The organism is Actinoplanes rectilineatus (assembly GCF_000962825.1).
Lineage (GTDB): Bacteria > Actinomycetota > Actinomycetes > Mycobacteriales > Micromonosporaceae > Actinoplanes > Actinoplanes rectilineatus.
On the sequence record NZ_JZKF01000011.1, the window covers coordinates 114,575 to 166,803 of the forward strand.

48 protein-coding genes (1 of these 48 cut by a window edge) are annotated in these 52,229 nt (G+C 71.6%); 26 read left to right on the forward strand and 22 right to left on the reverse strand.

Annotation, left to right across the window (positions count from 1 at the left end):
- From WH85_RS11570 to WH85_RS11590, 5 genes are all read right to left on the reverse strand, one after another.
- On the reverse strand, positions 1–513 hold the 5' end (the start) of the coding sequence (locus tag WH85_RS11570; RefSeq protein WP_045741778.1) for a family 43 glycosylhydrolase. The gene continues 912 nt to the left of window position 1, outside the view; only the first 513 of its 1,425 coding nucleotides appear in the window; it begins with the start codon at positions 511–513; its stop codon lies off the left edge, out of view.
- A gap of 10 nt (positions 514–523) precedes the next feature.
- A complete protein-coding gene (locus WH85_RS11575) occupies positions 524–2,992 on the reverse strand; it encodes an alpha-L-arabinofuranosidase C-terminal domain-containing protein (protein WP_045741779.1) in 2,469 nt (822 codons plus the stop codon).
- Between the two features lie 140 nt (positions 2,993–3,132).
- Positions 3,133–5,853: an AfsR/SARP family transcriptional regulator gene (locus tag WH85_RS11580; RefSeq protein WP_083448938.1), complete on the reverse strand. Its 2,721-nt coding sequence runs from the start codon at positions 5,851–5,853 to the stop codon at positions 3,133–3,135.
- Positions 5,850–8,102, reverse strand: a complete 2,253-nt coding sequence (locus WH85_RS11585; protein ID WP_052720331.1) for an AfsR/SARP family transcriptional regulator — start codon at positions 8,100–8,102, stop codon at positions 5,850–5,852. The genes WH85_RS11580 and WH85_RS11585 overlap by 4 nt, the downstream gene beginning before the upstream one ends.
- A 500-nt stretch (positions 8,103–8,602) precedes the next feature.
- A complete protein-coding gene (locus tag WH85_RS11590) occupies positions 8,603–9,394 on the reverse strand; it encodes an AfsR/SARP family transcriptional regulator (RefSeq protein WP_045741780.1) in 792 nt (263 codons plus the stop codon).
- Positions 9,395–9,687: 293 nt separating this feature from the next.
- Between WH85_RS11590 and WH85_RS11595 the strand changes: the two genes are divergently transcribed.
- From WH85_RS11595 to WH85_RS11610, 4 genes are all read left to right on the forward strand, one after another.
- Positions 9,688–11,790: a PhoX family protein gene (locus WH85_RS11595; RefSeq protein WP_045741781.1), complete on the forward strand. Its 2,103-nt coding sequence runs from the start codon at positions 9,688–9,690 to the stop codon at positions 11,788–11,790.
- 57 nt (positions 11,791–11,847) lie between these two features.
- Positions 11,848–12,555 carry a hypothetical protein gene (locus tag WH85_RS11600; protein WP_157410936.1) on the forward strand — a complete coding sequence of 236 codons (708 nt, stop codon included), beginning with the start codon at positions 11,848–11,850 and terminating at the stop codon, positions 12,553–12,555.
- A gap of 16 nt (positions 12,556–12,571) precedes the next feature.
- The gene (locus WH85_RS11605; RefSeq protein ID WP_045741783.1) at positions 12,572–12,949 is read left to right on the forward strand and encodes a hypothetical protein; all 378 of its coding nucleotides are present in this window, start codon (positions 12,572–12,574) and stop codon (positions 12,947–12,949) included.
- A gap of 215 nt (positions 12,950–13,164) precedes the next feature.
- Positions 13,165–13,833 carry a hypothetical protein gene (locus tag WH85_RS11610; protein ID WP_157410937.1) on the forward strand — a complete coding sequence of 223 codons (669 nt, stop codon included), beginning with the start codon at positions 13,165–13,167 and terminating at the stop codon, positions 13,831–13,833.
- A gap of 11 nt (positions 13,834–13,844) precedes the next feature.
- On the opposite strand, the gene WH85_RS11615 is transcribed toward WH85_RS11610, so the two are convergent.
- Positions 13,845–14,327: a tetratricopeptide repeat protein gene (locus WH85_RS11615; RefSeq protein WP_052720332.1), complete on the reverse strand. Its 483-nt coding sequence runs from the start codon at positions 14,325–14,327 to the stop codon at positions 13,845–13,847.
- A gap of 253 nt (positions 14,328–14,580) precedes the next feature.
- Positions 14,581–16,008, reverse strand: a complete 1,428-nt coding sequence (locus WH85_RS11620) for a GGDEF domain-containing protein (protein WP_052720333.1) — start codon at positions 16,006–16,008, stop codon at positions 14,581–14,583.
- A gap of 84 nt (positions 16,009–16,092) precedes the next feature.
- Between WH85_RS11620 and WH85_RS11625 the strand changes: the two genes are divergently transcribed.
- On the forward strand, positions 16,093–17,262 hold the full coding sequence (locus WH85_RS11625) for an acyl-CoA dehydrogenase family protein (protein WP_045741785.1): 1,170 nt from the start codon (positions 16,093–16,095) through the stop codon (positions 17,260–17,262).
- A 16-nt stretch (positions 17,263–17,278) separates the two neighbouring features.
- Here WH85_RS11625 and WH85_RS11630 read toward each other — a convergent pair whose 3' ends face one another.
- The 4 genes from WH85_RS11630 to WH85_RS11645 form a co-directional block, all read right to left on the reverse strand.
- Entirely contained in the window at positions 17,279–17,929 is a 651-nt protein-coding gene (locus WH85_RS11630) for a hypothetical protein (protein WP_157410938.1), read from the reverse strand.
- A 58-nt stretch (positions 17,930–17,987) separates the two neighbouring features.
- Positions 17,988–18,656: a GNAT family N-acetyltransferase gene (locus WH85_RS11635; protein ID WP_045741787.1), complete on the reverse strand. Its 669-nt coding sequence runs from the start codon at positions 18,654–18,656 to the stop codon at positions 17,988–17,990.
- 90 nt (positions 18,657–18,746) lie between these two features.
- On the reverse strand, positions 18,747–21,809 hold the full coding sequence (locus WH85_RS11640) for a putative bifunctional diguanylate cyclase/phosphodiesterase (protein ID WP_045741788.1): 3,063 nt from the start codon (positions 21,807–21,809) through the stop codon (positions 18,747–18,749).
- A 120-nt stretch (positions 21,810–21,929) separates the two neighbouring features.
- The gene (locus WH85_RS11645; protein ID WP_211275337.1) at positions 21,930–22,838 is read right to left on the reverse strand and encodes a 5'-3' exonuclease; all 909 of its coding nucleotides are present in this window, start codon (positions 22,836–22,838) and stop codon (positions 21,930–21,932) included.
- Between the two features lie 138 nt (positions 22,839–22,976).
- On the opposite strand from WH85_RS11645, the gene WH85_RS11650 reads away from it, so the two are divergent.
- From WH85_RS11650 to WH85_RS11675, 6 genes are all read left to right on the forward strand, one after another.
- Positions 22,977–23,156: a hypothetical protein gene (locus tag WH85_RS11650; protein WP_045741790.1), complete on the forward strand. Its 180-nt coding sequence runs from the start codon at positions 22,977–22,979 to the stop codon at positions 23,154–23,156.
- Entirely contained in the window at positions 23,153–23,563 is a 411-nt protein-coding gene (locus WH85_RS11655) for a hypothetical protein (protein ID WP_045741791.1), read from the forward strand. Before WH85_RS11650 ends, WH85_RS11655 begins: the two co-directional genes overlap by 4 nt.
- A 120-nt stretch (positions 23,564–23,683) precedes the next feature.
- Positions 23,684–24,823: an acyl-CoA dehydrogenase family protein gene (locus WH85_RS11660; protein WP_045741792.1), complete on the forward strand. Its 1,140-nt coding sequence runs from the start codon at positions 23,684–23,686 to the stop codon at positions 24,821–24,823.
- A 27-nt stretch (positions 24,824–24,850) separates the two neighbouring features.
- Entirely contained in the window at positions 24,851–25,294 is a 444-nt protein-coding gene (locus WH85_RS11665) for an Lrp/AsnC family transcriptional regulator (RefSeq protein WP_045741793.1), read from the forward strand.
- Positions 25,295–25,408: 114 nt separating this feature from the next.
- Positions 25,409–26,335 carry a hypothetical protein gene (locus WH85_RS11670; RefSeq protein WP_045741794.1) on the forward strand — a complete coding sequence of 309 codons (927 nt, stop codon included), beginning with the start codon at positions 25,409–25,411 and terminating at the stop codon, positions 26,333–26,335.
- The gene (locus WH85_RS11675; protein ID WP_045741795.1) at positions 26,332–27,117 is read left to right on the forward strand and encodes a hypothetical protein; all 786 of its coding nucleotides are present in this window, start codon (positions 26,332–26,334) and stop codon (positions 27,115–27,117) included. The genes WH85_RS11670 and WH85_RS11675 overlap by 4 nt, the downstream gene beginning before the upstream one ends.
- 122 nt (positions 27,118–27,239) lie before the next feature.
- Here WH85_RS11675 and WH85_RS11680 read toward each other — a convergent pair whose 3' ends face one another.
- The 4 genes from WH85_RS11680 to WH85_RS11695 all read right to left on the reverse strand — a co-directional run bounded on the left by WH85_RS11680 (position 27,240) and on the right by WH85_RS11695 (position 30,552).
- The gene (locus WH85_RS11680) at positions 27,240–27,806 is read right to left on the reverse strand and encodes a TetR/AcrR family transcriptional regulator (RefSeq protein ID WP_045741796.1); all 567 of its coding nucleotides are present in this window, start codon (positions 27,804–27,806) and stop codon (positions 27,240–27,242) included.
- A gap of 528 nt (positions 27,807–28,334) precedes the next feature.
- Positions 28,335–28,757 carry a hypothetical protein gene (locus WH85_RS11685; protein ID WP_157410939.1) on the reverse strand — a complete coding sequence of 141 codons (423 nt, stop codon included), beginning with the start codon at positions 28,755–28,757 and terminating at the stop codon, positions 28,335–28,337.
- Complete coding sequence (locus WH85_RS50290; protein ID WP_157410940.1) at positions 28,754–28,921, reverse strand: hypothetical protein; 168 nt, start codon at positions 28,919–28,921, stop codon at positions 28,754–28,756. The genes WH85_RS11685 and WH85_RS50290 overlap by 4 nt, the downstream gene beginning before the upstream one ends.
- Positions 28,922–29,088: 167 nt before the next feature.
- Entirely contained in the window at positions 29,089–30,552 is a 1,464-nt protein-coding gene (locus tag WH85_RS11695) for an MFS transporter (RefSeq protein ID WP_045741798.1), read from the reverse strand.
- Positions 30,553–30,629: 77 nt separating this feature from the next.
- Here WH85_RS11695 and WH85_RS11700 point away from each other — a divergent pair, with 77 nt between their 5' ends.
- Positions 30,630–31,322, forward strand: a complete 693-nt coding sequence (locus tag WH85_RS11700) for a TetR/AcrR family transcriptional regulator (protein WP_045741799.1) — start codon at positions 30,630–30,632, stop codon at positions 31,320–31,322.
- A gap of 35 nt (positions 31,323–31,357) precedes the next feature.
- Here the strand turns inward: WH85_RS11700 and WH85_RS11705 are convergent, their stop codons facing one another.
- The gene (locus WH85_RS11705) at positions 31,358–32,095 is read right to left on the reverse strand and encodes a class I SAM-dependent methyltransferase (protein WP_045741844.1); all 738 of its coding nucleotides are present in this window, start codon (positions 32,093–32,095) and stop codon (positions 31,358–31,360) included.
- Positions 32,096–32,270: 175 nt separating this feature from the next.
- Between WH85_RS11705 and WH85_RS11710 the strand changes: the two genes are divergently transcribed.
- Positions 32,271–32,462 carry a CsbD family protein gene (locus WH85_RS11710; protein ID WP_045741800.1) on the forward strand — a complete coding sequence of 64 codons (192 nt, stop codon included), beginning with the start codon at positions 32,271–32,273 and terminating at the stop codon, positions 32,460–32,462.
- Between the two features lie 60 nt (positions 32,463–32,522).
- Here WH85_RS11710 and WH85_RS11715 read toward each other — a convergent pair whose 3' ends face one another.
- Complete coding sequence (locus tag WH85_RS11715) at positions 32,523–33,875, reverse strand: KamA family radical SAM protein (RefSeq protein WP_045741801.1); 1,353 nt, start codon at positions 33,873–33,875, stop codon at positions 32,523–32,525.
- Positions 33,876–34,011: 136 nt separating this feature from the next.
- Between WH85_RS11715 and kdd the strand changes: the two genes are divergently transcribed.
- From kdd to WH85_RS11760, 9 genes are all read left to right on the forward strand, one after another.
- Positions 34,012–35,040: an L-erythro-3,5-diaminohexanoate dehydrogenase gene (kdd, locus tag WH85_RS11720; protein ID WP_211275342.1), complete on the forward strand. Its 1,029-nt coding sequence runs from the start codon at positions 34,012–34,014 to the stop codon at positions 35,038–35,040.
- Between the two features lie 23 nt (positions 35,041–35,063).
- A complete protein-coding gene (locus tag WH85_RS11725) occupies positions 35,064–36,602 on the forward strand; it encodes an amidohydrolase (protein ID WP_045741802.1) in 1,539 nt (512 codons plus the stop codon).
- 15 nt (positions 36,603–36,617) lie between these two features.
- The gene (kamD, locus tag WH85_RS11730; protein ID WP_045741803.1) at positions 36,618–38,162 is read left to right on the forward strand and encodes a lysine 5,6-aminomutase subunit alpha; all 1,545 of its coding nucleotides are present in this window, start codon (positions 36,618–36,620) and stop codon (positions 38,160–38,162) included.
- Complete coding sequence (gene kamE, locus WH85_RS11735) at positions 38,159–38,890, forward strand: lysine 5,6-aminomutase subunit beta (RefSeq protein WP_045741804.1); 732 nt, start codon at positions 38,159–38,161, stop codon at positions 38,888–38,890. Before kamD ends, kamE begins: the two co-directional genes overlap by 4 nt.
- Positions 38,887–39,252 (forward strand): 3-aminobutyryl-CoA ammonia lyase, encoded by a 366-nt coding sequence (gene kal, locus WH85_RS11740; protein ID WP_045741805.1) that lies wholly within the window; start codon positions 38,887–38,889, stop codon positions 39,250–39,252. The genes kamE and kal overlap by 4 nt, the downstream gene beginning before the upstream one ends.
- Positions 39,249–40,442 carry a glutamate mutase L gene (locus tag WH85_RS11745; protein WP_045741806.1) on the forward strand — a complete coding sequence of 398 codons (1,194 nt, stop codon included), beginning with the start codon at positions 39,249–39,251 and terminating at the stop codon, positions 40,440–40,442. The genes kal and WH85_RS11745 overlap by 4 nt, the downstream gene beginning before the upstream one ends.
- A gap of 421 nt (positions 40,443–40,863) precedes the next feature.
- Positions 40,864–42,492, forward strand: a complete 1,629-nt coding sequence (lnt, locus tag WH85_RS11750; protein ID WP_083448942.1) for an apolipoprotein N-acyltransferase — start codon at positions 40,864–40,866, stop codon at positions 42,490–42,492.
- Positions 42,489–43,265, forward strand: a complete 777-nt coding sequence (locus tag WH85_RS11755; RefSeq protein WP_045741807.1) for a polyprenol monophosphomannose synthase — start codon at positions 42,489–42,491, stop codon at positions 43,263–43,265. The genes lnt and WH85_RS11755 overlap by 4 nt, the downstream gene beginning before the upstream one ends.
- Positions 43,266–43,326: 61 nt before the next feature.
- Complete coding sequence (locus tag WH85_RS11760; protein ID WP_045741808.1) at positions 43,327–43,839, forward strand: FxsA family protein; 513 nt, start codon at positions 43,327–43,329, stop codon at positions 43,837–43,839.
- Positions 43,840–43,904: 65 nt separating this feature from the next.
- On the opposite strand, the gene WH85_RS11765 is transcribed toward WH85_RS11760, so the two are convergent.
- From WH85_RS11765 to WH85_RS11775, 3 genes are all read right to left on the reverse strand, one after another.
- A complete protein-coding gene (locus tag WH85_RS11765; RefSeq protein ID WP_157410941.1) occupies positions 43,905–44,411 on the reverse strand; it encodes a hypothetical protein in 507 nt (168 codons plus the stop codon).
- Positions 44,412–44,669: 258 nt separating this feature from the next.
- Positions 44,670–45,008 carry an RNA polymerase-binding protein RbpA gene (locus WH85_RS11770; RefSeq protein WP_045741810.1) on the reverse strand — a complete coding sequence of 113 codons (339 nt, stop codon included), beginning with the start codon at positions 45,006–45,008 and terminating at the stop codon, positions 44,670–44,672.
- Positions 45,009–45,429: 421 nt separating this feature from the next.
- Positions 45,430–46,575, reverse strand: a complete 1,146-nt coding sequence (locus tag WH85_RS11775; protein ID WP_045741811.1) for a coiled-coil domain-containing protein — start codon at positions 46,573–46,575, stop codon at positions 45,430–45,432.
- Positions 46,576–46,649: 74 nt separating this feature from the next.
- On the opposite strand from WH85_RS11775, the gene WH85_RS11780 reads away from it, so the two are divergent.
- From WH85_RS11780 to WH85_RS11790, 3 genes are all read left to right on the forward strand, one after another.
- Entirely contained in the window at positions 46,650–47,282 is a 633-nt protein-coding gene (locus WH85_RS11780) for a class I SAM-dependent methyltransferase (RefSeq protein ID WP_045741812.1), read from the forward strand.
- Between the two features lie 75 nt (positions 47,283–47,357).
- Positions 47,358–48,455 carry a hypothetical protein gene (locus WH85_RS11785; protein ID WP_157410942.1) on the forward strand — a complete coding sequence of 366 codons (1,098 nt, stop codon included), beginning with the start codon at positions 47,358–47,360 and terminating at the stop codon, positions 48,453–48,455.
- Positions 48,456–49,716: 1,261 nt separating this feature from the next.
- Positions 49,717–50,340: a DinB family protein gene (locus WH85_RS11790; RefSeq protein WP_045741813.1), complete on the forward strand. Its 624-nt coding sequence runs from the start codon at positions 49,717–49,719 to the stop codon at positions 50,338–50,340.
- On the opposite strand, the gene WH85_RS48630 is transcribed toward WH85_RS11790, so the two are convergent.
- Positions 50,241–50,972, reverse strand: coding sequence for a hypothetical protein (locus tag WH85_RS48630; RefSeq protein WP_245673903.1), 732 nt, complete (start codon positions 50,970–50,972; stop codon positions 50,241–50,243). The two genes, WH85_RS11790 and WH85_RS48630, sit on opposite strands and share 100 nt — an antisense overlap.
- Before the next feature lie 105 nt (positions 50,973–51,077).
- Positions 51,078–51,584: a GNAT family N-acetyltransferase gene (locus WH85_RS11795; protein ID WP_045741814.1), complete on the reverse strand. Its 507-nt coding sequence runs from the start codon at positions 51,582–51,584 to the stop codon at positions 51,078–51,080.
- A gap of 117 nt (positions 51,585–51,701) precedes the next feature.
- Here WH85_RS11795 and WH85_RS11800 point away from each other — a divergent pair, with 117 nt between their 5' ends.
- On the forward strand, positions 51,702–52,205 hold the full coding sequence (locus WH85_RS11800; RefSeq protein ID WP_052720337.1) for a universal stress protein: 504 nt from the start codon (positions 51,702–51,704) through the stop codon (positions 52,203–52,205).
- The last annotated feature ends 24 nt before the right edge of the window (positions 52,206–52,229 follow it).

Consider the following 52,229-nt stretch of genomic DNA (forward strand, 5'->3'; position numbering starts at 1 on the left):
CCACTCGGTGAGCAGCTGGCCCTTGAGGGTCCAGCCCGCCGGGTCCCGCGGATCGTCCAGCGACGACTCCAGCACGTACGTGCGGATGTGGAAGACGTCGCCGGCGTTGCCCGCGGCGAAGTAGATGTACCACCGGCCGCCGATGCGGTGCAGCTCCGGTGCCCAGATGTGCCCGCCCATCGTGCCGCTGGTGGGGCGGCGCCAGATCACCGTCTCCTCGGCGGTGGACAGGCCCTCGATGGTGGCCGAGCCGCGCACGATCAGCCGATCGTATTCGGGCACCGACGCGGTGAAGTAGTAGGTGCCGTTGACCGGCCGGGTGATGAACGGGTCGGCGCGCTGACTGATCAGCGGGTCCTTCGTGGTCACGCCGTAGATCTCCGCATCGGTGCGCGCCGCGGCCGCCTGCGGGGCGCCTTCCGCGCTGGAGGCCGCCACGGAGCCGAGTGCGCCGGCCGCGGTCACCCCCAAAGATCCTTTGATGAGGGTACGGCGAGAGAGTGCGAACGTCATTTTCCGCTCCCTATCGGGTCTTGATGCGCAGGAAGGTGACCGAGTCGGCCGGGAACTCGCGGGTGAACGTTGACGCGATGCCGCTGACGGTGCTGGTGACCGGCAGGATGGGCTCGGCGGAGCGGGTGTTCTGCTCACCCGGGTCGCCGGTGATCACGGTCTGCTTCGCGGTGCGGGAGACCTTGCGGTCCCCCAGGTCGATCTTGGTGACCGCCGGGGTGTCCTGCGCGTTGACGACCTTGACGATCAGCTCGCCGGCCTCGGTGTCCTCGGTGACCACCTGCGCGAACGGCTCGCTGACCTTGTCGTCGTCGAAGCTGCCCCACTCCACGCCGTCCAGGAACAGCGTCACCTTGGTGCCACGGACCTGGACCTTGAGGTCGTACGTCCGGCCGGTGGTCACCGTGTTCGCCTTGGTGAGGATCTGCTCCTTGGCGGAGGTGATGCCCTTCTCGACCGCGCCCTGCGTGTTGTTCCAGCCGCCCAGGTTCCACCAGTAGAACTGGCCGGTCTCCTGGATGCCGAACGCGACCAGGAAACCCTCGTCGCCGGCCGTCTTGGTGGCCTTCAGTGAGTAGTCGTAATCGGTCTCGGTGATCGTGGCCGCCTTGACCATGGTGTCCTCGGTGTTCGTGGTGGTCTGCGCGTAGGCGCCGTTGGTGACCGTCCACGTGCCGCGGGGCTGCACGGCCGTCCAGCCGTCCGCGTCGCCGTCGTTGAAGTCGTCGGCGAAGATCACGCTGCCGTCCGGGCGGGTGACCTGGACGTCGTCGTAGACCGCGGCGGTCCGCCAGGTCGACAGGCCGACCGCGCCGGTGATCGGCTTCGGCTGCACCACCTCACCGGTGACCTTGGTCGGCACCACGCGATCGCCGACGTTGTTCATGAACAGCTTCTGCACCTGGTAGCTGGTCGAACCCCAGGACTCGTCGTTGTCGAACCAGATCATGTCCGGTTTCCACTGCACGTTGTCGATGTTGGCGAGCAGCGGCGCGTACGACGCCATCTTCACGACGTCGGCGTTGCGCTCCAGGCCGGTCATGTACGCGGCCTCGGCCAGCGAGTTGTACAGCTTGTTGTCCAGCGACGCGTACTCGCCGAGGAACACCTTCGGGCCGTTGCGGTCGTAGGTGTCGTAGCGGGCGTTGTTCTGCAGGAACCAGGACGGGCTGTTGTAGTAGTGCTCGTCGACCATGTCGGTGTTCGCGGCGCGGTTCTTGGCCCACAGATTGTCGAAGGTGGCGCCGGTGTCGTCCGGGCCGGAGTTGGAAATAACGGAGATGTCCGGGTATTTCTGGTTAATGGCTGCCCGGAACTTCACGAAATTAGCCCAGTACTCCTCGGGCAGGTTCTCCTCGTTGCCGACCGCGACCGCCTTCAGGCCGAACGGCTCCGGGTGGCCCATGTCGGCCCGCAGCTTGCCCCAGGTGGTGGTGGTCGCGCCGTTGGCGAACTCGATCAGGTCCAGGGTGTCCTGGATGTGCCGCTGCAGCAGCGCCTCGTCGACGGTCGCCCGGTTCTGACCGCACCCGGTCACCAGCGCCGGGACCACGGGCAGCGGGGCCGCGCCGATGTCCTCGGAGAACTGGAAGTACTCGTAGTAGCCGAGCCCGTAGGACTGGTTGTAGCCCCAGAAGTTCTTGTTGGTGGCGCGGGTCTCGACCGGTCCGACGGTGTCCTTCCACTGGTACGACCGGGCGCGCGGGTAGTTGTTCGCGGCGTCGTACGCGTACATGCTCCCGGTGTTGACCAGGCAGCCGCCGGGGAAGCGGACGAAGCCCGGCTCGAGGTCGGCGATCTTCTGGGCCAGGTCCTTGCGCAGCCCGTTCGCGCGTCCCTTGTAGGTGTCGCGGGGGAAGACGGAGACCTCGTCGAGGCTCGCGGTGCCCTCGACGGACAGCCGGGCGGCGTCGCTGGTGGCGGTGGCCTTGAGCGAGCCGGTGTACTTCGTCCAGGTGTCGCCGGCGACGGGGATCGTGATCGGTCCTGCCAGGGCGGTGCCGGCCGAGGTGTGGAGCGAGACGGTCAGCGGTCCGTTGCCACGAGCCCAGACCGAAAAGTCGTAAATTCCGGACTTTTTAACGGCGAGGCCAGTGTTGAAGCCGTTGTTGGTGATTTTTCCGGATAGAGTGAGGTAATTGCGGTTCCGGTCGTTCAGGCGTTGACCGTCGTTGACCACGGTGGCACTGCCCGACGTGGTCCAGCCGGTCAGGCCGGTGAATCCCGCCGCGTCGGTGGCGTTGAACTCGAACGACCGGTTACGCACCAGCTCGGCGTAGAGGCCGCCGTCCGCCGCGTAGTTGATGTCCTCGAAGAAGACCCCGTACATCGAGCGCGGGATCGAGGCGCCGGTGGCGCCGCTGTCGACGGTGATCGTGTAATCCGGCTCGACCGCCTGGGCGGCCACCGGCGGGGAGACGGCGAGCGGGAGCGAGGCCAGAACGGCGGCCGCGCCCGCGATGCGGGTGTTTCGGGGCATGAGGAGTCCTCCGGTGCGAAGGCAGCGGTGTGTCGGGGATGTTTCCGGTGGACGGGACTCAGCAATGTGTACGCAAACATCGATCGCCCTGTCAAGAGGCGATCGTCGATGTCCGCGCTGGTCCGGAGGAGTTGTTAACGTTAACCTGCGGTAATGCCGAGAGCGGTACGCAGTCGTTCGACGTCCTGATAGCGGGCCGTCTCCACGAGCGCGAGCGCCTCGGCCCGCACCGACCCGGCCGCAGCGGTGTCCCCGGTGTCCGCATACACCCGGTACAACCCGATCAGCGCGTCGATCTCCAGCTCCGGCAGGTCGTCGTGCAGGTCGAGACAGCGCCGGAACGCCGCCGCGGCACCGGCCGGATCACCGGACGCGTGCCGGAACCGGCCGAGATGGATCAGCGTGTCGGCCACCCCGTCGGCGTTGTCCAGACCCTCGTGCAACGCCAGCGACTCGTGCAGCAGACGGTCCGCCTCGGCGCGCCCGCCCGGCTGGAAGAAGTGGTACCAGGCGATCGGGACCAGGGCGCGCGCCACGTCGTTCTCGCCACCCGGGAGACGCCGGTAGTTCTCCAGAGCCTCCCGGGCGTACGGGAAGGCGGCCTCCGCGTCCGCACGGTCCGGCGTGCCGGTGGCACCGATGGTGGCCAGCGCCCAGCCGAGCAGACCGTGCGCCAGCCGCAACGGGTCACCGGTGGCCCGGCCCGCCGCGATGGTCAGCTCCAGGTAGTGCCGGGCCTGGTCACGCTGCCCCAGCCGGATGTGCCCGCGACCGAGCAGGTAACTCAGGAACCCCGACCACCAGCCCTGCCCCTCCCGCTCGGCCACCTCCAGCGCCCGGCCCACCAGGTCGAACGAGTCGTCCAGGTGGTACCGGATGTCCTGCTGGTAGTTGGCCAGCACGTACGCCCACGGCCCGAGCAGCAGCGGATCACACACGCCGGTGAGCGCCATGATGTTGCGGTACTCGGCGTGCTTCCAGGCCAGCGCGTCCTCCGGAGTGGCGAATACCTCCGGGGTGACGTCCGCGGGCACCGGCCCGACCCGGTCCGGCCGGGGATACGACACGTACCGGTTGGCCGCGGCGGTCGCCGAGTGCAGGAAGTGCGCGACCAGACGGTCCAGCACCGAGGCGTCGCGGTCCGGCAGCTCCAGGGCGTACGAGCGGACCAGATCGTGGTACGAGAACCGCGCCGGCTCCCGCTCGGTCAGCAGATGCGCGTCGCACAGCACCCGCAGCAGCGCCCGCGCCGACGGCCCGGCGACGCTGGTCACGGCGTTCTCCGGCAGGTCCGGTCCGGGATGCGCGGCCAGCCCCCGGAACAGCGCCGCGGCCGGCTCCGGAAGCCGTCTGTACGACCAGGACAGGACGGCCCGCAGGTCGTACCCCGGGCCGGCGAAGGCGTCCAGACCGTCCTCCTCGGTCAGCTCCGCGGCGACCGCGGCGAGCGGGAAACCGGCCGCCCGCGCGCAGACCATCGCCAGCGCGAGCGGCAGGCCGCCGCACCGGGCCACGATCACGTCCCGGGCCCGCGGATCCGCGTCGGCGCCCGGTCCCAGCCGGTCCCGCAGATAGGCGCGGGACTGCTCGTCGTCGAACCCGGACAGCGTGACCGGACGGGCCCCGGCCGCGGTCAGCGCGCCGAGCCGGTCCCGGCTGGTCACCACCACCGCACTGCCGGGCGTGCCGGGCAGCAGCGGGCGGACCTGCTCGTCGTCGCGGGCGTTGTCCAGCACGATCAGCATCCGCCGGCCGGCCACCAGGGAGCGGAACAGCACGGCACGACCGGACTCGCCGGGCGGCACCCGGTGCGCGGGCACCCCGAGCGCCGCCAGGAACCCGAGCAGCACGTCGCCGGGCGCCGTCGGTGCGTCCTGCGGACCGTACCCGCGCAGGTCCGCGTAGAGCTGACCGTCCGGGAACCGGGGCGCCACCTGATGCGCCCAGCGGACGGCCAGGGTGGTCTTGCCGACCCCGCCCGCACCGGTGATCACGGTGAGGCCGCCGGTGTGCCGGGTCAGCGCGTCCAGTTCGGCGTCGCGCGCGGCGAAACCGGCCGGCGACCGCGGCAACTGGGCCGGGCGCACCGTCCCGCCGGCCGTCGCACCGCGGGACTCCCGTTCCAGGACGTCGCCGCGCTGGTCGAGAATGGCCTGTTCCAGTGCGGCGAGGGCCGGTTCGGGTTCCAGGCCGAGCTCCTCGGCGAGGCGCCGCCGATGCTGCCGCAACGCGTCGAGGGCCTCGGCCGACCGGTGACCGGCCCACAACGCGAGGGCGAGCAGCCGCCAGGCCGGCCCGCGCAGCGGCTCCTCGTCGGTGAGCTGCCGGGCGGCCTGCACCGCCTCCCCGTTGCGGCGCAACGCCAGCAACGCCGCGACCACCCGCTCCTGGGCGGCCCGCCGCGTCTCGGTGAGCCGCTCGATCGACGGCCGGGCCCACGCCTCGTCGGCGAACTGCTCGAACGGCCCGCCCCGCCACAGCTCCAGCGTCTCGCGCAGCGTCTCCAGCGACGGGCCGGCCTCATGCAGGCGCCGCTCGAACAGCCACGCGTCGACCGCCTCGACGGGCAGGCGCAGCGCGTATCCGGCGGATTCGCTGACCAGGACCTGCGGCGCGGCGCGGGGGGCGCGTCGCGGTTCGAGCGTCCTGCGGAGCCGGGAGACGTACGCCTGAAGCGACGCCAGCGGCCGCGACGGGGGAGCGCCGTCCCACAGCTGGTCCACCAGACGGTCGACGGAGATCACGCGGCCGCGCGCGGCGACGAGCAGGGCCAGCACCGCCTGCTGCCGGCGTCCACCCAGCGGCACCGGTGTCCCGCCGACCAGGACCTCGACCGGCCCCAGCACCCTGACCTCGATCATCGGTCCACCCCCAGTACCCGCAGCAACGGCTGCCGGTAATCCCGGCCCCAGTCCTGGCGGCACAGCTCGGCCACCGCGGTGATGTTCTCGTGCTCGCCGTCGAGCCAGGCGACGGCGGCCGCCCGGTCGGCGAACCGTTCCGGCCGGATCCCCGGCGGCGGGCTCGGCATCCCTGATCTCTGCGCACCCGCACCCGCGCCCGCACTCGCGCCCGTTCGCCCGGGCGGCTCGCCGGTGAGCACCCGGATCGCGTCGTGCCCCGAGAGCAGGTAGTGCTCGGCGAGCCGCCGCAGCACGTCCTCCCGGGCGCCCGCGCCGTCGAACCGCCGGCCCAGGCCGGCCGCGTAGCTGCGGATCAGATCGTGGTAGGCGTACCGGCCCGGCCGGCGCTCCACCAGCAGGTGCGCGTCGCAGAGCATCCGCAGCCACGACCGGGCGGCCGGCCGGTCCCAGCCGCAGATGCTGACCGCCGCCGCCAGCGTCACGTCCGGCCCGGGATGCAGGGCCAGCTGCCGGAACAGCAGTGCCGCCTCGCCCGGCAACCGGCGGTACGACCACGAGAACACCGTCCGCAGATCCTGGAAGGCGTCCAGGCCCTGCTCCCCGGCCAGTTCGGCGGCGACCGCGGACAGCGGGAAACCACTGTGCCCGGCCGCGCGGGCGCACACCATAGCCAGGGCCAGCGGCAGGCCGCCGCACCGGGCCACGATCGCGTCCCGGGCGGCCGGGTCGGCGTCCACCAGCGTCGCGCCGAGCCGGTCCCGCAGGTAGTCGCGGGCCTGCTCGTCCCGGAAACCGTCCAGGCGGACCGCGTAGGCCCCGTCGGACACCACCAGACCGGTGAGCCGGCTGCGGCTGGTGACGACGACCGCACAGCCCGGCGTGCCCGGGAACAGCGGACGCACCTGGTCGGCGTCCCGGGCGTTGTCGAGGAGCAGCAGCATCCGTCGGCCGGCGAGCACGCTGCGGAACAGCGACACCCGGTCGCTCTCGCCCGGCGGCACCCGGTGGTCGGGGACACCGAGGGCGGACAGGAAACCGAGCAGCACGTCGGCCGGTGCGGCCGGGGCCTCTTCCGGGCCGTGGCCGCGCAGGTCCGCGTACAGGATCCCGTCCGGGAAACGGCCCGCCGCCTGATGCGCCCAGCGCACCGCCAGGGTGGTCTTGCCGACCCCGCCGATGCCGCTGATCACGGTGAGGCCGCCGCTGTCCGCGCCCTCGACGTGCCGGGAGAGTTCGCCGAGTTCGTCCTCGCGGGCCGCGAAGCCCGCCGGAACCCGCGGCAGCCGGTGGTTGCCGGCCGTCGACGTCCCGGTGCCGGACGGCCCCGCTGCGGCGCCACCCGGCACTGCCGCGCCGCCGGGCGGTGCCGCCACGCCGCCGACCGGTCCCGCCGCGCCGCCGGGCGGTGCCGCCACGGTCACCGCCGGGCCGACGCCGAAGGTCAGCTCCTCGGCCAGTTCCCCGGTGCGCTGCTCCAGCACCGCCCGCTCCAGATCGGCCAGGGCCGGCTCCGGTTCCAGGCCGAGTTCGTCGGCGAGGTGACGGCGGTGCCGGCGCAGCGCGTCGAGCGCGTCCGCCGACCGGTGACCGGCCCACAGCGCGACGGCGAGCAGCCGCCACGCCTGACCGCGCAGCGGCTCCGCGGTGGCCAGTGCCTGCGCCGCCGGGACCGCCTCCCCGGGCCGGCCCGCCACCAGCAGCGACACGATGATCCGTTCCTGGCCGACCCGCCGCGACTCGGCCAGCCGGGCGATCGCCGGCTGCGCCCACGGCTCGTCCGCGAACGCCTCGTAGGCCCGGCCCCGCCACCGCCGCATCGCGGTGTACAGGATGCCCAGCGCGGTCTCCGCCGCGGCCGGCGACAGCCCCTGCGGGCGCATCTCCTCGACCCGGCGCAGATCCTGTTCGAACCGCCAGGCGTCCACCGCCGCGTCGTCCAGCCGCAGCGCGTAACCACCGGCCTCGCTGACCAGGACCTCCGCCGCGGCGCGGGGCGCGCGTCGCGGTTCGAGCAGCCTGCGCCACCGGGAGACGTACGCCTGAAGCGACACGACCGCCCGCGGCGGCGGATCACCGGCCCACAACTGGTCGACGATCCGGTCCACCGGCACGACCCGTCCGCGTGCCGCCACCAGCATGGCCAGCACCGCCTGCTGACGGCGCCCGCCGACCAGCACCGGCACCCCGCCGACCCGTACGGTGACCGGGCCGAGCACACCCACCTCGATCGCCACGTCGCTCTGCATCGGTCGGTCCTTCGCTGGCCGGGGCGGTCCGTCGCGGCGCCGGCGTCGGCGTCCGTGGCGGTGTCACGCGACACGGCCGGCACCTGACGCACGGTAACCGCGTCCCGGTTCGCAGGGAGATCCTAAATGGAGTTCCGAGCCGAATCCGCTTCCGGAGCGGCCGGAGTCGGTAACGCGACACTCCCCGCTCCACACCCTGTTATGCCGATGTCAATCACGTGTCAACGGCCCTGTCGGGCAATGGACGGCAGCACCGCGCGGGCCGGTACCGGCCGTCCCGCCGCGGTCGACGCCGGGAGTCCACGCGATCACGCACGGTGGTCGCATGGTCGACGCTTCCGGTGGCGTCGTGTCCGGCCCGTGGGGGGCCCGGTCGCGGCGGCCGGTGCCGCCGGGCGGGTACCCGGCGGCACCGGCGTCCCGGTCGACGCGGCCGCGGGAGCGACGAGACGAGAGCTGATCCCGCCGCCCGGCACGGGCGGGCCGGACGGCGCAACGGGTCAGGAGGCGGGGGACCGCGGGGTGGCGAGGGCGGGGAGCGGATCCGGGGAACCCAGCAGGATGCGCTGGTGCAGGTCGCGCAACTCCGCGGTCGGCTCCACGCCCAGCTCGTCGGCGAGGATCCGGCGCACCCGGCGGTAGTGGGCCAGCGCGTCGGCCTGGCGCCCGGCCCGGTACAGCGCGGTCATCAGCAGGGCGTGGCAGCGTTCGCGCAGCGGGTCGGCGGCCACCATGGCGCGCAGGTCGGCGATCGCCTCGGCGTACCCGCCCAGTTCGACGGTCAGCGCCACCAGGTCGACCGCCGCGGTCCGGCACAGCTCCTCCAGGCGGTCGCGCTGGCCCTCCACGTAGGTTCCGGCCGCGCCCGACAGCGGCGTGCCGCGGTGCAGGTCGACGGCGGTGCGCAGCTCCAGGGCGGCGAAGGGCAGGTCGCCCCGCCGGACGGCCTCGGCGGCCCGGCCGGTGTGCTGGTGGAAACACTGCACGTCGATGGAGCCGGGTGGCGTGGTGAGGACGTACCCGCCGCCGATCCAGTCGATGCGGGCGCCACCGGGCGAGGCGACGATGCGGCGCAGACGGGACAGGTAGGTGCGGACCGTGGCCACCGCGGAGACCGGCGGGTCGGCCGGCCAGATGGCGTCGACCAGCTCGTCGACGGTGGTGAGCAGGCCCTCGCGGAGCAGGAGCACGGCCAGGGTGGTGCGCTGCTGCGGCGACCCGAGAGGCACCTCCTCGCCGTCGCGCCAGGCGCGTACCGGGCCGAGCAGGGCGAAGGTGGTCGTGACGGGCACGGTGATGGCTCCTCGGCGTCTTGCTGGATGCGTGAGGCGCCAGTGTCGCGGAGTCCACTTGCCCCGGACTTGCAAAACCACGGGACCGTGCGCGGACGCGTACCCCCGAAGGAGCGTGAGCGGGCCGATCAGGCCGTGCGCAGTCTGTGACCGGACGGTATACATGCGATAAACGTGCCGGGACGTTCACGCTGCGTTCACCCTCGGGGGGTGGTCGCCGGACATCTGCGCTCCTTAGCGTCCGGGCAGCCCGTCGCCAATTCTTGGTGACCGGAGACCGAGGAGACGACCACATGCCCGACAAGATTCGCCGCCTGTTACCGCTACTGGGCCACAGTGGCGGCAGCCGGGACGCGATGACCTGTCTGTATCGCTGCGGGAACGCCTGTGATCACCCCGTGCCGAACACCTCCGACAACGACTACCTGGGTGACGTCGTCAACGCCGGGATGAGCCGTCGCGGCGTCATCCGGGCCGGCGCTGTCGGCGGCATGGTTCTGGGCTTCGGCGGGGCACTCACCTCCTCCGCCCCCGCCCTGGCCGGCGGCACGTCGCACGGGGGTTCGCACGGCGGCGGCAAGCCCGTCAAGGCCGGCAGGCTCACCTTCGAGGCCGTCGCCCCGAACACCGCGGACGCCGTCACCATCCCGAAGGGCTACCAGAGTTCGGTGGTGATCCGCTGGGGTGACGCGGTGGTGCCCGGCGCGCCCGCCTTCGACGTGCACAACCAGACGGTGGCCGCGCAGCTCAAGCAGTTCGGCTACAACAACGACTTCGTCGGTGTGCTGCCGGTTCCCGGCGAGAGCGACCGGGCGCTGCTCGTGGTCAACCACGAGTACACCAACGAGAACCTGATCTTCCCGGGGTTCACCACGCTGGACGCGCTCACCGTCGACCAGATCAAGATCGCGATGGCCGCGCACGGCCTGTCCGTGGTCGAGCTGGAGCGGGTCAAGCGGACCGGCGAGTGGAAGCCGGTGAAGAGCAAGCGGCTGCGCTACAACCGGCGCATCACCGCCCTGGAGACCAGGTTCAGCCTGACCGGCCCCGCCGCCGGGCACGTGCTCCTGCGCACCGCCGCCGACCCCGAGGGCCGGACCGTCATCGGTACGCTGAACAACTGCGCCGGCGGCGTGACCCCGTGGGGCACCGTGCTCTCCGGCGAGGAGAACGTCAACCAGTACTTCGTCGGTGGCGACCAGGCCCCCGAGGAGCTGAAGGCCAAGCTGACGCGGTACGGGATCACCACCACCGCCCGGTACCCCAGCGACTCGCGCAAGTGGGAGCGGGCACAGGAGCGGTTCGACCTGGCGAAGCACCCCAACGAGGCGCACCGGTTCGGCTGGATCGTCGAGGTGGACCCGTTCGACCCGGAGGCCCCGCCGCGCAAGCACACCGCGATGGGCCGGTTCAAGCACGAGGGCGCCAACGTCATCGTCGCGGACAACGGCAGGGTCGTCGCGTACATGGGTGACGACGAGCGGTTCGACTACCTGTACAAGTTCGTCTCCGACAAGAAGTTCCTCAAGGGGAACTCACCCGCCGCGCGCCGGCACAACCTGTCGCTGCTGGAGTCCGGCACCCTGTACGTCGCCAAGGTCACCGGCGACAGCCCGGCGTCCGAGATCGACGGCACCGGCAAGCTCCCCACCGACGGTAGGTTCGACGGCAAGGGCAAGTGGATCAAGCTGGTGTCCGGCAACACGTCGTTCGTGCCCGGGATGACCGCCGCCGACGTGCTGATCTTTACCCGGCAGGCCGGCGACGCGGTCGGCGCCACCAAGATGGACCGGCCCGAGGACGTCCAGCCGAGCCTGCGCACCGGCAAGATCTACGCGGCGATGACCAACAACACCAACCGTGGTGTCGGCACCAACGCCGCCGTGGACGAGGCCAACCCGCGCAACGCCAACAAGCACGGCCACATCTTCGAGATCACCGAGGACCGGGGCGACCACACCGGCACCGGCTTCACGTGGCAGCTCCCGATCGTCTGCGGCGACCCGGCCGCCGCCGACACCTACTTCGGCGGGTACGACAAGACGGCCGTCTCGCCGATCTCCTGCCCGGACAACGTCGCCTTCGACAGCGCCGGCAACCTGTGGATCTCCACCGACGGCAACGCGCTGGGCAGCAACGACGGCCTGTTCGCCACCCCGGTCGAGGGGAGGGAACGCGGCCACCTCAAGCAGTTCCTGACCGTGCCCCGCGGCGCCGAGACCTGCGGCCCGTTCGTCACCGGCGACGACAGGTCGGTGTTCGTCGCGGTCCAGCACCCCGGCGAGATCACCGGGGCCACCGTGGAGAAGCCGGCCTCGGTCTGGCCGGACGGCGACTTCGCCAAGCCGGCCGTGATCGTCACCTGGCGCCCGGACGGCGGCCCGATCGGCAGCTGATCCGGTCCGGTCCTCGACGGCCGCGGCACACTTGCCGCGGCCGTCTAACCTGAGCCGGTGATCGACGTGTTGTCCCGGCACCGGCTGTGGTACCTGCTCGCGACCCTCGTCCTGGGCATCGGCGCCGGACTCGCCGATCAGCTGCTGCCCGGGCCGCTGGGATACGTGCTGCCCCTCGGTGCCCTGCTGCTGTCGGTGATCCTGCTGGTCGCCGTCGTGACCGTGATGGGCCGGCCGATGCCGCTGGTCGCCCGGCCCGCCGTGCCGTCGTTCGACTTCCTGCCCGGCCCGGCCCAGGTGCTGCTGACCGGGGCGCTCACCCTGCAGCAGGGCTCGCAGACCACCAAGGCGATCGTCGGGTCCATCACCGGGGCGCCGCAGCCGTGGGAGGCGTTCGACCTGATCCTGCGCCCGTTCGCGCTGGCCGTCCTGATCGTGCTGTGGACCGTCGTGCTGCGCGGCATGGGTCTGCGGCTGCGCCCGGACGGCGTGCACGACCGCCGCCTCCTCGGCTCGGTGTTCGTCCCGTGGGACGCGTTCGGCCCGGACGTCGTCACACCGGCCACCGCCACCAAACTGCCGCTGCAGGTCGCCCGGCCCGACCGGGTGGTGCGCCAGGGCTACTACCGCGGCGAGCCGTCGGCGCGGGTGTCCGCCGCCGACCGGGGCCGGATCGGTGCGCTGCTGCGGATGTACGCCGCGGACCCGGCCGCCCGCACCGGCATCGGACACCCGGACCGCCTCCCGGTCCCGGCGGGCGACTGACGCTACTGTCGGCGGGATGAGCGATCACGGTGCGGACGTGTGGACCCTGCATCGGCGCGGCGACGGCCGGCTCCTGGCCCGCCTCGCCGTCACCGACACCGACTTCCCCTGGCTGTACGCCCGGGTCGAGGCGGGCGACGACGACCTGACACCGCTGCGGCCGCTCTTCGCCGACGAACTGCACCTGCTGAACGACGTGGGCACGGACGTCCCGGCCTGGGAGCAGGCCTACGAGCTGATCCGGGACGCGGTGACGCTGCGCTCCCCGGAGGGGGTGGACGTGCCCGAGTTCCTGCTCCACGTTGAGGGCGACGAGGCGTGGTGGCGCTGGAGCGACGAACCGTTCGACGAGCCGCCCGCGGAGCCGTCGGGCGGTGTGCCCGGGCGGGCGTGATCGTGCAGCCGTTCGCCGTTCGCCGGACCCGTGGGACGGGTCCAGCCGGCGATATCCGGCGAAGCGCCACACCCACGACGGGTGTAGCCGCGAAACGATGATGCAGTCCCGCGGACGGCGCTGTTCGCCTCGACCGAGCGGGCCCGCGTCTGGCCCGTCGTCCCGCACGTCCGGGTGACGTTGCCCGTCCCGGTGTTGCCTATTCCGGGACGGCGATGGAGCCTGTTCGCTGGGCCGAACGGGGAGACCAGGGGATGGCTGAGGATTCGGGTGAGAAGGCGTCGTCGAACAGGCGTGACCTGATCAGGTTGGGCCTGGAGGTTCTCGGTTTCGTCTCGGTGATCGCGACACTGGGGATCACTTCCTGGCTCAACATCGAAAGCCTCGAGAGGGCGACGGAATCCATCGAGGAAAGTCGCCTGCAGATGGCCGAGGGGCAGTATCAGGCCGTCTACGAGCAGCAGCTCGAGCTGTGGAAGTTGGCGGCGGAGAATCCGGACCTCGCGCCGTACATCGTGGGCGGTAAGAAACTGGCCGACGGTGCGGTCGGTGGCCGGCAAGCCGTTGACGAGGGGGAGGCCGCCTCGCGGGAGGCGGCCGTCATCCAGGCCTTGGACTTCTTCGCCTACGTCTACGAGCAGCTGGCCCCGTTCACGGCGACCGGGGACCGCCATCCGCTGGCCGCAGCCGGCGCGTATTCCTCGCCGCCGGCGGGAATCGACGCGGGACGGTGGGACGGCTGGATCTCGTGGAGCAACACCATCAGATCGGGTTTTCAGGGCGCACCGAGTATGTGTGATCTCCTCAGGAACAATGCAGCCGACTATTCCGTGGAGTTCCGCCGGGAGACCCTCGACAGGCCGGACGTCTGCCCGGCGCTCTGAGAAGGGCCGGTTCAGGCCAGCTCGTGGGCTGCGGCGACCCGGTCGGGGGGAAGGCCTTCGGCAGCCAGCGCGTGGCCGAGCAGGACCTTGCGGTAACCGTCGTGGGGCAACTCGGGGGCCAGCGTGATCAGCAGGTCCAGATCGGCGGGGGAGCCGTGGGCGCGTACCCGGAAAGCGGCGTTCGCGGCCCGCAGGGTGACGTCGCCGGGCTCGTGCCGCAGGCCCTGGCCGGTCAGGGCGGCGGCCTCGGTGAAGTCGCCGGATTCGGCGGCCAGGTCGGCGAGGTCCAGGTACAACGACCAGTTGTCCGGCTCCAGGTCCAGTGCGCGCCGGAGTGCCGCCATGTTCTGCGCGCGGTCGCCGAGGAGCCGCCACGTGCCGGCCCGGACGACCTCGGTCAGCATCACCCGCGCCACGGCGTCGGCGCGGTCGCACAGGGCGAACGATTCCTGCGTACGCGCGGAGAAGCGCAACAGGATCGCCATGAGCGCCATGGCTTCGGGGTCAGGGTCCCGGTCGACGACCGCGTCGAGCAGCCGCAGCCAGGGCCCGAGCGTCTCCTGGGCCGGGCCGGTGGTGAGGTCGGAGCCGTAGTCGGTGATGTTCAGGCACGCGTCGGCGAGCCCGGCGGCGGTGACCGCCGCGGTGAACCGGGCGTCGCCGAACCAGGGCGCGGACGTCCAGGCGATCTCCGGGCGAGCGCGAGATCCGCAGTGCTGGACATCCGCGCAGACTACCGGCGGGCGGTCAGGCGGCCAGGGGCTGGTCGGGGGCCTCGACCGGGGACCACACCGCCCACCGGGTGGCCGTGCCGGCCGCCTTGGCGCGGCGCATCGCGTTGCCGGCCCGCTGGACGGCCGTGTCGTAGTCGAGCTCGCCCGGGGCGGACACCGCGACGCCGATCGCCGCCGCGAGGGTGACCAGGGTGCCGGCGATCAGGACCGGGCCGAGGGCTGCCGCGACCCGGCCGGCCATCTCGTACGCCCCGGCCGCCTGGTCCAGTCCGGGGAGCAGCACCGCGAACTCGTCGCCGCCGGTTCGCGCCGGCAGGCCGTGGCCGCCCACGGTGCGGCGCAGCACCTCGGCGAACTCGGTCAGGACCAGGTCGCCGGCGTGCTGGCCGAGGGTGTCGTTGACGCCGCGGAAGCCGTTCAGGTCGATCATCAGGACGGCGGTGGGCCGGCCGGTGCGGGCGTCGTGGGACAGCGCCTGAGTGGTGGCCGCGGCGAACAGCGAGCGGTCGGCCAGTCCGGTGAGCCGGTCGGTCAGCGCCTGTTCGTCGTGGTCGCGGCGGACCAGATCCTGCCGGGCCAGCAGCAGGCCGCTCAGCACCGTGCCGCCCAGGACCAGGCCGGTCCAGGGCAGGAAAGGCGGGGCGGTGGACAGCAGCAGGCCGTGGATCAGCGCGACCGCGCCGAGTGGCAGGTACCGTCCGGTGTCGTGGTGCCGTACCGGTGGGGGAGGGTGCCGGCGCTGGTCGACGGCGGCGATCGCGAGCAGGGCCGTCGCGGCGACACCGGCCAGTGCCGGCAGGCGGCCGCCGGGCAGGGCGCCCGCGAGGAGCAGGATCAGGGCGCCCGCGCCGAGCAGGCGGACCGGGCGCTGGGCGGTGCCGTCGACGCCGCGCAGCACGGCCAGGGCGACGGCGAACAGCAGCACCAGGGCGGGGAGCAGCGCAGCCAGGGCGGGGAGCAGGGCCGGGCCGGGACTGTTCGGGAGCCGGGCGGCCGCGGCCCAGCCGAGCAGCATCACGCCACCGACCAGCACGATCGTCGCGTCCAGCGCGGTCGTCGACCGGGTGTGCCGGTGTGCGGGCAGCAGCGGGAACCGTTGGAACGCCACCAGCAGCAGCACCACGACCACCACGTGTGCCACCGCCGGGACCAGCGGCCCGGCGGCGACCAGCGCGACGAAGGCGGCGGCCACCGCGGCCCACGCCTGGCGCAGCCGGATCGGCAGGATCGGCTCGCGGGCCGCCCGGACCGCGGCGACCAGCCCGACGATGCCCAGCGGCAGCACCGCCGGCAGGCCCGGGACCAGCCCGGCGACCAGCATCGCGCCGAGGGTCAGCAGCCCGACGGCGAGCAGCGGGCCGTGCCCGGCGCGGTGGTCCGGGCCGTCGTGGTGGTGCCGGGCGAACCGTGCGGCCTGCGTGTGCCTCGTCCGTGTGGACAACGCCCCTCCTCAGCCCGAACGGTCGTGCTGTTGATCGGCTGACAGAGAAACCAACTTGAGGATGCGAGGTCCTAGGATCAGCGGATGACGCATGACGAGGCGGTCGCGGCCGCCCACCGGCTCGCCGCGGAACTCGCCCCGGGCGCGGCCCAGCGTGACCGCGACGGCGCCACGGTGGTTCCGCACGAGGCGCTGGCGGCGCTCGACGCCTCAGGTCTGCTGGCGATCACTGTTCCCGCCGCGGACGGGGGACCCGGGCTCGGTCCCCGTACCCTCGCTGACGTGGCCCGGATCCTGGCCGCCGCCGACCCCGCCCTGGCCCAGGTGCCGCAGGGGCATTTCCTGATGGTCGACGTGCTGGCCGTGCACGGCGGACCGCAGGCCCGCAAACGCCTCTACGCCGACGTGCTCGCCGGCCGCCGGTTCGGCAACGGCCTGGCCGAACGCGGCGGCAGACACGCGCAGGACCTGCGGACCCGGATCGGCGGCGGCCGGCTGGACGGCGTCAAGTACTACACGACCGGGGCCCTGACCAGCGCGTGGATCGCGGTCAGCGCCCTGGGTGAGGACGGCCGGCTGGTGCTGGCGTTCGTGCCCCGCGACGCGGACGGCGTGCGCGTCGACACCGACTGGGACATGGTCGGCCAGCGGGCCACCATCAGCGGCACGGCCACCTTCACCGGCGTGACCGTCGACCCGGCGCTGCTGATCCCCTACGCGTCGGCGTTCGAGGTGCCGCAGCAGCTCGGTGCCCGCGCGCAGCTCTTCCACGCGGCCATCGAGGTCGGCATCGCCGGGGCGGCGCTCGCGGACGCCCGGGATTACCTGCGGGACAAGGCCCGGCCGTCGACCGAGGCGGTCCGCGCGGGGGCGTCCGCGGCGGCCGACGACCCGCACGTCAAGCATCGTTACGGCCGTCTGGCCAGCCGGGTCCGCGCCGCCGAGGCGTTGCTGGAGTCGGCAGCGCGGACCCTGGAGGAGGTCGGTCTGGTCCCGGCGGACGCCGAGGCCGCGGCACGGGGATCTCTCGCCGTCGCGGCGGCGAAGGCCTTCGGCAGCGAGGTGGCGGTGGAGGCCGGGTCGGAGCTGTTCGCGCTCTGCGGCACCAGCTCGGCGGCGGCGAAACACAACCTCGACCGGCATTGGCGCAACGCGCGTACCCACAGCGTGCACGACCCGGTCGATTGGAAATACCACCACATCGCGGCTTTCGAGCTTTCCGGCACGCTACCGCCCAATCACGGGCAGATCTGACTTTTCTGGTACGCGGTCACGGCTGATCCCACACGACGGCGTCGAAGGACACGGTGTCCTGCCGGCTGTCGATCTTCGTGATGGTGAGGCGTGCGGTGCGGTACTCGGTGGTGCGCACGCACAGCACGGTCTTGGTGGCGAGATCCTGGACGGTGGCGACGCCCTGCGAGGACACCGCGAGCCGGCACTCCTCGGCCCCGGGAGTGCCGTCGCCGTCCCACACCGCGAACGAGGACTGGGCGAACGCCGCCCGCCCCACCTGGGCCCGGCCCTCGATGATGTTGACGATGACATCCGCGCGGGAGCCGCTGTTGCTGATCTTCTGGGCCGGACGGGTGTCGAGTTCGGCCGCGGCGTCCAGGCCGAACGTCTCCACCACGACCCTCCCGGCCCAGGAGCCGGGTTCCGGTGCGGCCGCGGGGCTGCTGGGCGTGGCCGGCTCGGCGTCACCCGCGGCCGGTGTCGTGGTCTGCCGCGGTGACGTGCGTGACGTCGCCGGGGTGGTCGCGGACGCCTCGGGCTCGTCGTCACCGCCGGACGCGACGATGGCGAACACGCCGCCGATCAGCGCCGCCAGGATGGTCCCGGCGAACGTCACCCAGATGTTGAGCCGGGTGTGGTCGGTGTCCTTCTGCTGTCGTTGTTCCGCCGTCATCGCCCCCGCCAAGCGCCATCCATCGATGAAAGTGCGCCCAGTGTAGTGACGGCCCTCGTGGTGTTCGCGCCTATTCGGGCCCGGTGTGCCGGAACGACGTGAAGACGACCTCGCCGGCGTGTTCGAACCCGAGACGCTCGTAGAGCCGGATCGCGTCCGCGTTGTCGTGCACCGCGTGCAGGAACGGCAACTCGCCCCGGGCCAGGATGCCCGCCGCGACCGCCATCGTCAGCCGCGCGCCCAGCCCCCGGCCGCGGAACGCCGGGTCGGTGCAGACCGCGCTCACCTCGGTCCAGCCGGGCAGCCGGAACCGTTCGCCGGCCATCGCGATCAGCCGCCCGTGCTCGTTGCGGATGCCGAGATAGCGGCCCATGTCCACGGTGCGCTTACGGAACGGCCCGGGTTTGGCGCGGGCGACCAGCTCGAGCATCTCCGGCACGTCGGCCTCGGTCAGCGGCACCGCCTCCGGGTCGTCGACGCCGGTCATGCTCTGGCCGACCATCTGCACGCCGTGGCCGGTCGCCACGGTCTCCCAGCCGGATCTCGGGGTCAGCGCCGGACCGGTGAGCAGCGCCGTGGCGGTCAGCCCGGCGAGGTCCCGCCAGGCGGCCGGGTCGGCGGGGTCGCGCAGTGCGGCGAACGGGGCGATCTCGGGACGGTAGCGGGCGGCGTCACCGGCCGCGTCGGCGAAACACGCCTGCGGCCCGGACAGGGCGGCCCACACGGGATTGTTCAGCACACCTGCGACCCTGCCCGGTGCCCGCGGCTCGCGCCAGTCGATATCGTCCCGACCACCCGCGCGTGATCCGTGCCGCTTGTCGGATTTCTGCTAACCGTGGCGTGGTGGGGCCGCCAGCGCGGCGGCGCCGGTCGTCAGCGCCGGGATCTCGCCCGGCCACAGCGGCTTGGCGAACAGGTAGCCCTGGCCGTACTGGCAGCCCATCGCGTCCAGGGCGGTGTGCTGGCCGGTCTCCTCGATCCCCTCGGCGACCACGGCCAGGTCGAGGTTGCGGGCGAGCGTGACGATCGCGTCGACGAGGGCGTGCTGCTGCCGGCTGTGCAGGACGTCATCGATGAACGATTTGTCGAGTTTTAGCACGTCCACCGGCATCTGCCGCAAGTAACTCAACGACGAGTAGCCGGTGCCGAAGTCGTCGATCGCCACGCGTACCCCGAGGGCCCGGAGACCCTTGAGATCGGACAGCACCTTGTCGGTGTCGCCCAGCACCAGACTCTCGGTGATCTCCAGCAGCAGCCACTCCGGGCGGGCGCCCGACTCGGCGATCGCCCGGCGCACCTGATCGGCGAAGTCACCGCTGCGGAACTGGCGCGGCGACACGTTGACGCTCACGTACCGCAGGGTGCACTCCGGGTCGTCCATCCGCCACCGGGAGAACTGCTCCAGGGCGGCCCGCAACACCCACTCGCCGATCCCGACGATCGCCCCGCTCTCCTCAGCGGCCTCGACGAAGTGGTACGGCCCCAGCAGCCCCCGCATCGGATGCTGCCAGCGCACCAGCGCCTCCAGACCGGAGATCAGGCCGGTGCTCAACTCCACGATCGGCTGATACTGCAGGACGAACTGCTCCTCCTCGATCGCCTCCAACAGTTGGGTACGCGTCTCCAGCCGCTGGACCATCGCGGTGTGCAGGTCGCTCTGGTACCGCTGCCAGGCGCCCTTGCCCAGCCCCTTGGCCAGGTAGAGCGCCAGGTCGGCGTGGCGCAGCAGCTCGGTCGGGTTCTCCGCCTCGCGGTTGGTGGCCAGCCCGACGCTTGCGGCGCCACTGACCAGCCGGGTCATCCCCTCGGTGTCGATCACCTCGATCGGCTGGCTCAGCGTGGACACCAGCCGGGCCGCCACCTGCTCGGCACGCTCGGCGCCCTCACTCGGCTCGATCAGCACGGCGAACTCGTCGCCACCCATCCGGGCCGCGGTGCTGCCCGCCCCGACGATCTCCGAGATCCGCCCGGCCACCTCGATCAGCAACTGGTCGCCGACAGCGTGCCCGAGCGCGTCGTTGACCTCCTTGAAGTCGTCCAGGTCGACGAAGAGCAAGCCGATGATCGAGCCGTCCCGGGCGGCCACGCTGAACAGCTGCTCCAGCCGGTTGCGGAACAGCACCCGGTTGGCGAGCCCGGTCAGCGAGTCGTGGAACGCCTGGTGGGTCAGGTCCTCCTCGAGGCGCCGGCGCTCGGTCACGTCGCGCATGGTGAGCACGAGTCCGCGTACCGTCGGATCCGCTCGAAGATCGCGCACGTCGCACTCGATCTCCACGCGCCGCCCGTCGGTGGTGACCGCGGCCAGCGCGACCCGGTCCAGCTCGCCCAGGCCGCCGTCGAGCCGGTCGAGCACCTCGTTCATCGCCTCCCGGGAGTCGCCGGCGAGCAGGCCGGCCAGCGTCTCACCGGTCGGGTCGGAGGTGCCGAACAGCTCACCGGCCGACGGGCTGGCATAGGTGACCACCCCGTCGTCGCTGACGATCATGATCACGTCCGAGGCGCTCTGGATCAGCGTCCGGAAGTACGCCTCACTGTCGCGCCGGCTCACCTCCGCGGTCAGCGTGATCCGCTCCATGATCACGGCGATCTGGGTGCTGAGCGTCGCGAACGAGCTGTGCACCGCCCGCAGCACCGGCTCCGGGGCGCCCAGCACCAGACTGCCGACCATGCCCCCGGGCAGCGCCTGGGTCGCGTAGAGCACCGTGCGGTACCCGCCGGACGAGCGGCCGGCGGGCAGCTCGGCGGCCGGGATCAGGCGTACCCCCTCCGGGGCCTCGCCCGCGAAAGGCGCCGGGAGCTGCAGGAAGTAGTCCCGGTCGGCGGGCATCAGCAGCGCCACCGCCCGACGGCACGCCTTGGCCACGTCCTCCACGGTCGCCGCGCTGAACATCGTCGTCCCGGCCTGCCGCAACGCCCGCTCCCGGGCGCCGGCCTGCCGCTGGGCCATCGCCAGGTCACCGACCCGGGCCAGCACCAGCAGGAACATCACCGCCGCGGCGGCCGCGATCACCGGGGCGTCGACCAGCCCGCCGTGGGCGATCTCCGCGGCCCGGTTCTGCAGGTACTCGACGAACAGCACGACCGGGGCGACCAGCGCCGCGGTGGCCAGGAACAGCAGCCGGTGGGTGCTCATCTCGGACGTGGTCCGCTCACCCGGTTCGGTCAGGTCCCGCATCGACGGGCGCAACGCGGCGAACGCGGTCGCCCCGTAGAACACCACCCAGCCCAGATCGACCGGGCCACCGACGTTCCAGTCGTCGCTCAACTGCGACTGCCCGAAGATCAGGTCGGCGCAGAGCAGCCCCACCATGGCCACACCCAGCGTGGTCGCCGCGCCCGGCCGCCGTGCCGACGACGCCAGCAGCCGCAGCAGCACCGCCAGCGCCAGCCCGTCACCGAGCGGGTAGCCGATCGCCACCACCTTCTGCAGGAAGGTCAGGTCGGTGTCCCGGGTGAACGGGGCGATCCAGTACACCCACACCAGCAGCCCCAGGCCGACGGTGGGCACCAGCGCGTCCAGCAGGGCCGCCCGGTCCGCCCGCGTCCCGCCGTCACGCGCCCGCACGAAGATCAGGAAGCCGACGGTGAGCAGCGGATAGGTGGCCAGGTAGAACAGGTCGGCGCCACTGGGCGACGGCGGTCTCTGCCCGGCCGCGACGATCGCGTTGTAGACGGTGTCACCGGTGGTCAGGCACGCCAGGGCCGCCGCGATCAGATACCACGGCAGGGGCCGCTGCGGGCGGTGGATCCGCACCCCGGCCAGCACCATCAGCGCCGAACTGAACCCCAGCGCGGCCCAGGAATACAGGTGACTCTGCGGGAACGCGTAATACACGCCGATGGCCAGCACGAGCCACGCACCGAAGCATGCGCGGACCACTCGCGTCGACAACAGCGCAACTCCGATCGTGAGGCAGCGGGGATGCCGTCCGGCGATATCGGACGGCGCCCCACCGACCTGCGAGGTCCCGGCCGGTGGCAACCGGACGGCAACCGGACCGGACCCCGAGCCTCATCCGGCCAGAGCATCCACCAGCCGCCGGGCCGAGCCGGCCAGGTTCCACCGCTCGGCGAGGGCGAGTAACGCGTCCTCGTCACGCGGGGAACGCGGCAACGCCGGCGTGAACTCCGGCAGCGGCACGTCCGTGGTCACCTCGCAGACCGGCAGAGCCCGACCGAGATACTCCCGGGAGGCCTCCAGCTTGGTTCGCACACCCGGGGCGAAACCGGAATCCGGATCGTCCAGAGCGGCGAGGATCTCCGCCACCCCACCGTATCGCCCGATCAGCCGCGCCGCGGTCTTCTCCCCGACCCCGGGCACCCCGGGCAGCCCGTCGCTGGGGTCGCCGCGCATCGCCGCGAAATCCGCGTAATGCCGGGCGGCCACCCCGTATTTCGCCGTCACCAGCGCCTCGTCGGCGTCCTCCAGCTTGGCGACGCCCCGCCCGCAGTACAGAAGACGGGTGCCACGGGCGTCGTCGACCAGCTGGAACAGGTCACGGTCACCGGACACCACCTCGACCGGGCCGGGCTGGGTCGCGGCGAGGGTCCCGAGCACGTCGTCGGCCTCGTAGCCCTTCACCCCGAACGCCGGGATGCCGATCGCGGCGAGCACCTCCAGCAGGACCGGAACCTGCCGCTCCAGCGAGGCCGGCACCTCCTCGACGTCCCCGTGCGCCACCCGGTGCGCCTTGTAGGTGGGGACCAGCGCGACCCGCCAGGCCGGCCGCCAGTCCGCGTCGAGCGCGCACACCAGCCGGTCGGGACGCCGTGTCCGGACCAACTGGGCGATCATGTCGAGGAACCCGCGGATCGCGTTGACCGGCTCGCCGGCCGGGGTCTGCGCCGCCTTCTCGGGGATGCCGTGGAACGCCCGGAAGTAGAGGCTGGGGGCGTCGACGGCCAGCAGTGGTGGTGTCACGCCGACCACCCTGCCACACCCCTGTGACAAGTCCGCCCCACCCGTGTCGGGGAACCGGTGACATGCCTGCTCAGCGCCCATCCTCCCTGCGGGTGATGACATGGCCGAGCCCGTTTCCGCGCCCCTAGTCTACCGTGCATGCGACAACCCCTCAGTAGCCGAAGAACGACCGCCGCACAGTGGCTCTCCGGCCTTCTCGGCGTCCCCGTCCGGGAGCCCACACTGCAGGAGCGGGACTCCTATCAGGCCCGGATCACCGAGGCCGAACGGGTGGCCGACGAGATGCTCGCCCTGCGCCGTGCGGCGGAGATCGAGTGAGCCTTCACCGCCCCCGGGTCCTGGACGCCTCCGCAGTGGTGGAGCTTCTCCAGGGCCACCCCGACCTGATGTTCGATCTGGACCGCGCGGCCGAGGGAAAGCTGAGGCTGGTGATCCCGATGATGGCCCAGTTCGACGCCCAGGTCACGCTCGCCTTGAGCACCGCGGTCTGGGACCGGTTCGCCGCCTGGCGCGGTGTCACCATCCCGGCGCCGGACCTGCACCGCTCCACCCGTTCCGCCGACATAGCCCGGGAACGCCTGGAACTGGGCCTGCCCTACCGCGACCTGACCAGCCCTCAGATGATCGGCCACGTGGTGCACGAGGCGACGGTCCTGGACGGCATCGTCGTCACCCGCTATCCCCCGATCTATCTGGGTCACCATCTGTCCACCCTCGCCATCTGAACGCCGGTGGCGGTCGACGGCGCTCGACCGCCACCGCCTCGCGCCGCGAGCGCCACGAGGCACCGATCGATCGATCGACGAGAGCCCCGGGAGGCCCTGACGGCCGTTAATCTGACGGGCATGACCGTGGATCGCATGCTTCCCACCCCCGAGGCACACGAACTGCTCGACCTGACCCGGGAACTCGCCGAGCGGGAACTCGCCCCGCGCGTCGACGAGTTCGAGGCGCGCGGGGAGTTCCCCCGCGAGGTGGTGCGGACGCTCGGCCGTTCCGGACTGCTCGGCCTGCCCTACCCGGAGGCCGACGGCGGCGCCGGTCAGTCGTACGAGATCTATCTTCAGGTTCTGGAGATCCTCGCCGGCAGCTGGCTGTCCATCGCCGAGGCGGTCAGCGTCCACACCCTGTCGTGTTTCCCGGTTGCCGCGTTCGGCAGCGAGGCCCAGCGCAAACTGTTGCCGGAGATGGTCGGGGGCGACCTGCTCGGCGCCTACGCGCTGTCCGAACCGCACGGTGGCTCCGACGCCGCCGGGCTGACCACCCGGGCGGTGGCCGACGGCGACGACTTCGTGGTGACCGGGACGAAGGCGTGGATCACGCACGGCGGGTTCGCCGACTTCTACAACATCTTCTGCCGGACCGGAGGCCCCGGCCCGCGCGGGATCTCGTGTCTGCTCGCCGACGCCGCCACCCCCGGGTTGCTGCCGCAGGCGCGGGAACGGCTGATGGGCCTGCGGTCCGCCGCTCCGGCGCAGATCGTCCTCGAGGACGCCCGGGTGCCGAAGGACCGGCTCGTCGGGGAGCAGGGCGGCGGGTTCACCATCGCCATGCAGGCCCTCGACGCCGGGCGCCTCGGGATCGCCGCGTGCGCGGTCGGGCTGGCGCAGGCCGCCGTCGACTACGCCGTGGCGTACGCGAAGGAACGCGAGCAGTTCGGCACCCCGATCGGGCGGTTCCAGGGGCTCGGTTTCATGCTCGCCGACATGGCCACCCAGGTGTCCGCCGCGCGGGCGCTGCTGCTCGCCACCGCGCGGCTCAAGGACGCCGGCCGGCCGTTCTCGATCGAGGCCGCCAAGGCGAAGCTGTTCGCCACCGACGTCGCGATGAAGGTCACCACCGACGCGGTGCAGGTCCTCGGCGGGTACGGCTTCGTCGCCGACCATCCGGTCGAGCGCTGGTTCCGGGAGGCGAAACTGCTGCAGATCGTCGAGGGCACCAACCAGATCCAGCGGCTGGTGATCGCACGGTCGTTGACCGGCTGAAAAGCAACGAACGGTAGGGTTGCGCCCGTGGAAGAGATCGACCAGGCGATCGTGACGGCCCTGACAGTGGACGGCCGGCTGTCGTACACCGACCTGGCCGAGCGGGTCGGCCTCAGCGTGTCCGCCGTGCACCAGCGGGTCCGGCGCCTCGAGCAGCGTGGCGTGATCGCGGGCTACACCGCCCGCGTGTCGTACGAGGCGCTGGGCCTGCCGTTGACCGCGTTCGTGGCGATCCGCCCGTTCGACCCGTCGCAGCCCGACGACGCCCCGGAACGCCTGGCGCACCTGACCGAGATCGAGTCGTGTTACTCGGTGGCCGGTGAGGACTTCTACACCCTGCTGGTGCGGGTCAAGTCCCCGTCCGACCTGGAGCGTCTGCTGCAGGACATCCGGACGGCCGCGAACGTCACCACCCGCACCACTGTCGTGTTGTCCACGCCGTACGAGAACCGCCCGCCCCGGATCGGGTGAGATCCGGCCCGCGCCCGGTCACCGGGTCGGATTTCCCTCTGTCGCGCGTTCTCCGCATCTTCATAGGCTGCGGGCCTGATGTCGTGTCGTGGAGAGACCGCCGGAGGCCGTGCGATGGGCGACGACCCCGACGATCTCGCCCGGCGCAGCCCGCTGGCGCTGGTCTACTACTACCTGATCGCGCTCGGCGGCACCGTCGCCAACGTGATCCAGGTGGCCAGCACCGGTGATCTGACACGGGAGGGCCTGACCATCCTCGCGGTGCTGGTCGCGGCGAGTGTGCTGCCGGCGGCGTACCAGGTGGGACGCAAGCACGAGCGGGCCGCCGCGGAACCGGCCGCCGTCGTGGAGAGACCGCCGGTGGCCGAGCTGGTCGACACGAACACCGCGCTGGAGACCACCCTGGCCGGGTACCGCCCGTACTGGGACGACCTGACGATCGTCTTCGACCTGGGGGAGCGGCCCGGCGACGACCGGGTCGAGGAGTTCCACGCGGTCACGCCGGTGCTGGGCCCGAACGTCTACTGGGGGCATTTCGAGGCGGCCAGCCGCGGTCCCACCCACGACCTGGACTGGGATTCGGTGGGTCTGCGCGTCGAGCGCACCCCGAAGCACCGCAGCGAACCGGAGCAGGCCGGTTTCATCCGCCTGCGCAGCCGGCTGCCCCGGGCGCTGGTCCTGTTCGCCCCGCCCAGCGACCGGGTCGAATGGTCGGCCCGGTACGTCTCGCGCGGCTACTGGGATCCGTTGCGCCGGGACCGGCACCAGAAGTTCTCCTGGATTCCGCCCGCGGTCGGCCTGGACGAGGAGTCCGGCCGGCGCAGCCCGGTCCGGTCGGTGACGTTCGTGTTCGGTGTCCCGCCGCAGCTGGGCACTCTGGCCGACCCCGGGTTCGTGCCGCCCGGGGTCACCTTCAGCAAGGACCGGTCCGGCCGGCACCGGTACACCGTCACCGCGGTGGGTGAGTTGCCCGGTGCGGGGCCGGCCGCCGACCCGATCAGCTGGTACCTCGAACTCGTCCGGCCGGGAGGCGCGTCGTGAAGCGGTGGCTGCCGGAGTTCGGCCCGGGCGCGTTCCGGTTCGCGGTGGCCGGCCTCGCGTGTGCGAACGCGATCCTCGCGGTCAGTGTCGACGGCACGCTGCGGCGTGGGCTGGCCGCCGGGGTGGCGCTGCTCTGCGTGGCCGCGGCGGTGCTGCTGCACCGGGGGGTGCCGCGGCCCCGGGTCCGGCTGCGCCGGCCCGTCTCCGACGACCGGGACGGTTTCACCGAGGACCTGGACCTGACGGTGTGGGTGGGGGCGCGGCCGGAGGACGACCGGGTGCTGGAGAAACGGTCCACGTTCTCGGCGCGTTCGTTGCGGCGGAGGGCACTGACACTGATCTCGGCCTATGCCGGTTCGGACACCCAGAATCCGCCGGTGACCCCGGAGATCGCCGTGAAGGGTCCGACCGTGGCGTCCTGGGAACCGTCCGGGAGCACGGGTCGCGGGGTGGTGTCGTTCGTTCCGCCGCCGCGCCCCGGGGAATTGCGGTGGTCGTTGTCCTACACGATTCCGCACGGGCTCTGGAATCCGTTACGCGCCAGTGGTGTCGACGTGTTCCGTTACGACCTGCGCGACATCCGCATCCGGCGCCTGACAGTGCGTTTCGTGTTTCATTCCGGTGCCCGGGCGGTCACTGTCCAGGAGCGCAATCGCCGGGGTACGCAGAGCGCCGAGTTGAGCGCCGACCGCGTCCGGACGGTGGTCTGGATTTCCGCGGAGCCCGCCACGGAGGCCCGCTACGAATGGGATATCCGCGTGGCCTGGCGTTCCACGGACTAGGCTGATAATCGAATCAGAGGGCGCCCCGGCCCGGGAGGCACGAACCGTGACGCCCGTGAACTCGGGAGGCGAGAAATGCTGACGAACAAGGGCGGCGAAGGCTCAGCGGGCTGACCGCCGTCTCACGAGAAAAGCAGGTCGAGTTGCGTTTCCAGCGCGGCTTTGGCCTGGTCCGGACTGTACTGCCCACCGAGCAGATACAGCCCCAGTCCTTCCATGATCGCCAGAAGTCCCGCCGCTGAGTTCATGGCGGCGGGACCGGGCAGCAGACCGGCGACGAACCCGAGCATCCGGTCGGTGTCGTCACGCAGCGCCACGGCGGCGTCCGGGCGCACCGCGGTGTAGGCGAGGAACGCCAGCGCCACCCGCCCGTCGGCCGCGCTCTCCTCGTCCAGCGGCAGGATCGCCGTGATGATCGCCCGCAGCATCTCCCGCGGTCCCGGCTGCGGCCCGAGCGCCGCCACCGCCGCGCCGACCCGTTCCTGGCTGCGCTCGCGCATCGTGGCAAGCGCGAACGTCATCATCTCGTCCTTGTCGCGGAAGTAGTGCTGCACCATCCCGGCGGACACGCCGGCCTCCGCGGCGACGTGCCGCAGGCTGACCGCTTCCAGGCCGCGTTCGGCGGCGACCCGGCGCAGCGCGTCGGCGATCAGGGTGCGGCGGCTGCCGCGGTCCACCTTCTTGGGCATGGCTGCGATGGTGTCACAGAGCAATGCACCTAGCCTCCTAGGACGCGGTAGAGGCTGTGCGGTGCCGCCCAGTGAGCCACTGACGGCAAACTGCTCAGGATTGAAATCGTGTCTCGGGTACGGCCGAAGTCCGTCCCGTGCACTGACCAGCAAGGTTCGGCCGTCAGCCATGCAGGGAAACCGACCACGGCTCCCGGCGCCGACCCGCCAGACACGTTTCGTCATCAGGGTCCGAAGCCCGTCCGCATGGTGATTTCGGGCGCGCTGGACGCCCAAAGTCACCACACCCATGGGGCTGTGTTGATTACGGGCGCCCAGCGCGCCCGAAGTCACCACACCGGCTCGGGTGTGTTGTTTTCGGGCGTGCTGGGCGCCCGAAGTCACCACACCGGTGGTGGGTGTGGTGATTACGGGCGGGCTGGACGCCCGAAGTCACCACGCGGAACCCGACCATGAAACGTGTCCAGGCCGGCCGTGATGAAGCCTGCGGCCCCGTCAGTGAAGCGACCCGCTCAGCGACCCGTGACGTCAGTCGTCAGCGATGTCGTCGTCGATCCGGATCGTCATGCTGCCGCCCTTGAGCGCCTCGTAGGCGGTGTCGTCGTGGGTCAGGATGTCGATGCCGTACTCCACCGCGGCGATCGCGGCCAGCGCCCGCTCGTAGTCGCCGAGCAGCGCGCGCAGGGTCGTCACGGCCCGCCAGTCGGCCGGGTCGTCGGTGAAGACGAGGACGCTGGGGTGCGCGATGAGCACCTCGATCGCGTCGAGACGGTCCGGTGTCAGGGTGGCCGCGGCGGACAGGCACGGCAGCGGCACCAGCACGGCGCCGTGTTCCTCGTCGATCTCGATGAGGAGTTCGCCGACGGTGAGGGAGCCCTGGGCGTACGCGGAGACCGCCGAGGTGTCGAGCACGAGCAGGGGGACGCGACCGTGCAGAGGGTCGTCGCTCACGCGGCCTCGAGGCGGGCGCGCAGCGCGGCCCGGGCTTGCGGGTCGCGGGCGGCGCGGGCGGCGTCGATGCGCTGCCGGGCGCGGGCGAGGCCGCCGGGCCGGACGGTGATGCCACGTTCGGCGAGCACCTCGCGGAGCGGCCGTTCGGCGGTGGGCTGAGTCATGCCGCCCAGGATACGGCGCGTACGGGAGCGGTAACCAGCCCGTTCTTCGCCGGGCATCGTCGCGGGCGTCGGTGAGGCGACCGACAGGTCACCGTGGTCGGCGTCGAGGGCCCTGCCGGCGTCTGATCGTTTCGTCCTGGGCCCTGGTGTGCTGTGGTCCTTGTTGCTCATTCGCCGGAGGGGGCGGTGACGGGGATCTCGGCGCTGCGGAGGGCGGCCCATCCGATCAGTGCGGCGCACAGCGCGGTGAGGGTCAGGGTGGCGGTGGTGACGGCGTTCTCGAACGTGTGGATGCCGGCGGCGGTGGCGCCGACGGTGATCAGGGTGCCGCCGAGGGCGGCGGCGACGATCGTGCCGGTGACGGCTGTGCCGACGCTGCCGGCGACCTCCTGGCTGGTGTCGCTCATGGCGGCGCCGATCGAGGTCTGGTCCTCCGGCAGGCCGCGCATGACGGTGACGCCGGCGATGGTGGCGACGATGCGCATGCCGGCGGCGGTCAGCGCCAGGGCGATCGCGATCCACACGTAGCCCTGCCGGCCGAGGAGGCCGTAGATGAGCATGCCGGTCAGGAACGACGAGGCGCCGAGGATGCCGGCGCGGTGGGTGCCGAGTGTGTCGACGATCTTCTCGACGAACGGGCCGATGGCGAGCATCACGACGACCTGGGGGAGGTTGCCGAGTGCGGCCTGTGCGGGGGACCAGCCCCAGACGAGTTGCAGTTGCAGGGTGACGGTGAAGGCGATGACGGCCGTGCCGAGGCCGAGTGCCGCCTCGTACGCCAGGCTGGCGGCGACGGCGGGGCGCTTGAGCAGGACGAAGTCGAACATCGGGTGGGTGGTGCTGCGCTCGCGGACGACGAAGGCGACGGCGGCGAGGACGGTGCCGGCGGCGGCCGTCCAGGGGGTGGGCGTGTTCCAGCCGTCCTCGACGGCGAGGGTGGCGGTCCACAGGGTGAGGATGAGTGTGGCGGTGCCGAGCAGGGCGCCGGGCAGGTCGAGCGGGGTGGTGTTGCGCTTGGCCGGGTCGTCGGCGGGGATGCCGAAGCGGATGCAGCCGATGGCGAGCAGGGCGATCGGCACGTTCATCACGAGCAGGGTCTGCCAGGGCAGGATCTGCAGGATCAGGCCGCCGACGGTCGGGCCGATCGCCATGCCGACCAGGCCGACGGTGACGATCAGGGAGGTCGCCCGCATCAGCAGGTTCTCCTGGTCGAACAGGCGGAAGCAGAGTGCCATGGTGCCGGGCGCGGTCATCGCGGCGGTGATGCCGATCGCGGCGCGGACCGCGATCAGCTGGCCCGGTGTGTGTACGAACAGTACGGCGAGGTTCGCCAGGGCGAACAGGCTCAGGCCGATCAGCATCATTCTGCGGGTGCCGTACCGGTCGGCGATCGCGCCGAACGCGATCATCAGGCCGCCGAACAGCAGTGAGTAGCCCGAGGTGATCCATTGCAGGGCCGAGGTGGAGGCTTTGAGTTCCTGGGCGATGGTGGGCAGGGCCACGTTGAGGACGGAGTTGTCGAGCATCTCCACCAGGAAGACCACCGACAGGCCGAGGATCGCGGGCCAGACGGCCCGCAGGGAGCCTGCGTGCGGTCTCCCGGGGACTTCCTTGATCACGGCGACGTTCATGAACCCCTCCTCTGGAATGACGTTCCAATGCTCGACCGAGTATGGAATGCCGTTCCAAGATGTGTCAAGATAGGCGTATGCCGCCGCCGAAGAGCCGAACCCGTCGCACCGATGCCCTGTCCCGCGAGGTCGTCGTGCGGGCCGCCGTCGAGCTTCTCGACGAGCACGGCGAGCGGGGTCTGACGTTCAAGCTGCTCACCGAGAGGCTGCAGACCGGGGCCGGGGCGGTGTACTGGCACGTGGCCAACAAGGACGAGCTGGTCCTGATGGCCGCCGACCATGTGATCGGCGCCGCCCTGGCCGCGCTGAGTCCTGAGCCGGACGGCGACGCGGAGGCCCGGATGCGGGCGCTCGCGCTGGCCGTCTACGACACCCTGGACCAGCACGGCTGGGCGGCGCCGCACGTCATCGCGGTCCACACCATGCCGCACACCATGGGTCTGCTGGAACGCATCGGTGGTCTCCTCGCCGAGACCAGGCTGCCCGCCGGGCGGCACTTCACGGTCGCCACGGCGATCCTCATCTACCTGACCAGTGTCACCGCGCAGGACGCCGGGCGGGCGTCGGCGGTCGAGCCGGGCGTCAGCCGCGACGGTGTGCTCGAGCACGAGGCGCGGCAGTGGGCGGCGCTGGACCCGCGGGCGTTCCCGTTCGTGACCCGGATCGCCGCCGACCTGGCTCGTCACGACGACCGGGAGCAGTTCCTCACCGGCCTCAACCTGCTGCTCGACGGCCTACGGGCGCAGGTGGCCGCGGAGCACGACAGCTGATCGAGAAGCAGGCGTGGTCGGGGGAGGGCCTCAGGTCAGGTCAGGTCGGCGCGGGCGCAGGCGGTGACGTAGGGCAGGGCGTGGGTGCTGCGGCCGAGCAGTGCCGGGTGGGTCGCGATCAGTTGGCGGACCTGGGCGAGCACGGCGGCGCGTTCGTCGGCGGGCAGCAGGATGATGCCGCTGCGGGAGGCGACCATGTCGAGCATCTCGTCGGCCTCGAGGTGGTGTGCCCAGGTGAAGGATTGCTCGGTGACGTCGCCGAAGGGCGGGCCGATGCGGCTGTCGCGGTTCATCTCGGCGCTGCCGATGATCTCGCCGAGGCGGGCGACCCAGTCGGTGCGTTCGTCGCGGAGGTTCCAGATCAGGCCGAGGCGGCCGCCGGGGGTGAGGACGCGGGCGATCTCGGGGAGGGCCCGGGCGGCGTCGACCCAGTGCCAGGCCTGGGCGACGAGGACGACGTCGACGTGTGCGTCGGGCAGGGGGATGGTCTCGGCGCTGCCGACGTGGGCGGGGACGTCGGGCAGGACGCGGGTGAGTTCGCCGAGCATGCCGGGGGAGGGGTCGACGGCGACGACGTCGAGGCCGCGGGCGCGGATCTGGCGGGTGAGTTTGCCGGTGCCGGCGCCGAGGTCGAGGACCCGCGGTTCGCCGGCGGGCAGGAGCCAGGTCAGGGCCTCTTCGGGGTACGGGGGCCGGCCGCGCTCGTAGGCTCCGGCGGCGGCGCCGAACGATGCGGCGTGGTCGGACGGTCCGGGGGTGACGGGTAGCTCCATGATCACGATCCTAGACCCTATTGTCCTAGGATGCTCTAGGCGCTGTGTCCGGCGTCGCCGACAAGTCGGGTGGTTTCAAAAGGAAGCCCTGCGGGCATCACATCCCCGGAAGACAAAAACGACGAGATACGGCTGAACCGGACACGTTCCGGCACGACCGAGGAGGAGTTCGACGATGAGCATCACCGACAAGGTCAAGAACAAGGCCGACGAGCTGGCCGGCAAGGCGAAGCAGGGCATCGGCGAGGCGACCGGCAACGACCGGATGGTCGTCGAGGGCCAGGCGCAGGAGACCGCGGCGCACGCCCGTCAGGCGGGCGAGCACGTGAAGGACGCCGGCCGCGACGTCCGCGACGCCTTCAGCTGACCCACGCTCCCACGAGAATGCCCCGGCCGTCACCGGCCGGGGCATTCTCGTGTGCAGAGCTCAGGCGACGGTCAGCGTCGTCGCCTGCTGCTTGCGCCACCAGTCCTGGCCGGCCCGGGGCAGGGTGTCGATCGGGTCGTAGTAGGCGTGCAGTTTGGTGAGGGCGTCGCCGTCCGCGGCCTCGATCGAGGTGCGGTAGTTCTTCGTCCAGTACGAGATGCCGTGTTCCCGGTCGTACTCGGCGACCATGTGCACCCACCGTTTGCCGACGAAGGGGACGTCGCAGACGATGCGCGGTGTCGCGTACCCCGGCAGGTAGCCCATCATGTCGTGCTGCAGTTGCTGGGCGTGCCAGACGGGCACCCGCCAGTGCTCGGCGTTGGGGATCATGTCGCACATGTAGAAGTAGTACGGCAGGATCCCGGACTCGCCCTGCAGGGCGAAGCACAGGTCGAGCAGGTCCTCGGTGGTGGCGTTGACGCCGCGCATGAGCACGCCCTGGTTGCGGACGTCGCGGACGCCGACCTCGAGCAGGGTGCGGACGGCTTTCGCGACCAGGGGGGTCAGCGAGTTCACGTGGTTGACGTGGGTGTGCACGGCGAGGTTGACGCCGCGGCGTTCGGCGGTGACGGCGACGCGGTGCATGCCCTCGACGACGTCGTCCTGCAGCCAGTGCTGGGGGAGTCCCATCAGGGCTTTGGTGGCGAGGCGGATGTCGCGGACGGTCGGGACGGCGAGCAGGCCCATGAGGTATTGCTCGAGTTGTCTCCAGGGGACGTTGGCGACGTCGCCGCCGGAGACGACCACGTCGCGTACCCCGGGATGGTCTTTCAGGTATTGCATGTGGGCGGCGTAGCGGTCGACGGGTTTGAGGGTGAGGCGCAGTTTGTCGACGGTGGGGGTGCTGTTGCCGACCAGGTCCATGCGGGTGCAGTGGCCGCAGTACTGCGGGCAGGTGGAGAGCAGTTCGGCGAGGACCTTGGTGGGGTAGCGGTGGGTGAGGCCCTCGGCGACCCACATGTCGTGTTCGTGGAGGCTGTCGCGGGCGGCGTGCGGGTGTGACGGCCAGTCGAGGTGGCGGTCGGTGGCGACCGGGAGCATGTAGCGGCGGATCGGGTCGGCGTAGAACGCGGCCGTGTCCGGGGCCCGGTCGGCGACCATGGTGTTGAGCATCTGCGGCGGGATCAGCATCGACATGGTGGCCAGGCGTTGCTGGTCGGTCTCGAGGTCGGCGTAGAAGGTGTCGTCGACGAGGTCGCCGAGGACGGCGCGCAGTTGTCTGGCGTTCTTGACGCAGTTGACGCGTTGCCATTGGGCGGAGTGCCACTGGGCGGTGGTGACGGTGCGCCAGCCGGGGAACCGGGTCCAGTCCGGCTCGATCAGCTCGCGCCGGCGGTATTCGTAGGGCTGCACCGGTACCTCCCCGTGGTGGGCTGGCGGATCCGATCAACGTACTGGAGAATCTGCGGTCTGGTAAGCATGTTGACGGAGGATTTACGGTGTAGCAGCGTCTGGGCACGATTGTTTAACGTCGGGAGGGGTGTTGCGCGTGGTTTCGGTGGGTCTGGGGCGGGTGCTGGAGCCGGCCGGTGTGCTGCCGCAGGCGGCGTGGCGTCTGGACGCGTCGCCGGTGATCGGGCCGGACGAGGTGCGCATCCGGGTGCGGCGGCTCAATCTCGACGCCGCCAGCTATCGGCAGCTGGCGGGCAAGCATGAGGGTGACGGGGCGGCGATCCGGGCCGAGGTGCTGGAGATCGTGCGGTCGCGGGGCAAGATGCACAACCCGGTGACGGGTTCGGGCGGCATGTTGATCGGTGTGGTGGAGGAGGTCGGGCGAGAGTCGCCGCTGCCGGTGAAGGTGGGGGACCGGGTGGCGACGCTGGTGTCGCTGACGCTGACCCCGTTGCTGATCACCGACGGGTTGCGGGACTGGGACGGGCTGAGTGAGCAGGTGCCGGCGGACGGCACGGCGATCCTGTTCGGCCGGTCGATCGTCGGGGTACTGCCCGACGACCTGTCGCCGGAGCTCGCCCTGGCCGTCTACGACGTGTGTGGTGCGCCGGCGCTGACCGACCGGGTCGTCCGCGGCTGTCCGGGCGCGCCGACCGTGGCGGTGCTCGGCGGTGCGGGCAAGAGCGGTTCGCTGACCCTGGCCGCGGCGCGGCTGGCCGGTGCGCGCACGGTCGGGATCGTGCCGACCGAGGGCGAGGCGGCGACGTTGCGGGCCGCGGGTCTGGCCGATGCGGTGGCGGTCGCGGATGCGCGGAACCCGGTGGCGGTCGCCGGGGCGGTGGCGGGGGCGCTGGGGGGTCCGGCGACGATCACGGTGGTGTGTGTGGATGTGCCGGGTTGTGAGCACGGGGCGATCCTGTCGACCGCGCCGGGCGGGACAGTGATCTTCTTCTCGATGGCGACGAGTTTCCCGGCGGCGGCGCTGGGGGCCGAGGGCCTGGCTGCGGACGTGACGATGCTGGTCGGCAATGGGTATGTGCCCGGTCACGCGGAGTTCGCGGTGGGGTTGGTGCGTGCGGTGCCCGCGGTGCGTGCGTTGTTCGAGGCGCGGATTTCGGCAGACTGACGGTCATGACACACATTCCCCCCGTGAAGCGGGAACGCGTCCGCTACGTCAATGGCCGGTTCTACTCGGCTGCCGAGCCGCGGGCGACCGCGATGGTGACCGACGGTGGCGCGATCGAGTGGCTGGGCGCGTCGGCGGAGGCGCCGGTGGCGGACCGGACGGTGGATCTGGACGGTGCGCTGGTGACGCCGGCGTTCGTGGACGCGCATCTGCATGCGACGGACACCGGTCTGGCGCTGGACGGTCTGGATCTGTCCGGGGTGCGGTCGGCGGCGGCGTTGCTGGAGGCGGTGGCCGGGTTCGCGGCGTCGCGTCCGGCGGATGCGGTGGTGCACGGGCACGGCTGGGACGAGTCGACGTGGGCGGTGCAGACGCCGCCGTCGGCGCGGGAGCTGGACCGGGCGGCGGCGGGCCGGCGGGTGTACCTGTCGCAGGCGTCGGTGCATTCGGCTCTGGTGTCGGCGTCGTTGTTGCCGGTGGCGCGGGGTGTGGAGGGTTTCGACGAGTCGGGTTGGGTGCGGGAGCAGGCGCATCATGCGGTGCGGGAGGTGGCGCTCGGTGCGTTGACTCCCGCGCAGCGGACCGCGGCGCAGACGTCGGCTCTGCGGCGGGCGGCGCAGCTGGGGATCGCGGCGGTGCACGAGTGTGGTGGGCCGGGCACGTCCAGCGAGGACGATCTCCTGTCGGTGCTGCGGTTGTCGGAGCAGGGCCTGCCGCAGGTGTTCGGCTACTGGGGTGAGCTCGGTGGTGCGCGGCGGGCGCGGGAGCTGGGTGCGCGGGGTGCGGCCGGTGATCTTTATGCGGATGGTGCGCTGGGGTCGCGGACGGCGTCGGTGCGGTCGCCGTATGCCGATGGTGAGCATGGGTGTGGTGAGGCGTTCGTGACCGCGGAGCAGGCGGCGGAGCATCTGCTCGACTGTGTGCGGGTCGGTGTCCAGGGCGGTTTCCATGCGATCGGGGATGCGGCGATCGCGGCGGTGCTGGAGGGTTTCGCGCTGGCGGCGAAGCAGGTCGGGGTGGAGACGCTGCGGGAGGGGCATCACCGGATCGAGCACGTCGAGCTGATCGACAAGGCGATGATCGCGAGGATGGTGGAGTTCGGGGTGATCGCGTCGGTGCAGCCGGTGTTCGATGCCCTGTGGGGTGGCCCGGACCGGATGTACGCGCAGCGTCTCGGGGTGGAGCGGGCGTTGGCGACGAATCCGATCGGTACGTTGCACGCGACCGGGGTGGCTCTGGCGTTCGGGTCGGATTCGCCGGTGACGGCGCTGGATCCGTGGGCGGTGGTGGTGGCTGCTGCGGCGCCGCGCAATCCGCGGTTCCGGATGAGTGTGCGGGCGGCGTTCGCGGCGTCGAGCCGGGGTGGCTGGCGGGCGGCGGGCGTGTCGGAGCGGGTGGGTGTGCTGGCGCCGGGGCATGCGGCGACGTTCGCGGTGTGGGACACGCCGTCGGGGTTGGCGCAGGGACTTCCGGCGCTGTTGCCGGATATCGACGGGGTGGTGCCGGGCCGGCCGGTGTGCCGGCGCACGGTGCTGCACGGCGAGACGATCTTCGAGTTGTAGGGGAGGGCTTCGCCGGTGGCCGGGAAGCTGGATCTGGATCCGCGGGTGGTGGCCCGGGCGCGTGCTCTGGCCGCCCGGGCCGGGCAGCCTGTGGTGGACGTGGCGCGGTCGCACACCACGGTGTCGGTGGAGCGTGCGGTGTTGCGGCTGGCGGGGGTGCACGGTGCCGACCCGGAGGGGATTCCGTGGGTGAACCGTCTGGTGGACGCGGTCCGGGCGGATGTCGGTCTGGGTCACGGGGTGGCGGTTCCGGTGCTGCATGCGGCGGCGTCGACGGGCGTGGACGATCTGACGGTGCTCGCGCAGAAGGCGGCCGCGGGTGCGGTGCGTTTCGGCGTACCCGGGAGGAAGGGTGAGAGGGATGCGGCCCGGCGCCGGGCGAGGCGTCTGGTCGGGGCGGGTCTGAAGATCGTGGACCGGCGCCGGGCCGAACGGGATCGGCTGATCAGACGGTACGGGGATCCGAAGCAGCGGCCGTGGATCTACCTGATCGTGGCGACGGGGGACATCTACGAGGACATTCCGCAGGCGCAGGCGGCGGCGCGGGCGGGCGCGGATGTGATCGCGGTGATCCGGTCGACGGGGCAGTCGTTGCTGGACTATGTGCCGGAGGGGGCGACCCGGGAGGGTTTCGCCGGGACGTATGCGACGCAGGAGAACTTCCGGTTGATGCGGGCGGCGCTGGATGTGACGTCGAAGGAGCTGGGCCGGTATGTGCGGTTGACGAATTACGCGTCGGGGTTGTGCATGCCGGAGATGGCGGTGCTGGCGGGCATGGAGCGTCTGGACATGATGCTCAACGATTCGATGTACGGGATTCTGTTCCGTGACATCAATCCGGTGCGGACGTTCGTGGATCAGCGGTTCTCGCGGCAGGTGCATGCCCGGGCGGGGATCATCATCAACACCGGTGAGGACAATTATCTGACCACGGCGGATGCGGTGGACGCGGCGCACACGGTGACGGTGTCGCAGTTGCTCAACGAGTTCTTCGCGCATGAGGCGGGGCTGGCGGACTGGCAGCTGGGGTTGGGGCACGCGTTCGAGATCAATCCGGATGTGCCGGAGTCGTTCCGGCTGGAGCTGGCGCATGCGCTGCTGGCGCGGGAGTTGTTCCCGGATGCGCCGTTGAAGTGGATGCCGCCGACCAAGCACATGACCGGGGATGTGTTCCGGGGGAATCTGCTGGACGGGTTCTTCAACCTGGCGGGTGCGCTGACCGGGCAGGGGATCCTGCTGGTGGGGATGATGACGGAGGCGGTGGTGACGCCGTGGCTGTCGGACCGGGACGTGGCGTTGCAGAACGTGAGGTACGTGTTGAACGGTGCGGGGAACCTGCACGAGGATTTCACGCCGGGGGCGTTCATCCGGGGCCGGGCGGATCAGGTGCTGCACGAGGCGATCGATCTGCTGGAGCGGATCGTGGACGACACGTTGATGGCGGCGATCGCGGACGGCACGTTCGGTCTGATGAAACGGCCGGCGGACCGGGGCAAGGGCCTGGACGGTGTGGCGGCGCACGAGGACGACTACTTCAACCCGGTGGTGGATGAGCTGTGATCATTCGTCCGTACGGAGACACCACCGGGGACGGGATGGTGCAGGTCTCCTTCACGTTGCCGATTGCGCACGACAAGCGGGCCGAGGGTGCGGCGGTGCAGCTGGCGAACAAGATGGGCATGGATCCGGCGATGCTGGTGCATGCGAAACCGATGGGTGAGGGTTTCACGTTCTTCGTGGTGTACGGGAAGGTCGCGCATCTGGTCGACACCGAGCAGGTGCAGGTGGTCGAGCGTGATTTCCCGTTGCTGAGCGCGAAGGAGGTCAATGCGGCGATCAAGCGGCGGTTGCGGCGGCGGCTGAACGTGGTCGGGGCGTGTATCGGTACGGATGCGCACACGGTGGGGATCGACGCGATCCTGAACCTGAAGGGCATCGCGGGGGAGAAGGGCCTGGAGTATTACGCGGAGTTGTCGGTGACGAACATGGGGGCGCAGGTGTCGGTGCCGGATCTGGTGGAGACGGCGCGGGCGTGCCGGGCGGATGCGGTGCTGGTGTCGCAGGTGGTGACGCAGCGGGATGCGCATCTGCAGAACACGCGGGCGATGGCGGCGGCGTTCCGGGAGGCGTTGCCGGCGGGGCGGCGTCCGCTGCTGATCGTGGGTGGTCCGCGGTTCGACGAGTTGATGGCCGGTGAGCTGGGGGTGGACCGGATCTTCGGGCGGGGGACGACGCCGCGTGAGGTGGCGTCGTATCTGGTGCATGCGCTGACGGGGGACAAGTCGTGATCACGGTGACGCACCGGCGGTATGTGCCGTATTCGCATGCGCATTATGCGGGGAATCTGGTGGACGGGGCGTATTCGCTGGGGTTGTTCGGGGATGTGGCGACGGAGGTGTGCATCCGCCTGGACGGGGACGAGGGGTTGTTCGCCTCGTACGACGATGTGCAGTTCAAGGCGCCGGTGCGGGCCGGGGACGTGCTCGAGGTGACGGCGACGGTCGTGTCGATGGGCACCCGGTCGCGGAGGATCGAGTTCCGGGTGCTGGTGGTGTGCCGGGGGACCGCGGGGTCGGGGGCGCAGGTGCTGGCGGAGCCGATCGTGGCGACGACGGCGGTGGGGACGGTCGTCGTGCCCGCGAAGCCGTGACGACCGCGGTCTGTGTCGACGTCGGGTCCACGTACACGAAAGCCGCCAAGATCGACTTAGACGGTGCGGAACTGATCCGCCGGGCCGAAGTGCCCACCACGGCCGCCACGGACGTCCTGGAGGGTCTGGACGCCGCTGTGGACGCGGTCGGGGGCGGCGACAGTGTGCACGTGTGCTCCTCGGCCGGTGGCGGGCTGCGGCTCGCGGTCGTCGGCTACGAGCGTCTCGTCACCGCGGAGGCCGGGTACCGGGTCGGGCTGTCGGCCGGGGCGCAGGTGGTGCACGTGTCCGCCGGGCCGCTGACCGGGCCGGGTGTGGCCGCGGTCCGTGCCGCCCGGCCGGACGTGATCCTGCTGGTCGGCGGCACCGACGGCGGTGACGCCGAGGTCCTGGTGCACAACGCGCGGCGGCTGGCGAACGCCCGGATCCGGCTGCCGGTCGTGGTGGCGGGCAACGCCGACGCGTCCGGCGAGGTGCTGGCGCTGCTGGGGGAGCGGGCGGTGGCGGCCGGCAACGTGCTGCCGCGGATCGGGGTGCTCGACCCGATGCCGGCGCGCGCGGCGATCCGCGACGTGTTCCTGCGGCACGTCATCGGCGGCAAACGGCTGTCGCGGGGCCGGCGGTTCGCGTCGCTGGTGCGGGCGGCGACCCCGGACGCGGTGCTGGCCGGGGTGGAGGTGCTGGCGGACGTGACCGGCGGCGGGGTGCTGGTCGTCGACGTCGGCGGGGCGACGACCGACGTGTACTCGGCGCTGGTCCCGGACGCGGAGGCGCAGACCGGGCCGCGCCGGGACGTGGCGGGGACGTTGTGGCGGTCCCGGACCGTCGAAGGGGACCTGGGGGTGGCGGTGGGGGCGGACGGCACCCGGGCGGCGGCCGCGGCCGAACGGCTGGCGGCCCCGGACGGTGATCGTGGTCTTGCGGCGGCGGCCGCGGTGGTCGCGATGCGCCGGCACGCGCGGGGCCGGGATCTGCGGGAGGTGGGCCTCGTGGTGGGGTCCGGGGGTGTCCTGCGCCACGGCGGGGGGACGCACGTGCTGGGCGCGGTGCTGGCCGACGTGGCCGGCGGGTGGGCGCCGCCGGAACGTGCCAAACTCGTCGTCGATTCCACGTACGTGCTGGCCGCGGCGGGTCTGCTGGCCGGCGGGCATCCGCAGGTTGCGGCTGGTCTGCTGGCCCGGATCGGGTGACACGCCGAGGGGTGCGACACGCCCGGAGCGGAGATCGACGGTTGACAGGATGACGGGTCCGCGACGTACCGTCGTCATCTGATTCGCGGCGAGCGGTTGCGATTCGCTCCGTTTCTCCCACCCACTGGCCAGCAGTCCTCGCTTGGGATCGCGCGTTCGAGCCAGGTCCAGGGGGCGGGAGTGCGCGGGGCGGCGCGGACCCGACCGCGCCCGAGTGGCCCTTCCGGGGGCCGATGGTGGCTGTTAGACAACGGCCCGCACGTGTGCAGCCGGCACACGGCAGGCCGGTCCGAAGGCCACCGGAGGCTGTCGGGGCCCACCGGCTGCGAGCAGGACGGGAGCACCCGAGGGGCGTGGCCGAACCGTGGCCGCGCCCCTCCGCCATGACCGTGTCGTGGCGGGTAGCCTGCCTGGCGTGGAAATGACGATGCCGCCGCCCGCTCTAGCCGGCCCGGAGCCGGATCCCGCCGCCCGTGAACCCGCGCCGCGCCCGTTGCGGTTGCCGGTCGCCGTGGTGCTGGCGGTGGCCGCGGGCGCCGCGCTGCTGCTGGCGTTGCCGCCGTACGACCTGTGGTGGCTGTCGCCCGCCGGGGTGGCGTTGCTGGCGGCGGCGGCGCACCGGCGGCGGATGCGGGCCGGGTTCGGGCTGGGCCTGCTGGCCGGGCTGGTGCTGTTCTTCCCGCTGCTGGAGTGGACGCGGATCGCCGCGGGCTGGCTGCCGTTCGTGATGCTCGGCGTGTTCCAGGCCCTCTACCTGGGTGTGCTGGGGGTGGCGAGCGCGTGGGTGTCGCCGCTGGTGGACCGGTGGCGGGCGTCGTGGCCGGTGGTGACCGGGCTGCTCTGGGTGCTGCAGGAGGCGCTGCGGGACCGGGCCCCGTTCGGTGGGTTCCCGTGGGGGCGGCTGGCGTTCAGCCAGGGTGACGCGCCGGTGCTGCGACTGGCGGCGTACGGCGGGGCGCCGCTGGTGACGTTCGCCGTGGCGGCCGCCGGTGGGGCTCTGGTGGCGTGTGCGTGGCGCCGGTGGCGCCGCCCGAACCTGCCGGTGGTGGGCGGGTTCGCGGTGGCCGCCGGGCTGCTGACGGCCGGGCCGGCCGCGGTGCCGCTGCCGGGCGCCGGCACCGCGCCCGCGACGACGACGGTGGCGATCGTGCAGGGCAACGTGCCGCGGCTGGGCCTGGACTTCAACGCCCAGCGCCGCGCGGTCCTCGACAACCACGTCAACGGCACCCTGCAGCTGGCCGCGGAGGTCGCCGACGGCCGGCAGAAACAGCCCGGCCTGGTGGTGTGGCCGGAGAACTCCAGCGACATCGACCCGCTGCGCAACGCCGACGCGGCCGCGCAGATCCAGCGGGCCGCCGACGCGGTCAAGGCGCCGATCCTGGTCGGGACCCTGCAGCGCACCGACGTGGCGGGGGAGAACTACAACGTCGGCATCCTGTGGAACCCGGGCACCGGCCCCGACCACGCCCAGCAGTACGCGAAACGGCACCCGGTGCCGTTCGCCGAGTACATGCCGCTGCGGTCGATCGCCCGGCTGGTCAGCGACAAGGTGGACCTGGTCGCCACCATGCTGCCCGGTGACAAGCCGGGTGTCGTCGACACCGGGGCGGCGGTCCTCGGCGACGTCATCTGCTTCGAGGTGGCCTACGACGAGATCGTGCGGGACACGGTGACCGGCGGGGCGCAGATCCTCGCGGTGCAGACGAACAACGCCACGTTCAACGAGGCCGAGGCCCGCCAGCAACTGGCGATGGTGCGGCTGCGTGCGGTGGAACACGGGCGGGAGGCGCTGATGGTGTCCACCGTCGGGGTGTCCGGTTTCGTGGACGCGTCCGGGACCGTTCACGGGGCGACCGGTTTCAACACCGCCGCGGTGGTGGTCCGTGACATGGCATTGGGTGGACCGCGTACGCTGGCGACTCGTTCGGGCAATCGGCCCGAGGTGGTGATCGTCGTTTTGGCGGTTGCCGCCCTCGTCGGCGTGCTGCCTCTGCGCCGCCGGCGCACGGACATCGGCAACGGCGGCGAGAAGGTTTCGGAGGAACGGTGAGCGAGGCGGAAGGCTACCCCGGCGTGGGGCGTGCCCTCGTGATCATCCCCACGTACAACGAGGCGGACAACGTCCGGTTGATCACAGCCCGGACGCGTGCGGCCGTCCCGGACGTGGACATCCTGATCGCCGACGACAACTCCCCGGACGGCACCGGGGCCATCGCGGACGAGCTCGCCGCCGCTGACGACCACATCTACGTGCTGCACCGGGCCGGCAAGGAAGGCCTCGGCGCCGCCTACAAGGCCGGCTTCGCGTGGGCCCGGGACAAGGGCTACGACGCGGTCGTCGAGATGGACGCGGACGGCTCGCACGCCCCGGAGGAACTCCCGAAGCTGCTCGACGCCCTCGTCGACGCCGACGCGGTCCTCGGCACCCGGTACATCCCGGGGGGCAGCGTGCACAACTGGCCGCTGCACCGGCTGCTGCTGTCACGCGGCGGCAACATCTACATCCGGATGGCCCTCGGGATGCCGTTCAAGGACGCGACCGGCGGCTACCGCGTCTACCGGATCAAGGTGATCGACGCGATCGACGTCGACACCATCGCCTCCACCGGCTACTCGTTCCAGGTGGAGATGGCCTGGCGCGCCCACCGGCAGGGGTTCCGTCTCGTCGAGGTGCCGATCACGTTCACCGAACGCGAAATCGGCGTCAGCAAGATGAGCGGCAACATCTTCAAGGAGCAGCTGCTCAGGGTCACCCTGTGGGGTGTGCAGTCGCGCAAGGAGAGCCTGCTGGGCAGGTTCGGCCGTAAACCGGACTCAGCCTGATTTCAGGAAGGGGTGTCATGCTGGTCGGTAGGACGGCGACACCCCTCTGGAGGGATTTCTGATGCGGCGCAGCAGGCTGGCATATCTACCACTGGCGTTCCCGGTGCTGGCCCTGATCGAGATCGTCGTGTTCCTGTCGGTGGCCGATGCCATCGGTGGCTTCTGGGCGGTGCTGATCCTGGCCGCGTCGACTCTCGGCGGGCTGGCCCTGCTGCGCCGTGAGGGCATCAAGGGCTGGCGGGCCTTCCAGGCCGCGGCCCGGGCCGGCCGGGCACCCGGCGCCGAGGTGACGCACTCGCTGATCGGGCTGCTCGGGGCGCTGCTGCTGGCCGTCCCCGGCTTCCTCACCAGCGTGGCGGGCCTGCTGTTCCTGCTCCCGCCCGGCCGGGGCCTGGCACGCCGCGGCGTGGAACGGTTCGCCGAGCGCCGCCTCGGCGGGGCGGCGGCCGGCACCATCTTCGGCCCCCGCAAGGTCGTCGTCGTGGTCGACGACGAGATCGTCGACGAGCCGGTGAACGAGACCGTGCCGCGCCGGGGACCCTCGGGTGCCATCGAAGGCGAGATCGTCCGCTGAGCGGACACTGACCGGGTTCGACGACGGGCCGCAGCGGCTGCGCTGCGGCCCGTTCGCGTATGCCGCTACTGCCAGAGCGGGCCGTCGGGCAGGCCGGCGAGCAGCTCCGGCGTGCCGGGGCGGGCCTTGTCACCGTTGAACTGGTACTTGTCCATCGTCTCCGGCGAGGCGATGCGCCGTTTCGTGTTGTTGCTGACCAGGTAGAACGTCACCGTGTCCGGGACCCGCGCCAGGTAGGCGCCGCTGGTCAGCGCCGCCCGGTGGGCGATCAGATCCAGATGCAGATCCATCAGGATGTCGTCGCGGCCGCGGAACAGGTTGTCGTACGTTTCCGGGTCCGGGATCCAGCGCCGGTACCCCTCCGGGTCGACCAGGTACACCGCGCCGTCGCCGGGCAGCTGCAGGCGCCGCCCGGACAGCGACGGATGCGGCTTACCCTCCGGGGCGGTGGCCGCGGCCGGCGTGCGGCTGACGGTGCCCGGCGGGGCGGCGGTGGCGGTAGTGGTGGGCTGCAGGGCGACGGCCGAGGCGCAGCACGCGGCCGTGACGACGAGACGACGAGCGACATTCATGATCGAGCCCCCGTGAACGTCATAGCTGATGACGTCGGCCATCGTAGGCCTGTCACGGACGGGTCCGCCCCGGTAATGGGGCGCTCCGGCGGCGGGCACCCCACCGGGGGTCCGGTGGTGGGCACCTCAGGGCACTTCTGGTGGCGGGCACCTCAGGGCGCTCCGCTGGCGGGCACCGGTGCTTCGGTGGCGGTGGTGGCGGGCACGAAAAAGCCGCCCCGGATCACCGGGGCGGCTTCGCCGCGTGACGTGCCGGGACTAACGGCCCCGGCGGGTGCGGACTTCCTGGAGCCGCTCGTTGAGGATGTCCTCCAGCTCGGCGATGGAACGCCGCTCGAGGAGCATGTCCCAGTGGGTGCGCGGCGGCTTGGCCTTCTTCTGTTCGGGCTCGCTGCCGTCGACCAGCCGGGCGACGCTGCCGTCGAACTTGCATTCCCAGGTGGTGGGCACCTCGGCGTCGACGGCGAACGGCACCTCGAACTGGTGACCCTTCGCGCACAGGAACTCTCGGGTCTGACGGGGCGCCAGCTCGGTGTTACGGTCGGACTCGTAGCTGACTGCGCCAAGACGGCTGCCGCGCAGCATGCGTTCGCCCATGATGGCTTTCCCCTCGCTCGTGGTGCTGCTCTCGTTGGTGTAACGAAAGGGGCGGCCGCTGGATTCCTCTCTGCCGGGAGGGATCGCGAGTGGCCGCGGTGGTCTGTCCCCACCGCCTGTGTCAGCGGTGTTAACGCTATGAGCGTAACCGGCCACAGCCCTTACCCGGCAAACCGAACGGCCATCCGAGCGGACCTTGGTCCACTTTACGACTGTTTGACTCATGTGCGGGTGGTGCGATGTCGGTCACTCCGTGCGGTTCACCCCTCATTACCTCACTCGCCGGTCACTGCCCGGTGCGCGCACGGTAGCCGTCCGGTAGCAGCGAACCGCCTCTTCCCGGTCACCCGTACCCGAGCCGGGCAACCCTGCGAGTGAGATATGTCGCCCTATGATAGCGAATCCCGCTGACCGTTATCGATCAGCCGGTCGCCGGTTGCTCCGTGGGGTTGCGCGGCCCGGGCGGTGCCGCCGCGGGCCGCACCGTCCCCAGCGATGCCAGCGCCGACGCCAGATCACTGACCTGCGAGGTCAGCTGCGCGACCCGATCCTGTGCGGCCTGCGCCTCGGCCCGCGCCGACGCGAGCCTGCGTTCCAGATCATCACGTTCCCGCGCGGCACGCTCCGCCGACTTCTCCAGATCCTGACGGGTACGCCGTAAGCCGTCGCGTTCGGCCACCACGCCCGCCAGTTCATCCCGTGCCGCGGCCGCCTCCTGCCGGGCCGCACCGGCCTGGGACGCGGCGGTGTCACGGTCACGCTCCGACTCCTCCAGACGGGCGGCCAGCTCACCCGTGCGGGCACGCAGCTGCTCCGCCTCACCACGGGCCCGCTGCGCACCGTCGACGGCGGCGGCCAGGTCCCGTTCCGCCGTGGTGCGCAACTCCCGGGCATCCTGCAGCGCCGTCTTCAGATCCCGCTCGGCGGTGTCGCGCTGACCGCGGACCTCCTGCAGATCCCGGCGCGCCCCACCCAGCTCCTCGGCCGCGGTGTCGCGTTCGGCCTCGGCGCGTTCGCGCAACGCCACCGCCGCGGTGGCCGCCCGGACCGCCTCGGTGCGGGCCTCCTCGGCCTCCCGCGCCCGCTTACCGGCCTCCTCGGCGGTGCGCTGCGCATCCACGGCCCGCTGCCGCGCCTCGTCACGTTCGGCGGTCGCCGCCACGGCGATCTGCTGCGCCGCCGCCATCGCCGTCACCGCCTGCTCGGCGTCACGGCGCGCGTCGTCACGTTCGGCGTGCGCGGCCGCGACCTGACGGGAGGTCTCCGCGCGTACCTCCGCGACCTGACGCTCCACACCGGCCGGCGACATCTCCGAATGCAACGCCTCGGTCAGCGTGCCGACCAGGGTGTCGAGGCGGTCCACCGCCTCCCACGTGCGCGCCACCGACCCGGCCAGCCCCGGCGACGACCGGTGCCGCATCCGCGTGTTGCGCGAGGCCCGCTGGCACTCGCCGTCGTTGTCCCGGCAGTAACGGAACGGCCGTCCGGCCGCGTTGCGCTGCGGCACGGGCCGCCCGCAATGCGCGCAGGGACGGGTGGTCTCGAGTTCGGAATCCGGTGCAGTCATAGCGCCCCCAACCCTAGAGGTCCCCCACCGGCGGCCATCGCCACCACACCGCCGGTTCCCGCAGACTGGGGACCATGGACCTGACGACGATCCGCTCGGTGCGCGACAAACTCGCCCAGGACGGTCCGCACTCGGACCGGTTCACCACGGTCAGCCTGCCCGCCGCCGACGGCGACCGGCTGCGGGACCTGCTGATCGCCGAACAGGCGGCGACCGTCATCGAGATCGGCCTCGCCTACGGCAGCTCCGCACTGGCGATCGGGGAGGCCCTCGCCACCGCCGGCGGGCCGTCGCCGCGGCACATCGTGATCGACCCGTTCCAGCACAGTGCGTACGACGACGCCGGCTGGCAGACCCTGTGCGCGGCCGGACTGGACGAGATCACCACCCTGGAGACCGCATGGTCGTCGGTGGTGCTGCCCCGGCTGCTGGCCGACGGCCTCGTCGCGGACGCCGCCTTCGTCGACGGCAGCCACCGCTTCCACGAGGTCTTCACCGACTGCTACTACCTGCGGAAGATCGTCCGCCCGGGAGGCCTGATCGTGTTCGACGACATCCAGTGGCCGTCGGTGGGCACCGCCGTGCGCTACTTCGAGGTGAACCTCGGCTGGGAACCGGTACCCGGCGCGACGGGAGAGCGGTGCCGGGCGATCCGCCTGCCGGACACACTGGACGAACCACTGTTCGAAGACTTCCGCACGTTCTGAACCACCTACTTCAGTAGCCGACGGCCATACCTTGGTAGCTGGTGGCGGGCAGCCCCGCGGCAGCAGAGTCACGGCATGCGAATCGTGGGGTTGTTCCTGCTCGCCGCCTGGTGCGCTGAATGCGCCTGGGGCGGCTTCACCCCGGCCGGCTATCCGATGGTGCTGCTCTTCCTCGCCCCGCTCTACGGCGGGGCGGCCCTGCTGATCAGAGAAGCCGGCCGCCGTGCCGGTGCCGGCTGGCCCGGCCTGGCGCTGCTGGCCGCGGCGTTCGGGCTGGTCCAGGCCGGCCTGGTGGACCAGTCCCTGTTCGACCCGGCAGCCCTGGCCGGCACCGAGTTCGCCGACGCCGGCCGGCAGGCCACCGCCACGACGGTGCCGGCGCTGGGGTTCAGCGCCGAGCAGCTGTTCACCTTCGTGGGCGGGCACGTGTGGCTGAGCATCTGCGCCCCGATCGCCCTGGTCGAGGCGTGCGTCCACCCCGAACGGCGGCACACGCCGTGGCTGGGCCCCGCCGGGATCACGGTCACGGCGCTGGCCTACACCGCGGCCAGCCTGGTGATCTTCTCGGACTCCGGTGCTGTCGCCGGTCGCGGGCAGATCGGTTTCGTGGTCGTCGTGGCCGTCGCCCTGATCGCCGTCGCCCTGCTGCGGCCCCGCCGGTGGCGTCCGTTCGCCGGTCACCCGTCCCCGCGTCCCCGCCCGGGGCCCCGCCCCCGCCCGCGTCCCCGGCGGGGCGGCGCGGTGACGTCTCCGCCGGGGGAGGGGGTGCCGGTGCTGTGGGTGGGCGGCGTGGTGGCGGCCGGGCACCTGGCCGGCTGGTTCTTCCCGGCGTCCTGGACCGGTCTGGCGCTGCGGGTGCTCACCGTGGCCGTGGTGGTCGCGCTGATGCTGCGATGGGTGTCCTCGACGGCACACGCCCTGGCCGCCTGGAGCGCCGGTGTTCTCGTCGCCGCAGCCGGAGCCTGGCTGACGCCGCCGTACCAGGCCGCCTCACCAGCGATGATGCTGGCGGGCGACATCGTCACGACGCTGGTGGCGGTGGGTGTGGTGACGTTCGCGTTCCGGCGCCTGAGATCAAGATCCTATCTTCCTAGGACGACGTACGCGGAGTGCGCTCCGTCATCGACGAACGCTCCACCCACAAAACAAAAAGGAAGCAACGACCACCCCTAGAAAAGAACTTGGTTCGACGGTTCCGTCGCTGGTGATCCGCCGGTGGCGTGCGTCCCTCCGTAGGGGTCCTTCGGCGACGAAGTCCGTCCATGTGCACTCGACGTCGTCCGGAGTCAACCGCCCGGATGGCGGCATCGCCACTGGCACCCGACGTGTGAGGAGCCGCGCCACCTGCGATCTTCAGCTGTGGATCGAGGGCCGTCGGGTCCGTCACGGGTGTGGTGAGTTGGGGTGCGCAGCGCGGCCGTAATCACCACGTTCCGCCAGGGGGTGGTGAGCTGGGGTGTCCGGCGCGGCCGTAATCACCCGCTTCGCCACGGGTGTGGTGACTTCGGGTGTCCGGCGCGGCTGAAGTCGCCACGTGGACGGTTTCGCACTCTGACTGCAGAACCCGTGTCTAGCCCTGTCTTTCGCACATGCCGCATAGCCGCTGGTCAGACCGCATGCAAGATCCAGCACTTCAAGTAATCAGCGCAGGTCCGACGGGGTCATGTGCGAAGTCCGGGTCAAGCTGGCCTGGCCTGGCCAGCAGGTGGCAGGTGGTGGTGGCGATCGGTTGCTGATCTCTTGCCGTTCGGCCTTCGGCGCCACTCTGGTCCGGGTCATCAGGTCGTCGGGGGTGGCTGCAGCCGGTGCCGGGCGCTTGCCGTGGCCGGGGTCGGAGGCGTGTGTGCCGGCGGTGGGGCCCCTGCGAAGTCGATCACCTAGCCCTGCGCTATTGCTGCTTCAACGTCGGTGAGGCAGCAATAGCGCGGGGCCAGGTGATCGACTTCGGGAGAGTGGACGCGTTGTCGGCTTGAGGTGTCGTGGGCATGTGTGGTGAGAAGTCCGGGGTCGGGTCGCTGTCATCCGCGTGAGCGGGCGCCGGCAGGCCCGGGCCAGCTGTACGCCTCTGACCTGATCGTCTACGACGGCCGGTGGCCGGGCACGAACGGCTGATGGCCGAGTCCCGATCCCGGCTCGATCTCGACCACTACCTGGAGGCACTGCTGCGCAAACCCGGCGCGCTGCCGGGCGCGACCGCGTTGGAGCAGGCGCGGGCGGCAGGCAAGTTCACGCCGGTGTCGGTCACGGCCACCGCTGGAGATACCAGACAGTTTGATTACACGTCCCTGCCAGTCGGACGGCCCCGGAGGGCGTGGCGTGGCGTGGCGCGCTGCCGTGCGGGTGCGGTGCCGGCTGGGCTGTCGTGTCCGCGATTTCGGTATCAGGGGTGCGCCGGGGAACGGAGGTGTTGTCGGGGAGTGGGATGCTTGCCGCCATGTTCGATGACGTTGCCAAGGAGTTCCTGCACGGCCGGCTCAAGACGGTTCGTGAGGTGCTGGTCTGGAAGGTCGAGGCGCTGTCCGAGTACGACATCCGGCGGCCGCTGACCGAGACCGGCACCAACCTTCTCGGCCTGGTGAAGCACATGGCGACCTGCGAGTCCTGGTACTTCGGTCTGGTTTTCGGCCGCCCGTCTCCGGAGCCGCTGGGGCGCTGGCAGGATGCGGACGGCAGCGATCTGTGGGTGACCGCGGACGAGACCCGTGAGCAGGTCATCGACTTCTACCGTCGCGCCGCGAAGCACTCGGACGCGACGATCGGTGAGCTTCCCCTGGACACGCCGGGCGATGTGCCGTGGTGGCCTGGGGCCGAGGTCACGCTGTTCGGTGTCATGGTTCACGTTCTGCAGGAGGCCACCCGGCATGCCGGTCACGCCGACATCCTGCGGGAGCAGCTCGACGGCCGGACCGGGTTGCGGCCCGGGCTTGCGGGGGAGATCGACACGACGGCCCGGGTGGCTCACCGGGCGAGGGTCGAGCGGGCAGCGCTGGCAGCGGCCGGCGGCGAGGGGTCGGGGACGGAGGCAGGACGACACCGTGGGCCTGCCGGAAGCCACTGACGCGTGGCAGGGCCGACCGGGTCGCGTGTGATCAACGCGATCGGTGCAGCCTGCCGGCCGTCGATGGCGGCATATCCGTACGGTCCGATGATGTTGCGTAGGGCGCCTTGGCGCCCGGTCAGAGCTCGCGCCGCGAGGCGTCCCGGATCCACTTCCAGCACTTGATCCATGCTGATCGTTCCGGCGGCGGCCTCTGCGGCGAGAACGGCGGCGCGGAAGGACGTCGCTACCTGGTCGACCAGTTTGCGTGGCCGGCCGACGGGCGTGGGGAGCCCTCGATAGGCGAATCCGATGTCACCGATCTGCCAGATCTCGCGACGGGTGCGCGAGTAGACGGTTACGGCTGCGCTCGGCCGCTCCGCTGCGATCAACTCCGGGTCAACGCGGGCCGCGAGTTCTGCGGTCATGGCTGCTACCGCCGTGTGCGGGTCGGCGTCGGGTGGAAGGCGGCGTACGGCGTCGCGGCAGGCCGCCATGGCCCACCACCCGCCCGTCGCGTTCCCGTAGCGCCGGCCGCTCACATCGGTGGCGCCGTCGATGACCGTCGCGTGCTCAGCGGTCACGACGATCGCGTCTTCGCACGCTTGCGGATCTCCGTGCTTGCCCAGCACGAACTGTTCCACGATGTCCACGGATCCGATGGTCGCTCACGGAGGTGGTTGAGTGCGGGGGAGTGGGGCTGAGAGTGTTTTTGCGTGCCGGCGGCGGTTCACTGCGGCCGGACGGCGGCGCCGGGGTTACCGGGTGGTCCATTCGTGGTGGAGGACGGCGTAGAGGTCGGAGTCGCGCCATCCGTCGCGGATCAGCATGTTCTCGCGCATCCGGCCTTCGTGACGCATGCCGAGTTTGGTGAGGACCCGGGCGGACCCGATGTTGCGGGGGTCGCACGTGGCGTACACGCGATGGATGTCGTGGTCCTCGAAGGCTGTGGTGATCAGTTGGCGGGCGGCGGCGGTTGCGATGCCCCGGCCCCAGTGCTGCGGGCTGATGAGGTAGCCGATCTCGGCTTGACGGTCGGGGCGCAGGTGCAGGTCGGCGGTGCCGATCACCGTGTCGTCGGCGGTCACGGCGTACGCGTAACGGGTGTGGGGTCGTTGCTGCCAGGCCGCGGCGGCCTCGCGGACGTAGGTGCGGGTCTGTTCGGGGGTGTTGGGGCCCCACGGCTGGTAGCGGCACACCTCGTCGAGCCGGGCGAAGGTGTGGACCGCCGGCCAGTCGGGGAACGTCAACGGTCGCAGGCGCATGGCCGCATGATGCCGGACCGGTGTGGGGGTGGGGAAGTGTGAAGAATCGGGCCGCGTCTGTTGATTTTGTGTGAACGCTGCTGTGCCGGGTGGGGGTGAGGCGGCACGGTAGGACCCATGGACAGGGTGATCGTGGGTGTGTCGGGTTCGCCGGCGGGGTTGGCGGCGTTGCGGTTCGCGGTGGCCGAGGCGCAGCGGCGTGGGGTGGGTTTGGGGGCGGTCCGGTCGTGGCAGGTGGCGGCGGGTTGCCGGTCGCGGCCGTGGGGTGAGGCCGGGTGGGATCGGGCGTGGGAGCGCGACGCGGGGCAGCGGGTGGCGGCGGCGTTCCGGTGTGCTCTGGGTGGGGTGCCGGTGACGCCGCAGGTGGTGGTGTCGACGCCGGCCGGGGCGCCGGGTACGGCGTTGATGGATGCCGTGTCCGGGCCGGGTGATCTGTTGGTGGTGGGTGCGGGCAGTCGCTGGTGGGGTGGTGGGGTGGCGCGGTTGCTGGTGCGGCGGGCACCGTGTCCTGTGCTTGTGGTGCCGCCGCCGGCGTTGGCGCGGGTGCCGGGGCGGCGGCTGGTGCGGGAGGTCGCCGGTGAGCTGGCCCGGATGGCGCCGCGCGGTCAGGCGGGGGTGTAGGCGCGGCGGGTGATGGTGATCAGG

Bases quoted from the DNA above. Each gene is read 5' to 3' on its own strand.
- WH85_RS11575 (WP_045741779.1), bottom strand. From the start codon at position 2,992: ATGCCCCGAAACACCCGCATCGCGGGCGCGGCCGCCGTTCTGGCCTCG.
- WH85_RS11580 (WP_083448938.1), bottom strand. From the start codon at position 5,853: ATGATCGAGGTCAGGGTGCTGGGGCCGGTCGAGGTCCTGGTCGGCGGG.
- WH85_RS11585 (WP_052720331.1), bottom strand. From the start codon at position 8,102: ATGCAGAGCGACGTGGCGATCGAGGTGGGTGTGCTCGGCCCGGTCACC.
- WH85_RS11595 (WP_045741781.1), top strand. From the start codon at position 9,688: ATGCCCGACAAGATTCGCCGCCTGTTACCGCTACTGGGCCACAGTGGC.
- WH85_RS11605 (WP_045741783.1), top strand. From the start codon at position 12,572: ATGAGCGATCACGGTGCGGACGTGTGGACCCTGCATCGGCGCGGCGAC.
- WH85_RS11610 (WP_157410937.1), top strand. From the start codon at position 13,165: ATGGAGCCTGTTCGCTGGGCCGAACGGGGAGACCAGGGGATGGCTGAG.
- WH85_RS11615 (WP_052720332.1), bottom strand. From the start codon at position 14,327: ATGGCGCTCATGGCGATCCTGTTGCGCTTCTCCGCGCGTACGCAGGAA.
- WH85_RS11625 (WP_045741785.1), top strand. From the start codon at position 16,093: ATGACGCATGACGAGGCGGTCGCGGCCGCCCACCGGCTCGCCGCGGAA.
- WH85_RS11650 (WP_045741790.1), top strand. From the start codon at position 22,977: ATGCGACAACCCCTCAGTAGCCGAAGAACGACCGCCGCACAGTGGCTC.
- WH85_RS11660 (WP_045741792.1), top strand. From the start codon at position 23,684: ATGACCGTGGATCGCATGCTTCCCACCCCCGAGGCACACGAACTGCTC.
- WH85_RS11670 (WP_045741794.1), top strand. From the start codon at position 25,409: ATGGGCGACGACCCCGACGATCTCGCCCGGCGCAGCCCGCTGGCGCTG.
- WH85_RS11680 (WP_045741796.1), bottom strand. From the start codon at position 27,806: ATGCCCAAGAAGGTGGACCGCGGCAGCCGCCGCACCCTGATCGCCGAC.
- WH85_RS50290 (WP_157410940.1), bottom strand. From the start codon at position 28,921: ATGACTCAGCCCACCGCCGAACGGCCGCTCCGCGAGGTGCTCGCCGAA.
- WH85_RS11695 (WP_045741798.1), bottom strand. From the start codon at position 30,552: ATGAACGTCGCCGTGATCAAGGAAGTCCCCGGGAGACCGCACGCAGGC.
- WH85_RS11700 (WP_045741799.1), top strand. From the start codon at position 30,630: ATGCCGCCGCCGAAGAGCCGAACCCGTCGCACCGATGCCCTGTCCCGC.
- WH85_RS11705 (WP_045741844.1), bottom strand. From the start codon at position 32,095: ATGGAGCTACCCGTCACCCCCGGACCGTCCGACCACGCCGCATCGTTC.
- WH85_RS11710 (WP_045741800.1), top strand. From the start codon at position 32,271: ATGAGCATCACCGACAAGGTCAAGAACAAGGCCGACGAGCTGGCCGGC.
- lnt (WP_083448942.1), top strand. From the start codon at position 40,864: ATGACGATGCCGCCGCCCGCTCTAGCCGGCCCGGAGCCGGATCCCGCC.
- WH85_RS11760 (WP_045741808.1), top strand. From the start codon at position 43,327: ATGCGGCGCAGCAGGCTGGCATATCTACCACTGGCGTTCCCGGTGCTG.
- WH85_RS11765 (WP_157410941.1), bottom strand. From the start codon at position 44,411: ATGAATGTCGCTCGTCGTCTCGTCGTCACGGCCGCGTGCTGCGCCTCG.
- WH85_RS11770 (WP_045741810.1), bottom strand. From the start codon at position 45,008: ATGGGCGAACGCATGCTGCGCGGCAGCCGTCTTGGCGCAGTCAGCTAC.
- WH85_RS11775 (WP_045741811.1), bottom strand. From the start codon at position 46,575: ATGACTGCACCGGATTCCGAACTCGAGACCACCCGTCCCTGCGCGCAT.
- WH85_RS11780 (WP_045741812.1), top strand. From the start codon at position 46,650: ATGGACCTGACGACGATCCGCTCGGTGCGCGACAAACTCGCCCAGGAC.
- WH85_RS11785 (WP_157410942.1), top strand. From the start codon at position 47,358: ATGCGAATCGTGGGGTTGTTCCTGCTCGCCGCCTGGTGCGCTGAATGC.
- WH85_RS11790 (WP_045741813.1), top strand. From the start codon at position 49,717: ATGTTCGATGACGTTGCCAAGGAGTTCCTGCACGGCCGGCTCAAGACG.
- WH85_RS11795 (WP_045741814.1), bottom strand. From the start codon at position 51,584: ATGCGCCTGCGACCGTTGACGTTCCCCGACTGGCCGGCGGTCCACACC.
- WH85_RS11800 (WP_052720337.1), top strand. From the start codon at position 51,702: ATGGACAGGGTGATCGTGGGTGTGTCGGGTTCGCCGGCGGGGTTGGCG.